52 protein-coding genes and 2 pseudogenes (2 of these 54 cut by a window edge) are annotated in these 56564 nt (G+C 69.3%); 20 read left to right on the top strand and 34 right to left on the bottom strand.

The window, feature by feature from the left end:
* Together KRH_RS00485 and KRH_RS00480 are read right to left on the bottom strand one after the other, a co-directional pair.
* A protein-coding gene (locus KRH_RS00485; protein WP_226905791.1) for an MATE family efflux transporter crosses the window boundary here: on the bottom strand, window positions 1-131 show its 5' end (the start). 1165 nt of this gene lie to the left of the window's left edge; only the first 131 of its 1296 coding nucleotides appear in the window; it begins with the start codon at window positions 129-131; its stop codon lies off the left edge, out of view.
* Window positions 132-514: 383 nt separating this feature from the next.
* On the bottom strand, window positions 515-1795 hold the full coding sequence (locus tag KRH_RS00480) for an MFS transporter (RefSeq protein ID WP_012397177.1): 1281 nt from the start codon (window positions 1793-1795) through the stop codon (window positions 515-517).
* 178 nt (window positions 1796-1973) lie between these two features.
* Between KRH_RS00480 and KRH_RS00475 the strand changes: the two genes are divergently transcribed.
* Window positions 1974-3218: a hypothetical protein gene (locus KRH_RS00475; protein WP_041297247.1), complete on the top strand. Its 1245-nt coding sequence runs from the start codon at window positions 1974-1976 to the stop codon at window positions 3216-3218.
* A gap of 304 nt (window positions 3219-3522) precedes the next feature.
* Here the strand turns inward: KRH_RS00475 and KRH_RS00470 are convergent, their stop codons facing one another.
* From KRH_RS00470 to KRH_RS00460, 3 genes are all read right to left on the bottom strand, one after another.
* Entirely contained in the window at window positions 3523-3891 is a 369-nt protein-coding gene (locus KRH_RS00470) for an HdeD family acid-resistance protein (RefSeq protein WP_041297246.1), read from the bottom strand.
* A gap of 132 nt (window positions 3892-4023) precedes the next feature.
* Window positions 4024-5397: a glycosyltransferase 87 family protein gene (locus tag KRH_RS00465; RefSeq protein ID WP_012397174.1), complete on the bottom strand. Its 1374-nt coding sequence runs from the start codon at window positions 5395-5397 to the stop codon at window positions 4024-4026.
* On the bottom strand, window positions 5378-6685 hold the full coding sequence (locus KRH_RS00460) for a glycosyltransferase 87 family protein (RefSeq protein ID WP_012397173.1): 1308 nt from the start codon (window positions 6683-6685) through the stop codon (window positions 5378-5380). Before KRH_RS00460 ends, KRH_RS00465 begins: the two co-directional genes overlap by 20 nt.
* 286 nt (window positions 6686-6971) lie before the next feature.
* On the opposite strand from KRH_RS00460, the gene mptB reads away from it, so the two are divergent.
* Entirely contained in the window at window positions 6972-8537 is a 1566-nt protein-coding gene (mptB, locus tag KRH_RS00455; RefSeq protein ID WP_012397172.1) for a polyprenol phosphomannose-dependent alpha 1,6 mannosyltransferase MptB, read from the top strand.
* Between the two features lie 224 nt (window positions 8538-8761).
* On the opposite strand, the gene KRH_RS00450 is transcribed toward mptB, so the two are convergent.
* Genes KRH_RS00450 through eat form a run of 5 tightly spaced genes read right to left on the bottom strand, consistent with a single transcriptional unit; the run spans window position 8762 to window position 14592 of the window.
* Window positions 8762-9538 carry a 3-oxoacyl-ACP reductase gene (locus KRH_RS00450; protein WP_012397171.1) on the bottom strand — a complete coding sequence of 259 codons (777 nt, stop codon included), beginning with the start codon at window positions 9536-9538 and terminating at the stop codon, window positions 8762-8764.
* Between the two features lie 57 nt (window positions 9539-9595).
* On the bottom strand, window positions 9596-10954 hold the full coding sequence (locus KRH_RS00445) for an aldehyde dehydrogenase family protein (RefSeq protein ID WP_012397170.1): 1359 nt from the start codon (window positions 10952-10954) through the stop codon (window positions 9596-9598).
* A gap of 31 nt (window positions 10955-10985) precedes the next feature.
* Window positions 10986-11726 (bottom strand): gamma-glutamyl-gamma-aminobutyrate hydrolase family protein, encoded by a 741-nt coding sequence (locus tag KRH_RS00440; protein ID WP_012397169.1) that lies wholly within the window; start codon window positions 11724-11726, stop codon window positions 10986-10988.
* A 1-nt stretch (window position 11727) separates the two neighbouring features.
* Window positions 11728-13119 (bottom strand): glutamine synthetase family protein, encoded by a 1392-nt coding sequence (locus tag KRH_RS00435; RefSeq protein WP_387696414.1) that lies wholly within the window; start codon window positions 13117-13119, stop codon window positions 11728-11730.
* A 39-nt stretch (window positions 13120-13158) separates the two neighbouring features.
* Window positions 13159-14592: an ethanolamine permease gene (eat, locus tag KRH_RS00430; protein WP_012397167.1), complete on the bottom strand. Its 1434-nt coding sequence runs from the start codon at window positions 14590-14592 to the stop codon at window positions 13159-13161.
* Window positions 14593-14670: 78 nt separating this feature from the next.
* On the opposite strand from eat, the gene KRH_RS11940 reads away from it, so the two are divergent.
* Window positions 14671-15507 carry a FadR/GntR family transcriptional regulator gene (locus KRH_RS11940; RefSeq protein ID WP_331386729.1) on the top strand — a complete coding sequence of 279 codons (837 nt, stop codon included), beginning with the start codon at window positions 14671-14673 and terminating at the stop codon, window positions 15505-15507.
* Between the two features lie 28 nt (window positions 15508-15535).
* Here KRH_RS11940 and KRH_RS00425 read toward each other — a convergent pair whose 3' ends face one another.
* Window positions 15536-15913 (bottom strand): RNA-binding S4 domain-containing protein, encoded by a 378-nt coding sequence (locus tag KRH_RS00425; RefSeq protein ID WP_081431566.1) that lies wholly within the window; start codon window positions 15911-15913, stop codon window positions 15536-15538.
* Window positions 15914-16078: 165 nt separating this feature from the next.
* Here KRH_RS00425 and KRH_RS00420 point away from each other — a divergent pair, with 165 nt between their 5' ends.
* Together KRH_RS00420 and KRH_RS00415 are read left to right on the top strand one after the other, a co-directional pair.
* Window positions 16079-17578 carry an APC family permease gene (locus tag KRH_RS00420; protein WP_041297245.1) on the top strand — a complete coding sequence of 500 codons (1500 nt, stop codon included), beginning with the start codon at window positions 16079-16081 and terminating at the stop codon, window positions 17576-17578.
* Window positions 17579-17731: 153 nt separating this feature from the next.
* Entirely contained in the window at window positions 17732-18268 is a 537-nt protein-coding gene (locus KRH_RS00415; RefSeq protein ID WP_012397163.1) for a TetR/AcrR family transcriptional regulator, read from the top strand.
* 27 nt (window positions 18269-18295) lie between these two features.
* Here KRH_RS00415 and KRH_RS00410 read toward each other — a convergent pair whose 3' ends face one another.
* The 3 genes from KRH_RS00410 to KRH_RS00400 are packed head-to-tail and all read right to left on the bottom strand — an operon-like array spanning window position 18296 to window position 22178.
* Window positions 18296-19801 (bottom strand): APC family permease, encoded by a 1506-nt coding sequence (locus tag KRH_RS00410; protein ID WP_012397162.1) that lies wholly within the window; start codon window positions 19799-19801, stop codon window positions 18296-18298.
* Window positions 19798-20721 (bottom strand): universal stress protein, encoded by a 924-nt coding sequence (locus tag KRH_RS00405; protein WP_226905792.1) that lies wholly within the window; start codon window positions 20719-20721, stop codon window positions 19798-19800. Before KRH_RS00405 ends, KRH_RS00410 begins: the two co-directional genes overlap by 4 nt.
* A complete protein-coding gene (locus tag KRH_RS00400; RefSeq protein WP_012397160.1) occupies window positions 20721-22178 on the bottom strand; it encodes a flavin monoamine oxidase family protein in 1458 nt (485 codons plus the stop codon). Before KRH_RS00400 ends, KRH_RS00405 begins: the two co-directional genes overlap by 1 nt.
* A 112-nt stretch (window positions 22179-22290) precedes the next feature.
* Between KRH_RS00400 and KRH_RS00395 the strand changes: the two genes are divergently transcribed.
* On the top strand, window positions 22291-22974 hold the full coding sequence (locus KRH_RS00395) for a TetR/AcrR family transcriptional regulator (RefSeq protein WP_012397159.1): 684 nt from the start codon (window positions 22291-22293) through the stop codon (window positions 22972-22974).
* A gap of 7 nt (window positions 22975-22981) precedes the next feature.
* Here KRH_RS00395 and KRH_RS00390 read toward each other — a convergent pair whose 3' ends face one another.
* The 3 genes from KRH_RS00390 to KRH_RS12495 form a co-directional block, all read right to left on the bottom strand.
* Window positions 22982-24415, bottom strand: a complete 1434-nt coding sequence (locus tag KRH_RS00390; RefSeq protein ID WP_012397158.1) for an aminobutyraldehyde dehydrogenase — start codon at window positions 24413-24415, stop codon at window positions 22982-22984.
* Between the two features lie 214 nt (window positions 24416-24629).
* Complete coding sequence (locus tag KRH_RS00385; RefSeq protein WP_387696433.1) at window positions 24630-25640, bottom strand: hypothetical protein; 1011 nt, start codon at window positions 25638-25640, stop codon at window positions 24630-24632.
* Window positions 25640-25906, bottom strand: a complete 267-nt coding sequence (locus KRH_RS12495) for a hypothetical protein (protein ID WP_050738016.1) — start codon at window positions 25904-25906, stop codon at window positions 25640-25642. Before KRH_RS12495 ends, KRH_RS00385 begins: the two co-directional genes overlap by 1 nt.
* 194 nt (window positions 25907-26100) lie before the next feature.
* Between KRH_RS12495 and KRH_RS00380 the strand changes: the two genes are divergently transcribed.
* The 3 genes from KRH_RS00380 (at window position 26101) to KRH_RS00370 (ending at window position 28774) form a co-directional block, all read left to right on the top strand.
* Entirely contained in the window at window positions 26101-27096 is a 996-nt protein-coding gene (locus KRH_RS00380; RefSeq protein WP_012397155.1) for an NAD(P)-dependent oxidoreductase, read from the top strand.
* The gene (locus KRH_RS00375) at window positions 27093-28211 is read left to right on the top strand and encodes a pirin family protein (protein WP_012397154.1); all 1119 of its coding nucleotides are present in this window, start codon (window positions 27093-27095) and stop codon (window positions 28209-28211) included. Before KRH_RS00380 ends, KRH_RS00375 begins: the two co-directional genes overlap by 4 nt.
* Window positions 28212-28423: 212 nt before the next feature.
* On the top strand, window positions 28424-28774 hold the full coding sequence (locus KRH_RS00370; protein WP_012397153.1) for a DUF488 domain-containing protein: 351 nt from the start codon (window positions 28424-28426) through the stop codon (window positions 28772-28774).
* Window positions 28775-28964: 190 nt separating this feature from the next.
* Here KRH_RS00370 and KRH_RS00365 read toward each other — a convergent pair whose 3' ends face one another.
* Window positions 28965-29951, bottom strand: a complete 987-nt coding sequence (locus KRH_RS00365) for a hypothetical protein (RefSeq protein ID WP_148202428.1) — start codon at window positions 29949-29951, stop codon at window positions 28965-28967.
* Between the two features lie 162 nt (window positions 29952-30113).
* Between KRH_RS00365 and KRH_RS00360 the strand changes: the two genes are divergently transcribed.
* Together KRH_RS00360 and KRH_RS00355 are read left to right on the top strand one after the other, a co-directional pair.
* Entirely contained in the window at window positions 30114-31064 is a 951-nt protein-coding gene (locus KRH_RS00360; protein ID WP_012397151.1) for a hypothetical protein, read from the top strand.
* Between the two features lie 129 nt (window positions 31065-31193).
* Entirely contained in the window at window positions 31194-31385 is a 192-nt protein-coding gene (locus tag KRH_RS00355) for a CsbD family protein (protein WP_012397150.1), read from the top strand.
* 73 nt (window positions 31386-31458) lie between these two features.
* Here the strand turns inward: KRH_RS00355 and KRH_RS00350 are convergent, their stop codons facing one another.
* Entirely contained in the window at window positions 31459-32817 is a 1359-nt protein-coding gene (locus KRH_RS00350; protein WP_012397149.1) for an MFS transporter, read from the bottom strand.
* 124 nt (window positions 32818-32941) lie between these two features.
* Here KRH_RS00350 and KRH_RS00345 point away from each other — a divergent pair, with 124 nt between their 5' ends.
* Window positions 32942-33265, top strand: coding sequence for a putative quinol monooxygenase (locus KRH_RS00345; RefSeq protein WP_012397148.1), 324 nt, complete (start codon window positions 32942-32944; stop codon window positions 33263-33265).
* Between the two features lie 121 nt (window positions 33266-33386).
* Complete coding sequence (locus KRH_RS00340; RefSeq protein ID WP_050738015.1) at window positions 33387-34289, top strand: N-acetylglucosamine kinase; 903 nt, start codon at window positions 33387-33389, stop codon at window positions 34287-34289.
* 131 nt (window positions 34290-34420) lie between these two features.
* Here the strand turns inward: KRH_RS00340 and KRH_RS00335 are convergent, their stop codons facing one another.
* From KRH_RS00335 to thpR, 5 genes are all read right to left on the bottom strand, one after another.
* Entirely contained in the window at window positions 34421-35623 is a 1203-nt protein-coding gene (locus KRH_RS00335; protein WP_012397146.1) for an acyl-CoA dehydrogenase family protein, read from the bottom strand.
* Between the two features lie 30 nt (window positions 35624-35653).
* The gene (locus KRH_RS00330) at window positions 35654-36823 is read right to left on the bottom strand and encodes a CaiB/BaiF CoA transferase family protein (protein ID WP_012397145.1); all 1170 of its coding nucleotides are present in this window, start codon (window positions 36821-36823) and stop codon (window positions 35654-35656) included.
* Window positions 36824-36954: 131 nt separating this feature from the next.
* Entirely contained in the window at window positions 36955-38187 is a 1233-nt protein-coding gene (locus tag KRH_RS00325; RefSeq protein ID WP_012397144.1) for a M20 family metallo-hydrolase, read from the bottom strand.
* 244 nt (window positions 38188-38431) lie between these two features.
* A complete protein-coding gene (locus KRH_RS00320; RefSeq protein ID WP_012397143.1) occupies window positions 38432-39844 on the bottom strand; it encodes an MFS transporter in 1413 nt (470 codons plus the stop codon).
* Between the two features lie 34 nt (window positions 39845-39878).
* Complete coding sequence (thpR, locus tag KRH_RS00315) at window positions 39879-40475, bottom strand: RNA 2',3'-cyclic phosphodiesterase (RefSeq protein WP_012397142.1); 597 nt, start codon at window positions 40473-40475, stop codon at window positions 39879-39881.
* A gap of 69 nt (window positions 40476-40544) precedes the next feature.
* Between thpR and KRH_RS00310 the strand changes: the two genes are divergently transcribed.
* Window positions 40545-40766 (top strand): hypothetical protein, encoded by a 222-nt coding sequence (locus KRH_RS00310; protein WP_012397141.1) that lies wholly within the window; start codon window positions 40545-40547, stop codon window positions 40764-40766.
* A 147-nt stretch (window positions 40767-40913) separates the two neighbouring features.
* Here KRH_RS00310 and KRH_RS00305 read toward each other — a convergent pair whose 3' ends face one another.
* The 7 genes from KRH_RS00305 to nrdI form a co-directional block, all read right to left on the bottom strand.
* Window positions 40914-41870, bottom strand: a complete 957-nt coding sequence (locus tag KRH_RS00305; RefSeq protein WP_012397140.1) for a glycerophosphoryl diester phosphodiesterase membrane domain-containing protein — start codon at window positions 41868-41870, stop codon at window positions 40914-40916.
* Window positions 41871-41878: 8 nt separating this feature from the next.
* Entirely contained in the window at window positions 41879-42019 is a 141-nt protein-coding gene (locus KRH_RS12360) for a hypothetical protein (protein WP_158301515.1), read from the bottom strand.
* Window positions 42020-42279: 260 nt separating this feature from the next.
* Window positions 42280-42786: a metallophosphoesterase family protein gene (locus KRH_RS00300; RefSeq protein WP_012397138.1), complete on the bottom strand. Its 507-nt coding sequence runs from the start codon at window positions 42784-42786 to the stop codon at window positions 42280-42282.
* A 246-nt stretch (window positions 42787-43032) separates the two neighbouring features.
* Window positions 43033-44130 (bottom strand): ACR3 family arsenite efflux transporter, encoded by a 1098-nt coding sequence (gene arsB / locus KRH_RS00295; protein WP_012397137.1) that lies wholly within the window; start codon window positions 44128-44130, stop codon window positions 43033-43035.
* Between the two features lie 38 nt (window positions 44131-44168).
* Window positions 44169-45545 (bottom strand): L-serine ammonia-lyase, encoded by a 1377-nt coding sequence (locus KRH_RS00290; RefSeq protein ID WP_012397136.1) that lies wholly within the window; start codon window positions 45543-45545, stop codon window positions 44169-44171.
* Between the two features lie 311 nt (window positions 45546-45856).
* The gene (locus tag KRH_RS12490) at window positions 45857-45979 is read right to left on the bottom strand and encodes a hypothetical protein (protein ID WP_229566773.1); all 123 of its coding nucleotides are present in this window, start codon (window positions 45977-45979) and stop codon (window positions 45857-45859) included.
* A 111-nt stretch (window positions 45980-46090) separates the two neighbouring features.
* Entirely contained in the window at window positions 46091-46558 is a 468-nt protein-coding gene (gene nrdI / locus KRH_RS00285) for a class Ib ribonucleoside-diphosphate reductase assembly flavoprotein NrdI (RefSeq protein ID WP_050738014.1), read from the bottom strand.
* Window positions 46559-47041: 483 nt separating this feature from the next.
* Here nrdI and KRH_RS00280 point away from each other — a divergent pair, with 483 nt between their 5' ends.
* Window positions 47042-48292, top strand: coding sequence for a S8 family peptidase (locus KRH_RS00280; protein WP_012397132.1), 1251 nt, complete (start codon window positions 47042-47044; stop codon window positions 48290-48292).
* Window positions 48293-48449: 157 nt separating this feature from the next.
* Here the strand turns inward: KRH_RS00280 and KRH_RS12165 are convergent.
* A pseudogene (locus KRH_RS12165) lies at window positions 48450-48638 on the bottom strand (glycoside hydrolase family 15 protein); the annotation flags it as partial.
* Between KRH_RS12165 and KRH_RS00275 the strand changes: the two are divergent.
* The 3 genes from KRH_RS00275 to KRH_RS00265 all read left to right on the top strand — a co-directional run bounded on the left by KRH_RS00275 (window position 48601) and on the right by KRH_RS00265 (window position 50681).
* Window positions 48601-49110 (top strand): DJ-1/PfpI family protein, encoded by a 510-nt coding sequence (locus KRH_RS00275; protein WP_050738013.1) that lies wholly within the window; start codon window positions 48601-48603, stop codon window positions 49108-49110. The pseudogene KRH_RS12165 and the gene KRH_RS00275 sit on opposite strands and share 38 nt — an antisense overlap.
* Window positions 49107-49409 (top strand): putative quinol monooxygenase, encoded by a 303-nt coding sequence (locus tag KRH_RS00270; protein ID WP_012397129.1) that lies wholly within the window; start codon window positions 49107-49109, stop codon window positions 49407-49409. The genes KRH_RS00275 and KRH_RS00270 overlap by 4 nt, the downstream gene beginning before the upstream one ends.
* 141 nt (window positions 49410-49550) lie before the next feature.
* The gene (locus tag KRH_RS00265) at window positions 49551-50681 is read left to right on the top strand and encodes an NAD(P)/FAD-dependent oxidoreductase (RefSeq protein WP_012397128.1); all 1131 of its coding nucleotides are present in this window, start codon (window positions 49551-49553) and stop codon (window positions 50679-50681) included.
* 67 nt (window positions 50682-50748) lie between these two features.
* Here KRH_RS00265 and KRH_RS00260 read toward each other — a convergent pair.
* Together KRH_RS00260 and KRH_RS12160 are read right to left on the bottom strand one after the other, a co-directional pair.
* Window positions 50749-51932: pseudogene (locus KRH_RS00260) on the bottom strand (transposase).
* A 932-nt stretch (window positions 51933-52864) separates the two neighbouring features.
* Window positions 52865-53752: a hypothetical protein gene (locus KRH_RS12160; RefSeq protein WP_012397125.1), complete on the bottom strand. Its 888-nt coding sequence runs from the start codon at window positions 53750-53752 to the stop codon at window positions 52865-52867.
* Window positions 53753-54295: 543 nt separating this feature from the next.
* Between KRH_RS12160 and KRH_RS00255 the strand changes: the two genes are divergently transcribed.
* Window positions 54296-55714 (top strand): glucose-6-phosphate dehydrogenase, encoded by a 1419-nt coding sequence (locus KRH_RS00255; protein WP_041297457.1) that lies wholly within the window; start codon window positions 54296-54298, stop codon window positions 55712-55714.
* Between the two features lie 146 nt (window positions 55715-55860).
* Window positions 55861-56564 carry the start of a hypothetical protein gene (locus KRH_RS00250; protein ID WP_012397123.1) on the top strand. The gene runs 2179 nt beyond the window's last position, so the window shows 704 of its 2883 coding nt (coding positions 1-704); its start codon is at window positions 55861-55863; its stop codon lies beyond the right edge, outside the window.

Genomic DNA, 56564 nt, shown 5'->3' with positions numbered 1-56564 from the left:
CCCACCACGGTCTGCACCAGGGTGGAGGCGACCCCCACACCCGCGAGCTCCGCGGTGCCCAGGTGCCCGATGATCGCCGAGTCCGCGAGCAGGAACAGCGGCTCCGCGATCAGCGCCCCGAACGCGGGCACGGCGAGCGCAAGGATCTGCCGGTTCAGGCTCGGACCCCGGGAGGGGGCCGACGCCGCAGGGTCGCCCGGCGCGCCACGGCCACTCTTCGGCCCGGTGGCGGTCCGAGACGATGCGGGGTGGTCGTCAGAGGCCGGTGCGGGAGCATCGGAGACGGGCTGAGCGGGGTCGTCGGGCGTGGGCTGCTGCGCGGGGGAGGAGGGCACCGCTCCAGGGTAGGCGGGGTCCGTGGTCGGTGCCCACGGGGCGGCGCACCCGTGCGCCGTCGACCTGACGTCTGCGGACCCGCGGGAGCGGGCGCGCCTGCTCGGGTGACCGGGGCGGCGGTGCGGCGAGCCGCTCGGGCGGCCCGGGCGGCGTCGTCCCCCGCGAGGGTCCAGGACGGTCAGGGCTGGGGGTCGCGCGCGTCGTAGCGCAGGAAGCCGGGGAACACCCGCACCAGCAGGATGACGAGCACCAGGCACACCGCCGCTCCGCCGAGCGCGGCCCAGCCCGGGCCGAGCAGCTGGCCGCCGGCGCCCAGCACGGCGTCGCCCAGGCGGGGTCCTCCGGCGACGACCACGATGAAGATGCCCTGCAGCCGGCTGCGCAGGGCGTCCGGGGTGGCGGCCTGCAGGATGGTGGTGCGGAAGAGCATGGACACGGAGTCCATGACCCCGGCGGCCACGAGGGTCGCGCAGGCGAGCGCCAGAGGCCAGGCGGTGTCCGCCCCCGCGCCCCGGGAGGTGAGCAGCACCACCGCGCCGAACGCCATGATGCACACGGCCCAGCCCGCCACCGCGGCGGCGCATGCTTGGCCGTGATGGTTGATGCGTATGAATGTTCCTGAGAACACGCCCGCGATCACGGACCCCGCTGCCAGGGAGGCGGTGAGCAACCCGACCGTGAGCTGGTCCCCGCCCAGCACGGACGCCCCGAGCACGGGGAACAGGACGCGCGGCATCGCGAACACCATGGCGGCGATGTCCAGCAGGAAGGTCATGCGCAGGTTCGGGCGGGTGGCCAGGAAGCGGAAGCCCTCCACCACGGAGCGGAGCCCGGGCCTGGTGACCTCGCCGTCCCCCGGTTCGGGCGGCAGCGGCGGGAGCTTGTACATGGCCCACAGGCTCACCGCGAAGCTCAGCGCGTCCAGCGTGTACGCCCACGCGAAGCCCAGACCGGCCACCGTGAACGCGCCGAGCAGCGGCCCCACCATGAGGCATGAGCCCATGGTCAGCTGGAACAGCGCGTTGGCCGCGGGCAGCTGGCGGGCGGGCACCAGGCGGGGCACGATCGCGCCACGCACGGGCTGGCCAAGCCCCTGCGCGAAGGAGTGCAGGGACACGATCGCGTAGAGCACCCCCACGCTGCGGACGTCCAGCCACGCGTGGGCGGCGAGCGCCACGGTCATGGCGAACAGTCCCACGGTGGTCCACAGCCCGGCCAGCCGGCGGTCGTGGGCGTCCCCGATGGACCCGCCGTAGAGCCCAGCGACGATCAGCGGCACCAGGGCGAACACGCCCACCAGCCCCACCGCGAACGTGGAGTGCGTGAGCTCGAAGACCTCCAGGCTGATGGCGATCACCGTGAACTGGCTGCCCAGCATGGACAGCGTGGAGCCCGCCCACAGCCGGCGGAAGGCGGGGATCTCGCGCACGGGCGAGACGTCGAGGAGAAAGCGGGCCACGCACCGATCCTAGGGTGCGCGCACACCGCCCCGGCCCCGCACTGCGCACGCGCCCTCCGGCCCTGCCGTCGAGCACCGTCCACCGCGGCCCCGGTGCCCCGCGCGAGGTGCCTCGTGCGTGTCCGCCGCACCGCCTACGCTGAGAGCACCCCACGTCCCCGGAATCCCAGGAGCACCCATGCGCACACGCGAGCAACGCTGGGCCGCGCGCTCGGCCCGCGGCTGGCCGCGCCTGCGCTTGCACGCGGTGCTCAACGGCCTGGGTGCGCTCGTGGCGGGCGCGGGCCTGCTGTGGTTCACGCACGGGCCCCTGCAGTTCCGCAACTTCCCGGCGGGGGACGTCGCCTGGGTGTGGCGGGCGGTGACGCTCGCGCTGGCGGTGCTCGTGCCGTACGTGCTGGTCTCCACGGGCGGCTACCTGCTGCTGGCCGGGGCCACCGCCACGCAGCGGGCCGCGCTGGCCGCCGGGCGTGCCCGCACGGTGGTGCTCAACCCGGACGAACCGGACGAGCCACCCGTCACGGTGCTGAAGCTGACCGAGCACACCCCGCCGGGCGTGAAGATCCGCGCCCACGCCCTGCACGGACGCCACCACGACAGCCGCTACAGCAGGGATCTACTGGGCCTGCTGGCGGTCCAGTCCCCCGTGGCGCTGGCCCCGCTCGTGGTGGGTGTCCTGGCACTGGTGGTGGCCACGGTCTACTACTCCACCGGCTACGGCGAACCCGCCACGGTGCTGCTGCTGGGCGTCGCCCTCCTGGGCTGGAAGCTGTTCCGTGGCTGGCGCAGTCACCGGGTCTTCGCGGACACCCGCTGGGAGACCCCCGCGGAGCTGGTGGTGGACACCGGCCCCGTTCCCCGAGTCACCCCGCTGTCGGAGGACTCCTACGACCCGGAGCCTGCCCCGCGCGGCACCCACTACGCGGACGACGACGCCGCGGTGCCGCCCGCGCGCGGCCGGGAGCGTGCGGCGTCGTCGTACCGCCAGGACGCGGGGTACCCCGAGGAGCCCTACGAGACCACGGACGAGCTGCCCGTGATCGAGCAGATCCGGGAGCGGTACGCGGAACCGCGGCGGCAGAGCAGGTCCCAGCGGCGCCTGGCCGAGCGCGCCGAGCGGGAGGCGGTCCGGCGGCGGCTGCCCCGCGTGGAGGCCGAGCGCGAGGCCGAGGAGCGCACCGCACCGCTCACCCGGGTGGCACCGGGGCGGCATCCGGCCCGTGAGGTGGAGGACCCGGGCGGCGAGGCCGCGGAACAGCAGCAGCAGCGGCTGAACCAGAAGCGCTACGAGGACCACCTGCAGCGTCACCGCGAGAAGCGCGAGGACCGGCTGCGCAGCGCCGAGGCCCGCCAGCCCGAGGAGGCCCCCTCCCTGTTGGGCTACGCGATGGACAGACTGAAACGCCGCGGGGACGGGTCCTAGCAGCCCAGCCTCGGTGCGGGCGCACTCTCGCATGACCCCTACCCGAACCGGATGACTCGGCGACCGTCCGGCCTGCCAGCCGTCGACGACTGGAGCGCCGCTGTGAACCACCGCTGGAAGAGCGTCCTCACCTTCGTGGGCGGGTGGTTGCTCGGGGCCGTGTTCGTGCGCCTGGCCCTGGACTGGTCCAACACCCAGCCGTACGAGGGCGCGGTGACCGAGCGGCGATACGTCGTGGTCGCCGGGCTGACCCTGGCTACGAGAGCCGGGGCCAGCATCGCGGCGGCCGGGTGGCGAAGACGCGTCACTTGCCGGAGCCGGACGCGGAGGCGTCTGCCCGTTCCACGTCCCGGCACTGCGAGCGCAGGACGAAGTCCGCTCCGATCAGGGCGCCGCCCCAGGCAATCGCGAGGACGCCCAGCCACAGGGTGATGGTCAGCGCACCGATGCCCGGGTTGACCATGAACAGCACACCGCCCAGGATCCACAGGACGGCGCCGACCACGAGCCAGACCCGGGACCTGCCGCCCGCGGGCCTCCTGATGCCGGCCACGAATTCGATGGTGCCGCGCAGCACCAGCCAGATGCCGATGAGGAACGTGCGCGCGGCCACCCCGGCGAAGGGGTGGATCAGCGCCGCGGTGCCCACGACCACGCCGATGATCCCGGCCACGACACCCAGCCCGGTTTCGTGCGGGGACCGGTGCCGGAGGGCGCCACCCCCGGTGACACCGTGCCGCTGCCCGGCCGCGCCGGTGTGGCGCGGCCGGGCAGCGGGGCATGAGCGGGGGGGCACCCCACCGGGTCAGGAGATGGCGCTCCACCCCAGGTCCGCGGCGTCCACCGCGGCACGGCTTCCCAGGCGCCAGATCCGCCGCACGGTCCACACCAGCAGCGCCACGAGCAGGGCGTTGCGGGTGGTCAGCACCGCGGCCATCACCGGGTTGGCGTGGATCAGGGGCGTGTAGAACAGCGGGTAGATCACGAACGTGGTGGCCGCGATCCCCAGGGTGAGCAGGGCCGGGGTGCGCCACCGCACGCGGTCGTGGAGCAGACCCACCATGATCACGGGGGCCAGCCAGATCATGAACTGCGGGGAACCCACCTTGTTGAACACGATCAGCACCAGGGTCAGCAGCAGGGATCCCGCGTACACGAGCCGTCCGCGGTCCGCGCCGCGGCGCAGCGCGCGCACCAGCAGCAGCGCGGACGCGAGCACCGCCACGAGCAGCAGGGGCTGCATGAGGGAGGCCATGGTCTCCACACCGGGGCCGTACACCTCGGTGGAGTTGATGGCGGTGTTGTCCGCGATCCGCGAGCCCCCGATGCCGAGCACGGCAGCCCACACCCACGGGGTGGAGAGCGTGGCCTCGAGCTGCATCCCGCGGGAGCCCTGGTTCAGGGCGAAGTCCGCGATCTTGTCGATCCCGCCGAGCACGAGCACCCCGGCGACCACGGCGGCGCTCACCACCACCCCGGTGACCACGATGCGCACGCGCTGGCGCAGCGCGATCACCATGGCCAGGACGGTGGCGGCGGGCCACACCTTGATCCACGTGGCCACGCTCAGCAGGGCGGAGCCCACCACGGGGTGACGTACCGCGTGCAGCAGCCCGATGAACACGATGGGCGCCGCCACGCCCTCCACCCGGGCGAAGCTCAGGTAGCCCATGAAGACGGTGAACACCACCCACCACCAGCCGGCCACCACGGCCGCGCGGCGTCGGCTGAGCACCGCGGAGCTGCCGTGCGCCACGGTTCCGGGGTCCGGGGTGCCGCCGCGCGGTCCGGGCAGCTCCCACGCGGCGGGGCGGTGGGCGCGGTGCAGCAGGAACCACAGGGCCACCGCGTCGAGCACGGTGATCATCAGCGTCCAGCCCAGCAGGTAGAGGCCGTGGCCCATGACCCTGGGCAGCAGGATGAACGGCTGCGCGAGCACGGGGTACACCCACGGGCTCACCGAGCCCTCCACCGGGGCGTTGTAACCGGCCATGGCCCACTCGCGGTACTGCTCGGTGTCGCTGAACGCCCAACCGTGCAGGAAGAAGGACGCCATCCACCCCAGGAAGTAGAGGTGCACCACGGCGAAGCCGCACCACACGGCGGCGGGGCGCATGAGACGCTCGGGCGCGCGCGGCCTGGCGGCAGCGGCGTCGTCGTCAGGCGTGGGGCGCCGCACGGGGAGCCTCCTCCGGGGCGGAACCCAGGCGGTGCAGCCTGCGGGCGGACCACCACATGAGCACCACGAGCAGCGCGTTGCGCGCGGTGAGCACCAGGGCCATGACCGGGTTGTTGTGGCTCAGGGCGGTGTAGAAGAGCGGGTAGATCAGGAAGGTGGCGATCCCGATCAGCACCGCGAGCGCGGCGGGGGTGCGCCAGGCGTGCCGGTCGTGGACCAGACCCACCGCGATCACGGGGCCGAGCCACACCATGAACTGCGGCGAACCCACCTTGTTGAACACGATGAATGCGGTGACCATGGTCAGCGAGCCGGCCAGGAACAGGGCGGTGCGGTCCAGGTGCCCGGCGGCCACACCGCGGCGCAGGCCGCGCACGATCAGCCAGACCACCACGAGCGCGGCCACCACGAACAGCGGCTGCATGAGCTTGGACATCACGTCCGAGCCGGGGCCGTCCACCTGCATAGAGTTGATGTCCGTGTTCATGTACATGTGCGAGTCGCCGATGTGCAGCACGGACAGCCACAGCCACGGCGTGGTGAAGGTGGCCTCGAGCTGCATGCCGCGGTCACCCTGCTGGGTCAGGAAGTCCGCGATCTTGTGCACCGAGCCCGACGCCGCTGCCACCGCCACCGCGCCCAGCGTCACCAGGACACCGGCGAGCAGCACCGCGCCGCGGCGTCGTGCGGCCGCGAGCAGCGCGAGCACCACCGCGGCGGGCCACACCTTGACCCACGTGGCGGCACTGAGGATCGCGGAGGCCACGAACGGGTGGGAGACGCCGTAGACCAGGCCGATCAGCACGATCGGGGCGGTCAGGCCGTCCACGCGCGCGAAGCCCAGCCAGCCCATGAGCAGGATGAACACGAGCCACCACCACGCGGCGGGCAGGGCGGCGCGGTTGCGGCCCCAGCCGGTGAGCGTGCCCATGGCCAGTGCGTTGAGCACGCTGATGATGAGAACCCACAGGAAGAAGAACGGGCCGGGGCCGAACATGCCCGCGAGCGCCATGGGGATCTGCGCAAGCACGGGGTACACCCACGGGCTGGGGCCGGAGGGGAGATTGGCCTCGTCGAAACCGGCCGCGGCCCACGCACGGTAGATGTTGGTGTCGCTGAACGCGTTGCCCTGCAGGGACACGATCAGCGCGAAGATCAGGAAGCCCAGGTGCACCACCACGAACCCGGCGAGCAGACCGCGGGGCGTCAGCAGCCGCTGCTGCCAGCTGCGGGGGATCGCGGCGTCGCGCAGCCGGGTGAGGGCCGCGAAGTATCTCTCAGTGGGCACGAAAGGTCCTTGTCCGAATGCGCGCGGGATTCTGTTCTGGCTCGGCGGGGCCGGTCCGGGGTGCGGTGGCCGGGGGTGACCGCGGGTCGGTCGGGCGGCGTGGGCGGGACGCGCACCCCGGTGGCTCCGGGCGCCGTTCCACACCGCCCCGATTCTATGGGGTTCCGGGCGGTGGGACCCGCGTGAGCGTCCCGGGATGGGCAGGGGGCGTCCTGTAAAGTCGGGGGGCGGAGCCGCTGATCACCTCGGCTCGCCCACCACTGGTTGGTCGAGGGGGCTGGAGTCCATGAGCGCGTCAAGTCCTGTGGCCCCGCCCGCCGACCCCCACACCGGCTCCACCGCCACCGTCGAGCTGCGGGCCCACGTGGCCGTGATCCAGGGTTTGGTGGGCTCCCTGATGATGTTCCTGGGGTCCCTGGGGACCGGGTGGATCGCCAACGGCTCTCCCATGGTCCGCCACCCGCTGGTGATCGAGCTGCGGGTCAACGTGTGGGGCGTGTACACGTGCACCGTGCTGCTGACCCTCGGGGCCATGCTCCTGATCCGCTCGTGGCTGCGGCTCGGGCAGCGGCTGCGCGGCTGGCCGCCGGGCTCCCAGCGCACCGTGGTCACCGCGGTGATCGCATGGTCCCTGCCCCTGCTGTTCGCGGTGCCCATCTACTCGCGGGACGTCTACGCCTACATCGGCCAGGGGCGGCTGATGCTCGCGGGCAAGGACCCCTACGTGGAGGGCATCTCCTCCCTGGACAACTGGTTCATGCTGGGCGCGGACCCCGAGTGGGCGGAGGCCCGCACCCCGTACGGGCCGTACTTCCTGTGGATCGCCGCGGGGGTGGTGCGCCTGACCAACGCGCAGCCGGACCTCTCCGTGATGCTGTTCCGCCTCGCCGCGTACGTGGGCGTGGTGCTGTGCATGGTGTACGTGCCCAAACTGGCGCGGCTGCACGGGGTCAACGGCGCCCGGGCGCTGTGGATCGCGGTGGCTAACCCGCTGTTCCTCATCAGCTTCGTGGCCAGCGCGCACAACGACGCCCTCATGGTGGGCCTCGCCGTGGCCGGTGTGTACGCCGCCGCGAGAAAGCATCCCCTGCTGGGAATACTCCTGGTCACGGGGTCCATCGGCATCAAACCCATCACCATCCTGCTGCTGCCGTTCATCGGTCTGCTGTGGGCCGGCAAGGGTGCCTCCTGGCTGCGGCGCTTCGTGATCTGGGCGGCCACCGCCCTCATCAGCTTCGGGCTGCTCGCGCTCAGCGGGGCGGTGGACGGGCTCGGCCTCGGCTGGGCGTGGGCCCTGCTGGACCCCACCCCCGGCTACACGGGATACTCCCCCTCCGGGTTCCTCGGCCAGCAGGTGGAGCGCGTGGGTGACGCCCTCGGCCTCGACGGTGGCGGGCTCGCCGGAGGGTTCCGCCGGCTGCTCCAGGGCAGCGCGATCCTGCTGGTGCTCGTGCTCATGTTCGTGGGCGGAGACCGCAAGATCGTGCGCCGCATGGCCGTGGCCTTCGCCGCCGTGGTGCTGCTGTCCCCCATCATCCAGCCCTGGTACATCCTGTGGCTGCTGCCCCTGCTCGCCGCCACCGGCATCAAGGACAACTGGCAGATCCGCATCATCTACGTGGTGATCACGTTCTTCGTGGTCTTCGGCGCCCAGGACCAGCTCTCGGTGTGGCCGTTCATCGACCTCAGCGTCAGCGTGTCCCAGGTGGCGTTCGTGATCGCGGTGGCCTTCACGCTCTACCTCGCGCTGCTCGACCGCCGCACCCGCACCCTCCTCACGCACGGCGGCTGGAAGGGCTGGTTCGGGCCCACCCCCGCCCACGGGTCCACGGACCTGCGCTGGGCTCCCTGAGACTGGGGGACGACGACGCCGCACGGCCGGGCTTCTGACGGCCGCGTTACGGACGAAGCCGTACAGTTCCCTGAAATCGCCCGGGCTAATGCGTCCCCGTCCGATCGGACTCGAGGGCTCTGCATGGCCGGTGAGAGCCGCAGCCCAGGACCCGGCTCCTGCAACAAAATGCGCGCCCGCCGGAGTCAACCGACGGGCGCGCATCCACCATTCCAAACGGGAGATCAGAGCGGGGTGACGTATGCGCCCGAGATTCCTCCATCGACCAGGAACGTGGAAGCGGTCATGAATGACGAGTCGTCGCTGGCCAAGAAGGCCACTGCGGCTGCAAGTTCTTCGGGCTCAGCGAACCGCCCCAGTGGCACGTGGACGAGTCGGCGTGCAGCCTTCTCGGGGTCCTTGGCAAACAGCTCTTTGAGGAGCGGGGTATTGACCGGCCCCGGGCACAGAGCGTTGACGCGGATTCCTTCACGGGCGAACTCCACACCCAGCTCGCGGCTCATCGAGAGCACTCCTCCCTTGGAGGCGCTGTACGAGATCTGCGATGTGGCTGCCCCCATCACCGCCACGAAGGACGCCGTGTTAATGATGGACCCCTTGCCCTGCTCTTTCATGTAGGGGATTGCGTACTTGCAGCAGTAGTACACAGAGGTCAAGTTCACCTCCTGAACCTTTCGCCATGCATCGATGTCGGTGTCGAGAATCGAAGCATCATCCGCAGGGGAGATCCCTGCGTTGTTGAAAGCGATGTCCACGGAACCGTACTTCTCGTAGGTTCGCGCATAGAGATTCTCCACCTCCTCGCGATCCGTCACGTCCACGCGGACGAACATGCCATCCACCTCTGCGGCAGCTTTCTCACCTGTGACGGGATCGATGTCCGCGATCACGACGCGGGCTCCTTCAGCTGACAGTCGACGCGCGGTCGCGAGGCCGATGCCGCTGGCGCCCCCGGTGATAACAGCGCTTCGATCAACCAGTCGACGAGCGTTCACATCCATGAGATCTCCATTCTTAGTGCTTCTGCGCTGGTGCAGCGCAAGGGGTCGTGGCGCAGTTCAGTTGTTGGACAAAAAAACGTTTTTGGTCTCGGTGAATGCATCTGGCGCGTCTGGGCCGAGCTCTCGCCCGAATCCGGACTGCTTGAAGCCGCCGAACGGCGTCCAATAGCGCACCGACGCGTGAGTGTTGACGGAGAGATTGCCCGCCTCCACACCCCGGGAAACACGCAGTGCCCGGCCGACGTCGCGGGTCCAGATCGAGCCAGAGAGGCCGTATTCCGTGTCATTGGCGAGTCGAACCGCATCTGCCTCGTCCTCGAAGGGCACCACCGAGATGATCGGCCCGAAAATCTCCTCCCGGAACACCCGAGATTCCGGGGCAGGCAGCAGAACCGTGGGTGGGAACCAGAAACCCGCGCCTTCGGGAGCAGAGCCCTGGAAGGCCACGGGGGCGCTGGCGTCTAGATAGGACGCCACGCTGTCCCTGTGCTGCCGGGACACGAGCGGACCCATGGCGGTGCCCTCCTGCCACGGGTCACCACATGTGAAATTCTTGACGGCTGGTTCCAGCAACTCGAGGAACCGGTCCAGCACAGACCTCTGGACAAGCACCCTGGAGCGCGAGCAGCAGTCCTGGCCCGCATTGTCGAACGCGCCGTCCGGGGTTGCCGCGGCCGCCTGCTCAAGGTCGGCATCCGCAAACACGACATTCGAGTTCTTCCCCCCGAGTTCCAGGGTCACCCTCTTCACCTGCTCGGAACACCCTGCCATGATTCGCTTCCCGACGTCCGTGGATCCGGTGAACACCACCTTGCGGACCAACGGGTGCGTGACAAACCGCTCTCCCACAACGGATCCTTTGCCGGGGATCACCGTGAAAACCCCTTCAGGAATCCCCGCCTGCACGGCGAGCTCACCCAATCGGATGGCCGTGAGGGGCGTAATTTCCGCAGGTTTCAGCACCACCGTGTTCCCTGCCGCGAGCGCTGGGGCGAAGCCCCACCCAGCGATGGGCATCGGGAAATTCCAGGGCACAATGATGCCAACGACCCCGAGGGGTTCGTGAAAGGTGATGTTGACACCACCGGGTGCGGGGATTTGTCGCCCTGACAGGCGTTCTGGGGCCCCGGCGTAGTAGTTGAGCACATCCCTTACGTTGCCTGCCTCCCAGCGGGCATTGCCGATGGTGTGGCCTGCGTTGCGCACCTCCAAGGCGGCGAGGTTCTCGATGTCGGCGTCCACAGCGGCCGCGAACTGCCGTAGCAAACGGGCCCGGTCCGCAGGGTCTACGGCGCGCCATGTCGCGAAGGCGTGCTGCGCTCTTTCGATCGCGGCGTCGACTTCGTGCTCGGAGGCCATGTTGACGGATTCAATGACTTCTTCCGTGGCGGGGTTGATGATCTGGGTAACGGTCATGTCTCTGGACGGTCCTTTCGGGTCTGTGGGGCTACTGGCCGATGTGGCGATGCCGGGCGTATTCCCTGGCCGCTGATACGAAGCCATCGAACAGACGAACGTCCTGCCGGTTTTCCTCGGGATGGAACTGCACGCCCAAGGTCCATGCGTCCGCTGTAGTTTCCACGGCTTCCACGGTGCCGTCCTGCGCGCGTGCCGTGACCACCAACTCGTCGGCGATTTTGTCCAGAGCTTGATGGTGGTAGCAGGGGGATTCAGCTGATTCGCCGAGCAAATCCGCGCAGCGGCTGCCTGGTTCCGTGAAGAACTGGACCCGGCCGTACTTGCCAGGCTCGGGTTGATACTGCGCAGCCGCCGGGTTGACGTCCGGTAGATGCTGAATAAGTGTCCCGCCGAGAGCTACATTCAGGATCTGGGCACCTCGGCAGATGGCAAACAGGGGCAGCCCCATTTCCAGGGCTCGGCGCGTCAGAGCGATGTCATGCTCATCTCGGGACGGCTGGGACGAGGTCCGCTCATGGGGCTCCGCCCCGTAGAACTTCGGGTCCACATCCACCCCGCCGATAACAACCAGACCGTCAACCATCTCCAGTACGGTCGGGTCAGTGCCCAGGGGCGGGAGCAGCACTGGGGTGCCGCCCGCCCTAGCAACACCTTCCACGTAGGCTCCGGGGACGATGGCCGCTGTGGCGTGCCACACCCCCCAGGAGCCCTCCTGGTAATAGGTGGTGAGGGCGATCCGAGGTCGCGCCCCGTTATTCGGCTCAGTCATATCAGAGCCTCTCGAAACCACGGCGCAGTTCCCAATCGGTGATTGCCGAATCAAAAGCTGCCAGCTCCACGTCGGCGTAGTGGACGTAGTGGTCCACCACGTCCGATCCGAACAGTTCTCGGGCGAGTGTTGAACTTTCCAGCAAGTTCCGGGCCTCGCGCATGGTGGAAGGAACCACCGGCGCATCTGACTCGTAGGCATTGCCTTCCATCATGGGTTCCAGCTCAAGCTTGTTCTCGATCCCGTAGAGACCTGAGGCCAGCATGGCGGAGAGGGCCAGGTACGGGTTCACATCGCCTCCGGGCAGCCGGTTCTCCATGCGAGCAGACGACCCGCTGCCCACCAGGCGTACGGCACAGGAACGGTTGTCCACTCCCCAGGCGACTGCAGTGGGAGCGAAGCTGCCCCTGACGAACCTCTTGTAGGAGTTGATGTTCGGTGCGTAGAAGATAGCAAGCTCTCGCATTCCCTTGAGCACGCCCGCAATGAACTGCTCGTACACGGCAGTTCGTGTGCCCGTCTCCCTGTCCCAGAAGACCATTTCACCGTCCAGTCCACGCAATGACATGTGAATGTGACAGGAACTGCCCTCCCTGTCATTGGGCTTGGCCATGAACGTGATCGATTTGCCCTGCTGATGCGCGATCTGCTTGGAGGAAAGCTTGTACACCACGTGGTTGTCCGCGGTGACCATTCCGTCGTCGAAGCGGAAGGCGATCTCGTGCTGACCGAAATTGCATTCACCCTTTGCGTTCTCCACCGTCATCCCGGCCGCGTACATAGCATTGCGGATCTCGCGCAGCAGCGGCTCCACACGCTGGGATCCGAGGAGGTTGTAGTCAACGTTGTACTTGTTGGCCGGTTCAAGATTTCGGTAGTCGGAGTCCCAGGCGTCCTCGTAGCTGGTGTTGTAGACGCAGAACTCGAGTTCTGTCCCCGTCATCATGGTGAACCCCATGTCCTTGGCGCGCTCCAGTTGGCGGCGCAGCATGGCGCGCGGGGACATCGGAATGGGCTGTCCATCGTGTCCGACCAGATCGCACTGGATCATGACCTGACCAGGGTTGTGGGGCATCAGACGGATCGTGTCCAGATCCATGTCGAAGCTCATGTCCCCGTACCCAGCTTCCCAGCTGCTGATGGCGTAACCCGCCGGGGTGTTCATCTCGGTGTCCACTGCCAGAAGGTAGTTGCACCCCTCGGCCCCCTCGTCCAAGATCGCATCCAGAAAGAATTGCGCATGGTTGAGCTTGCCCTGGAGTCTTCCCTGCATGTCGGTGAAGGCCAGCACCACTGTGTCGATCTCCTGGTCCAGGACCCTCTGCCGCAGCTGGTCCACGGTGAGCATGCGGTCGTTGCGGGGGTGTTTTGCTGATGCGTTCATGTCGTCCATTCCTAGGTCCATGTCCATGATTGGGCGGTCGATGTGAATTCACTGGAGGTCGGTTTCGGCGCCCTCCACCAGGGCAAACTCCTCCTCAGGGGCATTCGCCACGAGATGGTGCCTGCTGTAGAACCAGAAGTAGGCCAGGAACACCAGGAACACCCCCGCGGTGATGGACGCAGCCAGCACGTCAACCAGGAAGGTCGCCACCACCGCCACGATCGCCAGCACCATGGCGATACCCGTGGTGACCACCCCACCGGGAGTGCGGTATCCCCTGGGAAGCTCCGGCTCGCGCAATCGCAGAACGATGTGAGACAGGTTCAGCAGGACGTAAGAGACGGTGGCACCGAACACGGCAATATTGATCAGGAGTCCTCCGTCCTTCGTGACTGCGGCGAGGATGAACCCGATCGTGCCCGGCACCAAGAGCGCGACCCAGGGGGTCCGCTGCTTGCCGGTCAGAGAGAGGAAGCGGGGCAGATAACCAGCTCGAGACAGTGCGAACAGCTGACGGGAGTACGCATACATGATGGAGAAGAAGCTGGCCACCAGCCCAGCCAGCCCGGCGTAGTTAACCACGCTTGCCATGATGCTGTCCTGGCCGTCCACTGCACGGATTGCCTCCGGCAGAGGGTTGTCCGAGGTGCTCATCGACAGGGAGCCAGCGGCTCCGGGCACCAAAACCAGCATCAGTGCTCCGCTGACCAGCAGGAAAAGCATCGCCACGATGATGCCCCGGGGCATGTCTCGCTTGGGGTCAGTGGTCTCCTCTGCCGCGAGCGGGACGCCCTCCACGGCAAGGAAGAACCAGATCCCGTACACCAGAGCTGACATGACGCCGGCGTACCCCATGGGCATGAAAGCACTCGATCCCGCCGACCCGTCGGGCACTACGTCGAAGAGATTCGACACATCAAAGTGCGGCAGGAGTGCCACGACGGTCACGCCAAGGGCCAGTACCGCGATGGCGGTGATGCCGAACATCAGTTTCAGCGCTTCACCCACTCCGTACATGTGAATACCCATGAACACCAAGTAGGTCACCAGGTACACAGGCCAGGAGTTGGTGAGCCCGAAGAGACCCAGGGCCTCGATGTACCCGCCAATGAAAGTGGCAATCGCTGCGGGAGCGACTGCGTATTCGATCAGAACTGCAGTGCCGGTGGCGAAGCCGCCAAGGGGGCCCAGCGCCCGGCGAGCGAACCCGTACCCCGCGCCTGCCGTGGGCAAGGTGGATGACAACTCGGCAAGACCAAAGACCATGCAGGTGTACATCAGCCCCATGAGGGCAAAAGCAATGAGAAGCCCACCCCACCCACCCTCGCCAAGACCGATGTTCCAGCCTGCAAAATCCCCAGAGATCACATAAGAGACCCCGAGCCCGGCCAGGAGAACCCACCCAGCGGCGCCAGCCTTCAGCCGACGGTGCTCCATGTACTCGGATCCAGCAACGTGCCTTGTGGTCTGGTATTCCTGCATAAAATCCCGCCTTCAGGACTAGAACCCCGCAGATCAAGGGTGCAAAGGACTGTTTTCAGTCCATAGCGTTCTCGAGAAGTGTTTCAGCTCACACCAGGGGCGTCAAGAGATGAGGATGCTCCGGGCGACGCGACTCCTGCACCACCCCCTGCACCGGGCTCTCTCGTAGGGTGGATCCCACCTCAGCCCCCGGAGAGGAGAACCGTGGTGGAATTCGGGCATCCATACGCAGTCCTGCGACCTGTGCGCTCGGGGAACGCGTTCGAAGAGACCATTGAGCATCTACTTCAGGCCATCAAGGTTGGCCTCTTCCCCAGGGGAGAGAAGTTGCCCCCCGAGCGGGAACTCGCGGCTCATCTCGGAGTTTCCCGTGCCACCCTGCGGGATGCCCTGGCTGAGCTTCAGCGGGCTGGATTCATCGATGTGCGACGCGGCCGCTATGGCGGCACATACATCTTGGGCAGCCCTGCGGCACCGGCTGAGTCGGGCGAGCCCCTGAACCCAGAATTGTGTCAAGACGCTTTGATCTTCCGGTCGGTCGTCGAGCCAGGCGCCGCAGAGCTGGCAGCGAAGTCCAGCTTGTCAGCCCCGGCCCGACAGCATCTGCAAGCGTGTCTTGCCGACGTACTTGAAGCAGACGAGACCACGTATCGAACCCGGGACGCCCGGTTCCACATTGCTGTGGCGGAACTCAGCGATTGCCCGTCTCTCGTCGCGGCCGTAACCGATGCACGGGCACGGGTCAGCGCTCTACTGGACCAGATCCCCCTTCTGGGGACCAACCTGACCCACTCGAATCAGCAGCACGTGGCACTTACCGAGTCCATCCTCCAAGGAGACTCGCGTCGGGCTCGCACCCTAATGGCGGACCACCTTGAAGGGACGGCCTCCCTTCTTCGAGGGTTCATGCCGTGAGCACGCATCACTCGATACCCAGTCCGAGTCAGCGTTTCCCTTGGAGCCGCTCCAGATCCCGGCGGTCCTTCTTGGTGGGCCGGCCCGCACCCCGGTCCCGGCGAGCCACCGGCACACTGAGTTCCGCGGGGCGCGGCGGGGAGTGGTCCACGTAGCACTTCACGGCCACCGGAGCGCCCACACGCTTGACGATCAGCCGGGTGACCTCGAACTCCTGCTGCCACCCCGGGCGCTTCACGCTCACCCGGTCCCCCACGCGCACCGGCTGGGCGGCCTTCACGGGGGCGCCGTTGAGCCGCACGTGCCCGGCACGGCAGCCCTGGGTGGCGGAGGAACGGGTCTTGAACAGCCGGACGGACCACAGCCACACGTCCAGCCGCACGCTCGCGGGATCACTGGTGGGCATGGATCCCACGGTACTCCGCGGGGGGACAACGCCCCGGTCCGGCCTCGTTCTCGGTGCGCGAGACGTCAGCGCGAGCCCCTTGACCGCATGTGATCCACCTCATACCGTGAGCCTACCAACTGGTTGGGAGGTGACCCGCACCTCCCCGGAGAGGACGTGGGTTCCATGACACCTTCCGCCCCGGATCACGGTGTGACCGGCAAGGGCCTGGCGGCCGGAAAGCTCGGACTCCTGCCGTCCACGGTGATCGGACTCGGCTCCACGGCACCGCTGTACTCGCTCGCGGCCACCCTCGGCTTCGTCGTGATGGCCGTGGGCGCCCAGGCCCCCATCGCCCTGATTGTGGCGTTCGTGCCCATGTGCCTCACCGCGTTCGCGTACCGGGAGCTCAACACCGCGGTGCCCGACGCCGGCACGGCCTTCACCTGGGCGGCCAAGGCGCTGGGCCCCCGCACGGGCTGGTTCGCCGGATGGGGTGCGTTCGTCTCCGGGGTCATCGTCATGTCCAGCCAGACGCAGGTGGCCTCCCGCTACCTGCTGCTGCTCGTGGGAGGGGAGACCCTCGCGGACTCACCCGTGATCGTGACCTCCCTGGGGGCCGTGATCATCGCGGTGATGACCTGGGTCTCGTTCCGCGCGGTGGAGGCGGGCGCCAAGGCCCAGTACGCCCTGATGGCGCTGCAGTACATGGCGATCATCGCGTTCTGCATCGGGCTGTGGCTCGCGATCAGCGACGACCGCCACGCCCTCGACTTCTCGTGGGAGTGGTTCAACCCGTTCGCCGCGGACAACCCCGTGGGCTTCATGCAGGCGGTCCTGCTGGCCATCTTCATGTACTGGGGCTGGGACACGTGCCTCTCGCTCGCGGAGGAGACCAAGAATCCCCGCACCACGCCGGGACTCGCCGCCCTGCTGTCCACGGTGTGCCTGCTGGTCACCTACGTGGGGATGACCGCGCTGGCCATGATGTACGCCGGGGTGGGCACCGAGGGCAAGGGACTGGCCAACCCGGACGGCGCGGAGGACGTCTTCTTCTCCCTCCGCGAGGACACCCTGGGGTCCTACGGGTGGGTGCTGGTCTTCGCGATCTTCGTATCCGCACTCTCCACGTGCCAGACCACCATCCTCCCCCAGGCCCGCGCCACCTTCGCCATGGGCATCTACAAGGCCCTCCCCCGGCGGTTCGCCCACATCAATCCCAAGTACCAGACGCCCGGCTTCTCCACGATCTTCATGGGCGTGGTCTCCGCGGCCTTCTACGTGGGGATGACCATCCTCAGCGGGGACATCCTGGCCGACACGATCGAGTCCACGTCCCTCGCGGTGGCCATGTACTACGCGCTGACCTCGCTGGCCTGCATCCTCTACTTCCGCAAGCACCTGTTCGACTCCGCACGCAACGTCGTCTTCCGGCTGGTCATGCCGCTTCTGGGAGGGTTGATGATGACCGCGGTGTTCGTGTACTCCGCCATCAACATGTTCGACCCGGACTACGGAACCACCACGCTGCTCGGTACCTCGGGCACCTTCGTGATGGGCGTCGGCTCCCTGGCCCTCGGGCTGGTGGTCATGTTCGTGTGGATGCGCTTCGCCGAGGCCCGCCCCTACTTCGAGGGTCGCACCCTGAACCGGGACACGGAGGTGCTGGTGCCGGAGACCCCCTGAGACCCCGCCGCTGCAACCCCCACCCCCCACCGAGGAGAACCCCATGCTCGTCCACGTCCCCACCGGCTGCGCCGGTCCGGCAGCTACCCGGGCCGCCGTCCGCCGCTCCGCACCCGGAACCCCCACCCGGCGCCCCGGCGGGGTGAGCTGACCGTGCGGCACGAGCAGCCGGACCGGATCCTCGACACCTACGTGCAGATCCTGGTGGAGTCGGGGGTCCGGCAGGCCACCATCGAGGCCGTGGCCCGCCGGTGCGGGCTCTCCAAGGCGGGACTGCTGCACCACTTCGGCTCCCGCGCCGGCCTGGACGCGGCTCTGCTGGCGCGGCTGCGAGACCTGGTGGAGCGCGACGTCGTGAGCATGCGCGATGCCCCGGAGGGTGCGGTGCACTACTACCTGGCCACGTCCCTCGACTCCGAGTCGGAGCTGGAACGGATGGTGGTCGCCGCCACCAGACTCGCCCACTCCGGCAGCACCGACGCCGGAGCCGTGCTGCGCTGGGCGCGGGACCGGTGGTTCGACGTCATGGTGGCCCACCTGGGGCACCCGCTCCTCGCGCGCCTGGCCATCCTGGCCGGTGACGGCGTGAGCTACCACAACGACATCTCGGACGAGCACGGGGACCGCTTCATCAGCCCCGATGACCTGGACGCCTTCACGAAGCTGGTGGAGGGCAGGCGCGACACGTAGACCCGCCCCCCACCGTGCGGGAGCACCTCAGTCCACGACCGGCAGCTCCGTGGTCTCGAACCGCTGCTGGAAGAAGGAGGGGCTCCGGAGCCTCTGGATCACCATGACCACCAGGCCGAGCGCCAGGATGCCCGCCCCCAGGATGAACACGAGACCCACCCCGCCGATCTGCGACCCGGAGCCGTAGGAGGGGTCCATGGAGTCCACGGAGGTCTGCACGAAGAACACGAGCAGCAGCAGACCGCCCACCAGGGGCGCCACCAGGTTCACCAGGCAGCTCTTGACGGAGCGGAACCACGACCGCCGGAAGTACCAGACGCACGCGAGGGCGGTGACGCCGTAGTAGAAGCAGACCATCATCCCCAGCGCGGTGATGGTGTCCCACAGGACGTCCTCGCTGACGATGCGCATGAACGTGTAGAACACCGAGGACACCACCGCCGCGGCCACCGTGGCGAAACCGGGTGACTGGAACCGCGGGGTGACCTTGGCGAACTGCCGGGGCAGGGCACCGTAGTACCCCATCGCCAGCAGCGTCCTCGCGGGTGAGACGAACGTGGACTGCAGGGACGCCGCGGAGGAGGACAGCACCGCGAGGGACAGCAGGATCGCGGCGGGGCCCATGACGGGCCCGGCGAGTGCCGCGAACACGTTCTCCTGGATGTCGGGGTTGGTCAGACCCACCCCGGTGTCCCCGAGCCCGGCGAAGCTCACCACGGAGACGCCGATCAGCAGGTAGAGCACCACGATGGAGAAGATGGTGGCCAGTGCCGCGCGGCCGGGGGTGGTGGAGGACCCCTCGGTCTCCTCGTTGATGGTGAGCACCACGTCCCAGCCCCAGTAGATGAACACCGAGAGGGACACCCCGGCGGCGAACGCCGAGAAGGAGCCCACGCCCAGGGGGTTGAACCACTCGGCGTCGATGTGGATCCCGCTCTCCGCCGTCCCGTTGGCCACGTGGACCAGCGCGGCCACGGAGAACCACACCAGCACGACCAGCTGGAACGCCACGAGGACGTACTGCACCTTTTTGGTGGTCTCCATCCCCCGGTAGGAGATCCAGCAGGCGAGCGCCATGAACACCAGGCACGTGGCCACGTTGACCACCACGTTGTCCGCGAGGTCCCCGAGTTCGGGTCTGCCCGTGACCTGCGCCAGCAGGAGGTAGAAGAACTCCACCGCGATGCCCGCGAGGTTGGAGAGCACCAGGATGGTGGCCGCCAGCAGACCCCAGCCACCCATCCACCCGAGCCACGGGCCAAAGGCCTTGGAGGTCCAGGTGAAGGTGGTGCCGGAGTCCGGCATGGCGCGGTTGAGCTGCCGGTAGCCCACGGCCACGAGCAGCATGGGCAGGAACCCGACCAGGAAGATCGCGGGCAGGTGCGTGCCCACGGCCGCCGCAGTGGGACCGAGGGCCCCGGAGAGCGTGTAGGCGGGCGCGATGCAGGACATCCCGATCACCACGGCGCCCAGCAGCCCGACCGACCCGGAGCTCAGGCCCTTGCCCCCGGTGGTGTCCACGGCCTCGCTCATGACACGTCCCCGGTGGGGTCCGCTGCCGCGGGCAGGATGATCATGGGCACGGGCAGGTGCCGCAGGACCCGCGCGGCCGTGGTCCCCAGGAAGATCTGCCGGTGCTGGGCGAGCCGGGAGGATCCGACGAACAGCACCGAGCCGGGGGCCCAGTCCATGTCCGCCACCGTGCGCCGGATGTTCTTGCCGGTGGCCACGTGAACGCTCACACGGTGCTCGGCGGGCAGCTCCCGGGCCGCCTCGCGCAGCATGGCGTCGGTGGCGGCCACCGCCGCTTCGGGCTCGTCCGCCACCTGGTCCAGGGGCAGGAAGTTCAGCAGCACGAGCTCCTGGCCGCCCCGTTCCACCGCCTGCTGGGACTCCCGCAGGATCTGCTGGGCTCCCCGGCGGGCGCCCACCCCCGCGTAGAGCCGGGTGATGGGCTCCGTTGCCCGATAGCCGCGCGGCGCCATGGCCACGGGCACCGGGGCGCGGTGCAGCAGCGCGTCCACCACGGGCCCCACGGAGAACTTCACCGCGTACTTCCCGGCGGCCGCGCCGACGACCAGCAGACCGGCGTCGAACTCCTGGACCGCGGAGACCAGACCCTCGGCGATGGACTGGGCGGTGCGCACGTGGCTGCGGGCCACCACACTGTCCGGGACGAGCGCCTCAGCGTCCTTGAGCCACGAGACCGCCTCCCGCCGCACCACGGGGGAGATGTCACCCACGGGCGGATAGGCGGTACTGAAGGGATCGCCCGACCGGACCACGTACACGATCTCGAGCTCCGCGTGGAACGCCTGGGCCAGGGCCACCGCGAGCCGCACGGCCTCCTTGCTGCGCTTGTCCGCCCCGTACCCCACCACGTAGCGCATGGGGGATGTTCCGGCCGCGCCGGACGACGACGCCGTGTCCCGTTCCGCAGTCGTGCGCGCCATCACGCGCCCCGCTTCTGGTTGATCTGCGCCGCGGCCAGTGCACCCTGGCGCAGGGCCCCGTCCACGTGCTGGTAGCCCTCAGCGGCGAGGTCCGAGCAGGCCCAGCGGATGGGGCCCACGGGCTCGGACTGGATGGCGCCGTAGCGGTGCAGGCCACCGAGGTCGTAGGACGCCGCGTAGGCACCGCGGGTCCACTCCTCGGAGCCAAAGTCGGACTCGTAGTAGACCACCGGGTTCTTGGCCTCCTCGCCCAGGTAGTGGGAGAGGGACTCGAGGACCTGCCGCTTGCGCTCCTCGGCCGGGAGCCGGAAGACCTCGTCGGCCTTCTCGTCCGAGACGAAGCCCACCAGGGTGCCGCGCTCGTCCTCGTGGTTGGTGTTGTCGTAGACCTCCTGGGAGAGCTCGTGGGCGCAGAAGCCCGTGCCGGACAGGCCCTTCTCCCGCCAGAACGGGGTCTCGTACACGGCGTGGATCTTGATCACGATGCCCAGGGACTGGTGCTGGTGCATCTGGTGCTGGGCCCGCGGCAGGGGCGGCTCGAAGGAGATGCGCGAGTACAGGTTGGGCGGCACGGCCACCACCACGTCCTTGGCCTTGACCGTGACCCGGTCCGAGAGCACGCGGACGGTGAAGTCCGGGTCGTGCTCCTCGTACGTCTGGTCCTCGCCCGCCCACTGGATGGTGCGCACCGGGGAGTTGAGGAACACCACGGAACCTGGATCCCGGGTGACCACGTCGGTCCCGGCATCCACGCCGAGCTGCTCCGCCATGGTGGTGGAGACCGACTGCATCCCGCCCACCACGCGGCGGTCCAGGATGAAGTCCTCGTCCACCAGGTTGGAGAAGGAGCCTGCGGAGGCGGCCATGAGCACGGCCTGCAGCGCCGAGAACGCGTGGGACGGCTTGGTCAGCATGCCACCGGCGATGAAGATGCCGATGTTATTGCACGCCTCCTCGTCGTCCGAGTTCTGCCGCAGCCAGTCCCGGAAGGACACGGTGTCCAGCTCGCGGGCCTTGGGGTGCGCCCACGGCTCGGTGGGCCCGATCTCCGCGGCGAGCTCGTCCATGAGGTGGATCAGCCGGTCCATCTCCTTCTCCGTGCCCTCGGAGGTGGGGAACATGTGGCCGTCGTACAGGTGCCGGGAGCCGTCCGGGGCGATGTACACGGACTGCCCCTCGCGGTAGCGCTCGAACGTGGTGAGCCCCAGCTCCTCCACGAGTCCCAGCAGCTCGGTCTGGTCCGGGGAGATCCACTGACCGCCGATCTCCAGGAACGCCCCGTCGATCACGTTGGACCAGGTGCGGCCGCCCACGCGGTCGCGGGCCTCCAGGACCGCCACGGACCTCCCGGCCTCGGACAGCCGACGTGCGGCCATGAGTCCGGCCGGTCCTGCGCCGACGACGACGACGTCGCGCTCGATGGCGTCGACGGACCCTACGGTGCGCTGTTCAGTCATGGTTCTCACCTTTCAATGGATAATGAAAAAGGTTCATTATGGGAGATGCGTGAATCCCGCCCGCCGTCCGGCGGTGCGGCCGGAGTAGGAGCGATGGGCGGAGGACCGTGTTGTGAGTGACGTGAGATCAGGGCGAGGCCGAGGACGACCCACGGCACCCGTGCTGACCCAGCGGAGAATCGGGGACGCCGCCCTGCTGATCATCCAGTCCCACGGCTACCGCGCCCTGACCATGGCGGCCCTGGCCCGGCAGCTGGGCGTCTCCACCTCCGCCCTCTACAACCACGTGGGCTCCAAACGGGAGATCCTGATCCTGCTCCAGGACCGGATCAACCAGGAGATCGACTGCTCCGGGTTCCTCTCCGAGCCCTGGGACCGGGCCCTGGAGCGCTGGGCCTGGTCCTACCGGGAGGTCTACTCCCGCAACATCCCGCTGATCGCGGTCATCGCGGTCATGCCGGTGGCGGACTCGCCCCACACCCTGCGGATGTACGAGACGGTCACCGCCGCGCTCTCGGAGGCCGGGTGGCCGCGCGAGTGGATCGTGGACGCCATCGTCTCGGTGGAGTCCCTGGTGTTCGGCTCGGCCTACGACTCCGTGGCCCCACCGCACATCTTCGACCCCGGCGCCCTGCGCGACGCCGCCCCGAACTTCGCCGCCGCGGTGCAGCACCGTGACGAGCACGCGACGACGCCGCCTGCGCTCTCCCCGGCAGACCGCGCCTTCCAGCTGGCGCTGGACGCGATGCTGCACGGGCTGCGCGCACGGCTGTCGGAACTCACCACGGCGCGGTGACACCCGGCTACGCCTCCAGGGAGTGCATCACGTGCTTCACACGGGTGTACTCCTCCACCGAGTAGATGGAGAGGTCCTTGCCGTAGCCGGAGTTCTTGAACCCGCCGTGCGGCATCTCGGCCACGAACACCACGTGGGTGTTGACCCAGACGCACCCGAAGTCGAGCTCCCGGCTGACCCGCATGGCCGTGCCGTGGTCGGAGGTCCAGACGCTCGAGGCCAGGGCGTAGGAGACGTCGTTGGCGAGCTCCACGGCCTCTTCCGGGGTGCTGAAGCGCTGCACGGTGAGGACCGGGCCGAACGTCTCCTCCTGCACCAGCTGGTCGTCCTGGCGCAGCCCGGTGATCACGGTGGGCTCCACGAAGAACCCCGGGGTGTCGGCCACGGGCCTGCCACCGGTCACCACGGTGGCGTGGGACGGGATGTTCTCCAGCTTCTGGCAGACGTCCGCGTAGTGGCGCTCGTTGATGAGCGGGCCGAAGTCGTTCTCGGAGTCGTCCGCGGAGCCGGTCCTCGCGGCCTCGGCGTACTTGGCGAGCAGCTCCACGAGCCGGTCGTGGGCGCTGTCCTCCACCAGGATGCGCGTGACCGCGGTGCAGTCCTGCCCGGCGTTGAAGGTGCCGAAGGCGATCAGCTGCTCCGCCGCGCGCTCCAGGTCCGCGTCCGCGAACACGACGGCGGGGGCCTTGCCACCGAGCTCCAGGTGGGCCCGCTTGAGACCGTCGGCGGCGCCGCGCGCCACGGCGCGCCCGGCCCGGACCGAACCGGTGATCGAGACCATGGCGGGCGCGGGGTGGCGGGTCATGAGCTGCCCGGTGCCGCCGTCGCCCAGGACCACGTTGAAGACGCCCGGGGGCAGGATCTCACCGGCGAGACGGGCGACCACCAGGGTGGACTCGGGGGTGGTGTCGCTGGGCTTGAGCACGATGGTGTTGCCCGCGGCGAGCGCGGGGCCGATCTTCCAGATCCCCATCAGCAGCGGGTAGTTCCAGGGGGTGACCTGCGCGACCACACCCACGGGCTCACGCCGCACATAAGAGGTGTGGTCCGTCATGTACTCGCTGGCGGCCCGCCCCTCCAGGGTGCGGGCGGCCCCGGCGAAGAACCGGAGGTTGTCGACACCGGCGTCCACCTCCTCCGCGCTGATCTGGGCGCGGGGCTGCCCGGTGTTGCGGTGCTGCGCCTCCACAATCTCGTCCTTGTTGTCCCGCAGCGCGTCCGCGAGCGCCAGCAGCGCGTTCTGGCGTTCGGCCGGGGTGGTCCGGCCCCACGCCTTGGACGCGGCGACCGCGGCCTCGAAGGCGTCGTTGACGTCCTCCTCGTTCGACACCGGGGACACCGCCACCACGGAACCGTCGGTGGGGTTCTTGATGTCGATCCGGTCCTGCCCCTTGGCGGGGACGAATCGTCCGTTGATGAAGTTCTGCAGCATGTCCGACATGGGAAGTCTCCTCGCTGTGGCTGTCTCGTCCGGCTTGCGCGCCACCCAGGTGAGGTGGGGCCGCGACGGTGAGTAACTGGGATCACTCTAAATGATTGCTGTTCATTATTGAACCCCTCCTCCGGACCCCACCCCTCCACAACACCCCGGCGACGCCGCCCAGGAACCCTCCCGGGCGGCGTCGTCATCTCCGGCGCCGCGCGCGGGCGCGGCCTCAGTCGCCGTGCCCCTCGCCACCCGGAACCTCGGACCGGCCCGTGGTCACCGCCAGCTCCACCGGGGTGTGCGGCAGGTCGACGGTCCTGGCCACCGTGCCCGAGGAGAGGTCCACCACGTGCAGCTTCCGGTGCTCGGCGTCCGTGACGTAGGCCTTGCCCTCGGCGACCTTCACGGCCGGGCCAGGCTGCTGCCAGTCCTCCTTCTCCTGCCACGGCTCGATCACCGCGATCCGCTGCGTGATCTTCCCGGTGTTCTGGTCGATCACGGCGAGCGTGCCGTCATAGGTCAGCACGAGTCCCTCGCCGTGGGGTCCGCGCGCGAGGGAACGGAACCAGCAGGAGGAGCCCAGTTCCACGAGCCGGTGGGTGTCGTTGCGGGTGTCGAACAGGGCCACACGGGTGGGGTGCTCGTGCTCCGCGTCCTTGTCCACCTTGTAGTCGCCGAGCACGATCGGGGACGCCTCCGAGCCCGCCAGGTTCCCGGAGCGCGCGTAGGCGTCCTTCACGGGGACCTTGTGGAACGCCCCGTCCCGGTAGACCACGGGCCCGTTCTCGCAGCCGACCATGACGGTGTCCGTGCTCGTGCCGGACGCCGCCGCGGCCTCCCCGTGCACGCCGGGGCAGTCGGTGGTCCCGGCCCTGACGGACCCGTCCGGGGCGAGCGCCTGTACGGTGTGCCGCTTGGCCTCGGTACCCTGGGTGGTCAACAGGGAGCCGTCGGCGAGCCTCAGCGCCACGCCGTGGTGCGGAGCCTGCGCCTTCTTCCGCTCCACCGCGCCGCCGTCCGCACCGCGCAGCGCGGGCCACTCGACGGTCTGGATGGATCCGTCCCCGTCGCCGAACAGCGTGGTCGCGCCGGCGTGGGCCACCACGTGCCCCGCGTGCGGAGCCTCGAAGGCGCGGCCCGTCAGCGCGGGTGCGGACTCGTGGTAGTGGAAGTGGTCACCGTGCGCCCGGGCCTCCAGCCCGGTGTCGAACACCCGGAACCGGCCCCCGTCCGAGACCATCACGTGCCGCCCATCCCGGCGTTGTTGAGCCGTAGGAAGCCGTCCTGCTTCACGTCCTCGACCACCTCCCCGGACTCGGTGTCCACGCTCAGCAGCCCGCCGTCGTAGGAGACCACCGCGCGCGGGTCCAGGTGCGAGACCTCCTTCACGGACGGCGTCGTCTCCTCGGCCGGGCTCCCCGAGGACGACGCCGCCGCTCCGCCACCCTGCGCGCACCCGCTCAGCAGCAGCGCGGTCGCCCCCAGGGCAGCCACGGTCAGCGGCACAGGTCGTCTGCGGACGGAGGGGGAGGGCACGGCGCCCGGACGGACGGATCCACGGTGGGGAGAGGTTCTCTGCATGGAAGCCCCGTAGCATCAGATGAGAATCGTTTTTATCTAATCGTCGGGGCGTGTCCTCCCGGGAAACCGCCCGCGCGGGTCACAATGGACCTCCACCGGCCTCGACCGCAGGAGCAACCATGACCACCACCCCCCGCACCGTGGGCGTCATCGGCCTGGGCGCCATGGGCGCCCCCATGACCGCGCACCTGGTGGCCGCGGGCCACGACGTGGTGGTGCTGCACCACAGCCTCCACAAGACCGAGGGTGCGCGCCCCGTGGACGACCCCCGCCACATGGCAGGCCAGGCGGACCTCGTGCTCCTCATGGTCCCGGGCGCTCCCGAGATCGACACGCTGCTGCCGCACCTCGCGGAGGGGGCGGCGCAGCGGGAGGCCGGGCGCGGCGGCGTCGTCATCGCGGTCGGCTCCACCGTGTCCCCGGAGGACGTCGCCCGCTGGCACCGCGAGCACCCGGACCTCGCCCTCGTGGATGCCCCGGTGTCCGGGGGCGAGGCGGGCGCGGTGCGGGGTGAGCTGTCCATCATGGTGGGCGGCGAGGACCGCGCGGCGGCCCTGGCCCTCGAGGTGCTCGCGGCGTGCGGGCGGCCCGTCCACCTGGGGCCGCTGGGCGCGGGCCAGGTGGCCAAGGCGTGCAACCAGCTGGTGTGCGCGGCGGAGATCGTCGCGCTGTCCGAGGCGTCCGTGGTGGCCGAGCGCGCCGGGCTGGACCTCGCCGAGCTGCTGGAGCTGATGGGCGGCGGCTACGCCGGGTCCGTGATCCTGGAGGACAAGACTCCCAAGCTCGTGGCCCACGACTACGAGGTCTCCGCGCGGGCATCGTTCGTGCACAAGGACGTCTCCGCCTACCTCGACGCCGCCCGCGCCTCCGGCACGCGCTCCGTCCTGGGCGGGCCCCTGCTCGACGCCGCGCGCCAGCTCGTGGACGCCGGCCTGGGAGAGCAGGACTCGGCCGTGTTCCAGAAGTGGGTGGCCGGGCGCGACACCGGGGAGGACGCCGGCGCCTCGACCCCGGACCCGTCCGGGACTGCCCGGGCACTCCCGGGCGACCGCTCCGACCAGCCCACCCCCTGGACGTCGGGCGCCGGGCGGGACCGGACCGGGGGCGAACGGTGAGCAACCCCGAGAAGAACCCGCAGCCCACCGTGTGCCGCCCGGGAGCCGCACCCGTCCGCGGTGGGCTGCGCAGCGGCGTCGTCGTGGTGGACGGGCAGGACGGGCCCGTGGAGATCCTCGAACCCCGGGACGTGCCCCTGGGCGGGCCGCGCGGGATGACCGTGCGGCGCACCCTGCCGCAGAAGGGCCGCTCGCTGATCGGCGCGTGGTGCTTCCTGGACTCCTACGGCCCGGACGACGTCGCCGCGACCGGCGGGATGAAGGTCGCCCGCCACCCCCACACCGGGCTGGCCACCGTGTCCTGGCTGTTCGAGGGGCGCATCGACCACGTGGACTCCGCCGGGAACTGGGCCACCGTGCGCCCGGGCGAGGTGGACCTCATGAACGCCGGACGCGGGATCACCCACTCCGAGTTCTCCACGGCCGACACCAGCGTGCTCCACGGCGTGCAGCTCTGGTACGCGTTCCCGGACGCGGACCGCTTCGGGGAGCCGAGCCTGGACACCCACCGCCCCGAGCCGGTGAGCGGCGAGGGGTTCTCCGCGCGCGTGTTCATCGGCTCGCTGCTCGGGACCACCTCCCCCATCGCCACGCGGTTGCCGCTCACGGGCGCGGAGCTGCGGATCGAACCGCGCACCACCGTGGAGATCGACGTGCCGCCCGAGCACGAGCACGGCGCGCTGTGCGTGGACGGCCCGCTCTCCCTGGACGGGGTGGAGATCCCCCGGCACGGCATCGGGTTCACCGGCACGGGCCGTTTCCGCCTGCGCCTGACCACGGGGGAGGACGCCGCCACGGTCCTGCTCATCGGCGGGGCGCCCCTGCACGAGCAGATCTTGATGTGGTGGAACTTCGTGGGCCGCTCCCACGAGGAGATCGAGACCTGGCGGCGGGCCTACATGGAGGAGATGGGCCTCGTGGCGCCGGGTCCGGACTCGCCGCTGGCGCCGGACCGCGCCGGGCAGCCGGTGGGCGGGGCAGAGCTCGACGAGCTGCTCGGCACCGCCTACGACGACGGCCGCCCCTTCCCGCAGTTCGGCACGTTCCCGCCCGGCCAGCCGGACCCGCTGCCCGCACCGGAACTGCCGAACACCGTCCTGCGCCCGCGGGGCTGATCCGGCGACGACGCCGCCGCGGGCCACCCCGGCAGGCGCACCTCGGCGCGGGCCCGCGCGGGCGGCGTCGCCCCCGTGCGCCCGACCCCGCCCCCTGACGGCCCGCAGATATTGTGCAGCTTTTGCCGTTTTCGGCGGCGAAAGTGGCAAAGCTGCACTTTGCACGGGGGTGGAGGCGCGCCGGGCGACGTCATGGGGTGTATACCGGGGGCATGGACGTTGTCGTGAAACGGATCTATGACGAGCCCGCGCAGAACGACGGCACCCGTGTGCTGGTCGACCGCGTGTGGCCCCGGGGCATCCGCAAGGCGGACGCGCACCTGGACGACTGGAACAAGGAGGTGTCGCCCTCCACCGAACTGCGCAAGTGGTACGGCCACGACCCCGAGAAGTTCGAGGAGTTCTCCAGCCGGTACCGCAAGGAGCTGGAGTCCGGGGAGGGCAAGGAGGGGCTGCAGAAGCTTCGGGACAGCGTGAAGGGCAAGCGGTTGACGCTGCTCACGGCGTCCAAGGCCGTGGACATCAGCCAGGCGACCGTCCTGAAGACGATCCTCTCGGACTGAGCCCGCCCGGGCCCCTGCCCGCTGCTGCTCCCGGCGCCACCCACCGGGACCCACAGGCACTCGCCGGGGTCCAAAGGCACTCACCTGGGTCCACGGGCGTTCACCGGGGCTCGCAGGCGCGCACAGGGGCTCTCCGAAGATCATCGGGGCTCACCGGGCATCATCGGCACGCGCCGGGGATCACCGAGGACTACCGGGGCGAGAAGCTCCACTCCTGCCCGGACTCCACCACCACGACCTTCTCGCCGTCACCCACGGCTACCTTCAGGTCCGCGGGCGCCCGGCCATACCCGTGCTGCTCGCTCAGGGAGAGGTCCTGCGCGGCGAAGACCTTCACATCGGGGGTGTCGCTGTCCTCGGAACCGCTAACGCTGAGCCGGTAGTCGGCCGCCGCGCCCGCCGGTACGCGGAACACGCGGGGCCCCTTGCCCGTGACGGGCCTGCCCCGTTCCACCGTGGGAACGTCCGAGAGCGCATGGCCCCGCACCTCCCAGCTCACACCCTCGCTGCCCTGGGCGTAGAGGACGCCCGTGGTCCGCTGGTAGCCCCCGGTGTTGATGAGTCCCGTTCCGGATGTTCCCGGACGCACGATCGGCAGGGACGCCGAGAGCTCGCCGCCCTTCTTCTCGTGGCCGTTCACGAACAGTGTTCCCCGACCGGAACCCGTGGAGCTCCAGACCACGAGGACGGGGCCGTCGTGCGCGGGGACGGGGATGGCGTTCTCGTCCTCGTCGTTGATCGAGGTCTTCGCGAACGTCCCGGTCCTGCGGAAGAGGGGTTTGCCGCTCGGCACCCCGAGCGCCCGGGCGCCCTCGATAGCCACCGGTGCGTGGGTCGACGCGCTCTCCGCCGGTTGCTTCGACGCCGCCGGGGTCTGTGCCTCCTGCGCCGACGACGCCGCCGGCGTGGACGTCTCTTCGGCCGTCCCGTCCTGCGTGACCACCGGAGCCGGGTCCTCCCCGCCTCCGACCTCCACGGTCCTGACGACCAGGTAGGCGAGCAGGGCGATCACCAGCAGGAGCACGAGGCCCCCGACCGCGGCGAGCGCCACAGCGACCCCCACGGGGACACCCTCGCGCGCCGGGACAGCGGTCTTCCAGGAGGGGGTGCTGGTCGGCGAGCCCTCCGGACGGCCCGAAGGCGGTTCGCTGGGAGTGGGGCCGGATGCAGTACTCATGAACACCTCGCACCGTGGTGATGTTTGGCTCATCCTTGCACGGGCGCCGCGATCCGCCCTTCCCATCCGCGAATTTCGCGGCTCGGGCGCGTACCGTGGTTTCCATCCGCGGCCCCTGCGCGGTACACCCCCTGTCCCCATCACGATCGAGGTGTTCCCCCGATGCGTTCCCGTTCCGTCCCTCTCGCGTCCGCGCTCTGTGCCCTCCTGCTGCTCTCGGGCTGCGGCGGAGGCCCCGCGGAAAACCACGACGACGCGGGCGGGGACGCGGCGTCGTCGTCCCAGGAGACGAGTGCCACCCCGACCCCCGAGGAGCCGGCCGAGCTGATCGGCGGGGGCACGGAGCTGTTCCCGGACCGCCGTTTCGTGGCGCTGTACGGGCACCCGGGCACCCCCGGGCTGGGGGCACTGGGCGAGCAGGGGCCCGAGGCGTCCGTGACGCGGGTCAAGGAACTGGCCAAGAGCTACGAGCCGTACAGCGAGGAGAAGGTGGTCCCCGCGTTCGAGATCATCGCCACCACGGCGTCCTCGGAACCGGGCCCGGACGGCAACTACTCCACGGAATCCACCGTGGAGCAGCTCAAGCCCTACGTGGAGGCCGCGGAGAAGAACGACGTCTACGTGGTGCTGGACCTGCAGCCCGGGCAGGCGGACTTCCTCACGCAGGCCAAGCAGTACGAGGAGCTGCTCAAGCACCCGAACGTGGGCCTGGCCCTGGATCCCGAGTGGCGCCTGGCCCCGGGACAGCTGCCCCTGCAGCAGATCGGCTCCGTGGACGCCGCGGAGATCAACAGGACCTCGGACTGGCTGGCCGCGCTCACCCGGGACAACCGGCTGCCGCAGAAGACCCTGCTCCTGCACCAGTTCTCGATGTCCATGATCCAGAACCGCGAGGCGATCAACACGCAGCACCCCGAGCTGGCGTTCGTGCTGCACGCGGACGGCCACGGCACCCCCGACCTCAAGACGGGCACGTGGAACGCCCTGCAGGAGGGGCTGCCGAAGGGCATCCGCATGGCGTGGAAGAACTTCTACGACGAGGACACCCCCATGTACACCCCGCAGCAGACCTTCGGGATCACCCCCAAGCCCTGGTTCGTCTCCTACCAGTGACCGGGGGGACGGGGCCGTGAGGACCGCGCGCAGTTCGCCCCCGGAGGAAAGCCCCCGTCCATGTCTTCCCATCGATTCCGCGCGGGACTACATTGTGAGCACCTGTTCGCTCCACGGAAGGAAGTGTCTATGGGACTCGGTGACAAGATCAGCAATGCTGCGGAGAAGGCAACCGGTGCCGCCAAGGAGAAGGTCGGCGACGCCACGGACAACCGCGACCTGCAGGCCGAAGGCGCTGCAGACAAGATGTCCGGTGGCGCCAAGCAGTCCGTGGAGAACGTCAAGGACGCCGGCAAGAACCTGAAGGACGGGCTGGGCTGAGCTCCGCACCCGCAACCTTTCAACCGGAAGGCCCTCGTCGTCACGACGGGGGCCTTTCGCATGCCCGGACCGCTCAGCGCACCCCGTAGCGGCGGCGGGCGATCAGCAGGCTCCCCAGGGACAGCGCCGCCACCGCGGCGTAGTAGATGCTCGGGGAGGTCAGGGAACCGGTTGCGGAAATCAGCCACGCGAGCACCAGCGGGGCGAAGCCGCCGAACACGGTGACCCCCACGTTGTACGCGATGGACATGCCCGTGGTGCGGATGGCGGTGGGGAACATCTCGCTCAGCAGCGCGGGCATGGGCCCGAAGTACAGCGCCATGATCAGCCCCAGCACCACCTGCACGGCGGTCAGGGTGGCCACCGTGGGAACGGCCACGAGCCACACGAACAGCGGGTAGACGGCCAGCACACCCACCACGGCGGCCACCAGCATGACCCTGCCGCAGCCCACCCGGTCCGCGAGACGCCCCACAAACGGTGAGCCCACCAGGGTCACGAGGCCGGCCACGATCCCTCCCACGTACGCCGCCCACGAGGGCAGGTCCAGGTTCTGGATGGAGAACGTGGGCATGAACAGGATCGTGTAGACGGACATCGAGGCCAGCCCCACCACGCCGGACGCGGTGAGCCACCGGCCCGCGGAGTGCACGATGGTCTGGGCGAGGGGCCCGCGGCGCCCGCGCGGCGTCGTCGTGCCCGCCTGCCCGGTCCGCGCGCCGGGGGACGACGCCGCCCGCGCGCGTTCGTCCTGCAGCTCGCGGAAGTCCGGGGTTTCGTCCATGTACAGCCGGATGAACAGGCCCACGGGCCCGATGAGCAGCCCGAACAGGTAGGGCATGCGCCAGCCCCACGAGTAGAGGGCCTCCTCGCTGATCAGGGTGTGCAGGCCGAAGCCGAACGCGGAGGCCAGGAACATGGACACGCCCTGGGTGGCCACCTGCCACGAGCCGTAGAAGGCGCGCTTGTCCGGGGCGTTCTCGATGAGGAACGCGGTGGCCGTGCCGAACTCGCCGCCCGCGGAGAAGCCCTGGATGAGCCGGGCCAGGAGGATCAGCAGCGCCGCGGCTGGGCCGATCACGGCGGCGGTGGGGGCCACGAGCATGATGAGCGTGCCCAGCATCATGAGCCCGATCGTGATGGTCAGGGCCGGGCGGCGCCCGTGACGGTCCGCGTAGGAGCCCAGCACGAGCGCACCGATCGGGCGGATCAGGTAGGACACGGCGAACGTGCCCAGGGTCAGCAGGGTGCCCGTGACCCTGCCCACGGACTCGGACTCGAAGAACAGGTGGGAGATCACCACGGCCAAGGACGAGTAGACGATGATGTCGAACCACTCGAGCGCGTTGCCGACCGAGGACGCCACCACGGCGCGACGCGCGGTGCGGCGCTGCTTGGGGGTCACGGGATCCTGGATTGCTGGGCTGCTCATGTCTGCACGCTAGCCCACGGTCCGCACGCGCCCGGCAACCCGTGACGCCGCATGACACCGGGGGCGCTCCTATACTGGACTGCGACAACGCACCCTTCGAGACACGTAGCACCAGGAGCAGAAAATGATCTTTATCGTGGTCAAGTTCGAGGCCAAGGACGAGTACGTGGAGCGTTGGCCGGAGCTCGTGGCCGAGTTCACCGAGGCCACCCGCCAGGAGCCCGGCAACAAGTGGTTCGAGTGGTCCCGCAGCCTGGAGAACCCGAACGAGTACGTGCTGGTGGAGGCCTTCGAGGAGGACGCCGCCGAGGCGCACGTGAACTCGGAGCACTTCCGGAAGATGACCGAGCAGTTCCCGCAGTACCTGGTGAAGACCCCGCGCATCATCTCCCGCCAGGTCGAGGGGGACGGCTGGGAGGAGATGGGCGAGGTGCAGGTCTCGAACTGACCCGGCCGCCGCGGTGAGTGCAGAGCCCGCGGGACCGGGCCCTGGTGGGACCGGATTCACCGGTCCTGGCGGGGCCCGTCACCCGGGCCTCAATGACGCGGGCAGCACGGGTGAGTTCCTCGTGGGCCTGGACATCGGTGGCTCCCACACGCGCGGCGTCCTGTTCCGCGGGCGGACACCCGTGCGCGAGGCGCGCGCCGGGTCCGCGAACGTGCAGAACGTCCCTGCGGAGCAGGCACGCGCGTGCCTGGCGTCCGTCCTGACGGAGCTCGGGGCCTCCCCCGCCACACCTGTGGTCGCGGGCTCCGGCGGCGTGGACACCGCGCACGACGCCGCCCGGCTGGCCGGTCTCATCCGTTCCGCCGGTTCCCTGGACCCGGGCACTCCCGTGACGGCGGTACACGACACCCGGCTGATCCTCGCCGCGGGTGGTCACACGTCCGGGATCGCGCTCATCGCGGGAACCGGATCGGTGGCCTGGGGTGTGGACGCCTCCGGCCGCGAGGTGCGCGCCGGCGGCTGGGGATACCTGCTCGGTGACGAGGGCAGCGGCTACTGGATCGGCCGGGAGGCCGTGCGCCGGGTGCTGCGGCGGGCCCAGCAATCCGCTGCCGGGGGCGAGGAGGACGCACTCACCCGGGTGGTGCTGGAGCACGCCGGAGTGGCCGAGCCCACCGACCTGATCGGCGCGTTCCACGACCTTCCGGACCGGTCCCACTGGGCAGGGCTCGCGCGCCCCGTGTGCGAGCTGGCCACCTCCGGGGACGCCGTGGCGGCCGCGCTGACGGCTGCGGCCGCGGAGCACCTCGCGGACCTCGTGCTCACGGTGGCGCGCGCCATGGCCGAACCCCTGCCCGTGGTCGTGGGCGGAGGGCTCACCGGGTCCGCGGTGGGCCAGCGGGTGGCGGAACTGCTGCAGGGGCAGGGCCTGTCCGTGACCCTCCTGGACCGCGAACCGGTCCTGGGGGCGCCGCTGCTCGCCCGCTGCGCCCCGGGCTGGCCGAGTTCCGTGGCCCCGCCCTGACCCACCACGACCGCGACGCATAACGAGGCCCCGGGAACGGCCGACCCGGCGTCGTCGTTCCACGAAAAAGATGCGGATACATGAAAAACCGGGTACCCCCGTGGGAGGCACCCGGTTCGTCACACGGGGACTCAGCGGAACGCGCCCACCCCCGTGAGCTGCTGGCCCAGGATCAGGGAGTGCACCTCGTCCGTGCCCTCGTAGGTGCGCACGGACTCCAGGTTGTTGGCGTGGCGCAGCGGCGAGTAGTCCAGGGTGACGCCGTTGCCGCCCAGGATGGTGCGGGCCTCGCGGGCGATCTTGATGGCCTCGCGGCAGTTGTTGAGCTTGCCCACCGAGATCTGGTGGTTCTGCAGCTTTCCGGCGTCCTTGAGGCGCCCGAGCTGCAGGGCGAGCAGGAAGCCCTTGTCGATCTCCAACGCCATGTTCACGAGCTTCTGCTGCGTCATCTGGTAGCCGGAGAGCGGGCGGTCGAACTGCATGCGCTCCTGCGAGTACGCCAGAGCGGCCTCGAAGGAGTCGCGCGCGGCACCCATGGCACCCCAGATGATGCCGTAGCGGGCCTCGTTGAGGCACGAGAACGGACCGCGCAGACCCTTGGCCTCGGGCAGCATGGCGGAGGCGGGGAGGCGGACGTCCGTGAGCTCGATGTCGCACTGGATGGACGCGCGCATGGACAGCTTGGCCGTGATGGGCGTGGCCTTGAAGCCCGGGGTGTCGGTGGGGACCACGAAACCGCGGATCCCGTCGTCGGTCTGCGCCCAGATCACGGCCACCTTGGCCACGCTGGCCAGCCCGATCCAGCGCTTGGCGCCGTTGATGACCCAGTCCTCGCCGTCCTTGCGGGCGAAGGTCTTCATGGACGAGGGGTCGGAGCCCGCGGTGGGCTCGGTCAGCCCGAAGCAGCCGATGGCCTCACCGGCGGCCATCCGCGGCAGCCACTGCTGCTTCTGCTCCTCGGAGCCCCACTTGTAGATGGCGCTCATGGCCAGCGAGCCCTGCACGGACACGAACGTGCGCAGACCGGAATCCCCGGCCTCCAGCTCCGCACCGGCCAGGCCGTACTCCACGGCGGAGCGGCCCGCGCAGCCGTAGCCCTTGAGGTGCATGCCGAGCAGGCCCAGCTTGGCCATCTCCGGCACGATCTCAAGCGGGAAGACGGCGTTGTCGTACCACTCGGCGATGTTCGGCTTGATGGTGGCATCCACGAACTCGCGCACCTTCGCGCGCAGCGCGATCTCTTCTTCGGACAGCAGGGAGTCGAAGCTCACCAGGTCCATGACGTCCACGGGAATCAGTTCACTCATGGGTCCACTGTATGACTGCGGACACATTGCGCGTAGCCGGGTGCCGAGCCTGATTTCTCACATCTGCCGTTCCCGGGGCTGCCGCAGCCACTTGGTGACGGTCTCGGTGTCCTCGCCCAGCTGCGGCGGGGCCTGTGTGGGGGACGCCAGCGGCGGGGTCCAATGCGCCGGATGGCGGAACTGGCGGCCCACGGTCGTGCCCGTGCGGTCCTGGACGTCCACGGTCGGTTCCAGCCCGAGCTCCTCGGCCAGGGCCACGCCCTCGTCGATGCCGCCCACCTTGCCCGCGGGCACTCCCACCTCGGTCAGGGCCTCCTGCCACTCGGAGGCGGTGCGCGCGGCCAGGGCCTCCTCGAGCAGTGCGGTGAGCTCCTCCCGGTGGTCCACGCGGGCGCCGTTGCTCGCGTAGCGCTCGTCCTCGGCGGTCTCGGGGATGCCGAGCACCTCGGTGAACTTCCGGAACTGGCGGTCGTTGCCCACCGTCACGGCCAGGGGCGCGTCCGAGCACTGCAGCAGCTGGTACGGCACGATCGACGGGTGGTCGTTGCCCATCCGCTGCGGCACCTTTCCGGCCCCCAGGTACGCCTGGCCCTGGTTCACCAGCGCGCCCTGCAGGCTGGAGAGCAGACTGACGTCGATGTGCGCGCCGCGGCCCGTGCGGCGTCGTTGTTCGAGCGCTGCGAGCGTGCCGATCGTGGCGTCCTTGGCGGTGAGCACGTCCACGAGCGCGACGCCCGCCTTGGTGGGCTCGCCGTCCGCGCGGCCGGTGATGCTCATGAGCCCGCCCACGGCCTGCACCAGGAAGTCGTAGCCGGCCAGGTGCGCGCCGCCCGCGGTGCCGAAGCCCGAGACGGACACGAAGACCACCCCGGGGTTCTCCACAGAGATCTCGTCGTAGCCCAGACCAAGCTTCGCCATGCCACCGGGCTTGAAGTTCTCCACCACCACGTCCGCGCGCAGGGCGAGTTCGCGCGCGAGCTCGCGGCCCTCGTCCTCCCGCAGGTCCAGGCACACGGACTCCTTGTTGCGGTTCACGGACTCGTAGTACGTGGGCCCTGTCTCGGAGAACGGCGGGCCCCAGTGCCGGGTGTCGTCCCCGCTGCCGGGGCGCTCCACCTTGATCACGCGCGCACCCAGGTCCGCGAGCGTCATGGTGCACAGCGGCCCGGCGAGCACGCGCGAGAAGTCGGCGACGAGCACGCCGTCCAGGGGCAGGGGATCGGTCACGGGGTCCTCCTAGGGTCGGGGTTCCTCCCCACTCTATGACCGGGACCACACCCATCGGGCACCCGCCCGGAATGGCAGGGACGACGACGCCGCTCGCGCCCGCTCCGCCTCACCCCGCCCTGCACGTCGGCTCAGCCCAGCTCACCCTGCGCCACCCTGCGCAGCGTGGCCGTGAGCATCTCCAGCCCGGCGAGCATGTCCTCGTCCGACGTGAACTCGTACTCGTTGTGCGTGATCCCCTTGTGGGAGGGCACGAACAGCATCACGGTGGGCAGCACATCTTTCACGTTGGTGGAGTCGTGGCCGGCCAGTGTCATGATCCGGGTGTGCGGCAGGTCCAGCTCCGTCACGACCTCCTGCGCGAGCGCCAGACCCTCCGGGGCGTACTCCAGCACGTCCCACGCGTGGCGGTTCACGGTCTGAATTTCCACGTTCGCGGCCCGGGCGGCCTCCTCCACCTCCCGGGCAAAGTGCTCGTCCGCGGCGGTCAGGCGCTCGGCGTCCGGGCTGCGGAGGTCGATCACCAGGCGGGCCTCGCGGGCCACGGCCACCGGGGAGTTGGGCTCGATCAGCAGCTCCCCGCAGGACGTGATGACGTCGTGCTCCAGCGCCACCTTCCGCGCCGAGGCGATCAGCAGCGACGCCCCGAGCAGCGCGTCCTTGCGGTCCTCGATGAGCGTGGACCCGGTGTGCGCCTGCTCCCCGAGCACCAGGAACTCGTACTTGCGCACGCCCCACGTGGCCTCCACCAGACCAATGGTGAAGCCGTCCTCCTCCATGGACTTGCCCTGCTGGATGTGCAGCTCCAGGTACGCGGTGGCCTCCGGGATGCTGTCCTCACCGCGCTGGCCGAGGGCGTCCAGCGCCTCGCGCACGCTCACCCCGGCGGTGTCCCGGACCTCGAGCGTCTCCTCCAGGTCCCGCTTGCCCGTGTACACGGAGCTGCCCATCATGGACGGCTTGAACCGGCAGCCCTCCTCGTTGAACCAGTTCACGACGCACAGGTTCCGGTTCAGCGCCACCTCTCCCGACGACGCCGCACGGAACAGTTCCGCACACGCGTGCGCCCCCGCGAGCACGCCGTACGCGCCGTCGAACCGCCCGGCCCGCGGCTGCGAGTCCAGGTGCGATCCCACCAGCACGTAGGGAGCGCCGGGCGTGTGCTCGAACAGGCCGAACTGGTTGCCGACGGCGTCGTAGTGCACCGTGGCGCCGCGCGCCGTGAGCCAGCCCGCGAACCACTGCCTGTTCAGCCCGTCCGCCTCGGTGGCCGCCTGCCGCTCGACCCCGCCGGACTCGAGCCCGCCGTTGCGGGACATCTGCGCGAACGCGTCCAGGAAGTCGGAGCCGTGCTGCTGGGTCATGAGGGAGCCTCCCGAGGCGCGTCGGAGCGGGGCGGAACCCCGCCGGTGATCGTGAGGCCATGCTACGTGCCGGGTGTGACGCGCATCTCGTGCGGAGCGCATCTCCGGCCAGCCGCCGCGGCGGGGACGGGCAGCGGGGCGACCCTTCCTGGGATCGGCCGACGGCTCGGACACGCCGGCCTGCGCGCCGCTACGGCCCTCTCGTCTCCCCCGTCCGGCAGAGCATTAGGACGACGACGCCGCTCTACCCCTCCCGCGGTCGTCGCACCGCTTTCTCCACACCGCTGGCGACGAGCAGCGCGCACGTGAGCCAGATGGCACCACCCGGACCGAACGGGGCGGCCACCGCGCCGGCGGCCACGGGGAGGATCACCTGCCCCAGCCGGTTCCCCATGAGCCGCACCGCGAGCGCCGAGCCGCGCCATGTGCCCGGGACTGCGGTGGAGATCAGGGTCATGGTCAGGGGCTGGCCCAGGCCCAGGAAGAACCCGCCCACGGCCAGGAAGAGGGCGGCCCACCAGAAGCTGTCCAGGAACAGCGGGGGCACGATCAGCGCCAGCCCGGAGGCCAGCAGGCTCGCGATCAGCAGCGCGCGGCGCGAGAACCTCCCGGACAGCAGCGGCAGCAGCAGGCGGGACACGATCGACGCCAGTCCGCGGGCCCCCAGGAGCACACCCACCACGGAGGGGGCCACTCCCGCCTCCTCGCCCACGAGCGGCAGGAACGCGGTGAGGATGTCGATCATGGCCAGCAGGGACAGGGACGCCACCATGTTGGACATGACCCCCGGGGCCCGGAGGATGCGCAGCACGTCGGGCCGCTCGTCGGCGCGTGGTGCGCGCTTGGCGGCGCTCGGGGCGTCGTCCCCGCCGGACGGTGCGGCGGGTGACCCCCCGGTCGCTCCCTCCGGGGTCGAACCCCCGGCCCCGGACGCCACACCGGTCCCGGGGGTGCCGGACGCCGACGCGGAGGTGTCCGGAACCGAGGTGCCGTGGGGTGTGGGGCCCGCTGCGGCGTCGTCGTCGGGGGGCGCCCCTGCACCGGGGCGGCGCGAGGCGGGGCCCAGGCGGAAGGCCAGCAGCGGTGCGGCGGCAACCGTGACGAGCACGCCGATCCACAGGCTCTCGTTCACCGCGGCGAGGCGTTCCGGGGAGGCGACGTCCGAGCCGTGGCCCACGATCCACCCGCCGAGCGCCGGGCCGATCATCTGGCCCGCGGAGAACGCGGCGGTGAACCACCCGAAACCCTTGTCCAGGTCCCGGTCCGCGGCGTAGCGGGCGATCGCCGTCTGCCCGCCGATCGTGAAGCACAGGTGACCCATGCCCAGCACCGCGCTGGCGGCGAACACGAACCACACGGAGTTCGCGAGCGCGAGCCCCACCCCGGCCAGCGCCAGGAACCCCACGCCCGCGAGGATCAGCAGGCGCAGCTGCGGGATCCGGTCGGACATCCTGCCCAGCCACACGGCGGTGACCAGGGGCAGCAGGGCGTAGGCGGCGGTGGTGAGGCCGATGACCACGGGGTCCGCACCGAGGCCCAGCAGCTTGTAGGACGTGATGGGGCGGAAGAGGTTCAGCCCGGTCTGGGTGAGCACCGCGGCGGCCACCAGGATCCACAGCCACGTGCTGGAACGGGGTGTGCGCGTGCTCTGGGCCATGCGTTCCAGCGTAGGTGCCCCGGGCCCGGCAGGATCAGACGCCGGACAGTGGATGACGTTCCACGGAGGTGTGCAGCGCCCCTCCCGACCGCCCCTCCCCCAGTTCCGAGGACACCAGGCGGATCTCCCCCACGGTCCACTCCGGGCCCTCGTACACGGACAGCGCGTGCACCACGTGCGCGAGCTCGGGGCCGGTGTGCGCGCGGACGCGTGAGCCGCGGCGTCGTTCCTTGGCCTGGCGCGCACGCTCGGTGCGCGAGGTGCGGGCCACGGTGAGGTGCGCGCGCTGACGGGCACGTTCATCAGGGTCCAGGGAGCACGCGTGCATCAGCTCGGTCAGCTCGGCGGTCTGACCGGCCACCCCCACCCAGAGCGTGGTGCCGGAGAAAGAGCCCGCCCCGTGCAGGCTCACCCGCAGCGGCGGGAACGAGCGGGCGACCTCCCGCAGGTGCTCCGAGAGATCGGGCACGGCCCCCTCCGCCTGGTCCCCGTAGAACGCGAGGGTCAGGTGCCACTGCTCGGGATCACCCCAGCGCAGGGCGGTGCCGGTCATGTCCCGCACCTCGCCCATGGCTCGCACCAGGTGCTCCCGGGCGGCGCGGGGAGGGTGGGCGGCGGCGAAGAGCCTCATGGAACCCACTGTAGGAGCGCGGCCACCGGGGGACTACCCTGAAGCACACCCCCGCCGTGAGGAGCCGCCGTGCAACCCGCCATGAAGTTCTCCCTGACGCTCACCGCCGTGGGCCTGCTCGGTTTCGCCGTCTTCTTCACGTGGCTGCAGGTAGATGCGCTCGGCGCCTCCGGGGGCGTGCCTATCGGGCTCGCCATGATGTGCATGGTCACCGCCATGCTGGCCGTCGGCGGGCTGCTGTGCGTGCTGGCCACCTGGCTGTCGCGGTTCGTCGTGGGCAGGGACCGCTGACCTCGCGCCTCGGATACCGCGCCGACTGCTGACCCGCCGGCCCACCGCGAGCGGGCAGGCCGCCGCCCCAGGAAAACCCCGGCCCACCCGCGCGCCCACCGCGACCACGCGCCGTCGCCGTCGCCGTCGCCGTTGGACGAGGCTGCCTCACCCCACGAACAGTGTGTCCACCACCCGCTGCAGGTCCGTGCGGTGGGCCATCTCCTCCTCGGTGTCCTTGACCTGCGTGACGTGGTCCGTGATCAGCCCGTCGGCCTCCGAGCCCAGGAACTTCTCCATGGACTCCCTGGTGTTCACGGTCCACACCACGGCCTTCTTGCCCCCGGCGTGGATCCGCGCGATCCGCTCCGGGGTGGCGGCGTCCTCCTCCAGGATGAGGTAGTCGCGCACGAGCATCTCGTCCTCGCCCACGCTGAAGTAGAACGGGTAGCCGGTCTCGATCTCCGGGTGCTTGTCCTCGATGTACCGGATGAGGTCGTAGTCCAGGAACAGCACCACCAGGCGCGGCAGCAGTCCCAGGAAGAACAGCCGCGCCTGCTGACGCACCAGCCGCCACGAGAAGCGGAAGCCACCCCATACGGTGGTCCCCCGCAGCAGCACCGCGTGGAAGACGAAGATGCTGAGCACCCCCACCACCGCCAGGAGGATGATCAGCGCGGTGTGCCCACTCAGGTACAGCGGGTTGGCGTAGATCACGCTGGTGATGAAGTTCGGGATCCGCAGCCCGCTCAGCGCGGACAGCCCGAAGCCCATGCCCGTGAGCGGCACCACCAGCCCCACGTACGCGAGGATGAGCAGCCCCGCCGGCTGCAGGAACCGGGGGAACGAGGCCAGCGCGGCCCTGAGGTCGCCCCACAGCGTGGCCCGGTGGTTGCCCTTGAGGCTGTCCGCGGCGATCAGCATGAGGCCGTTGATGTTGACGACGATCAGCAGGCTCAGCACCAGCAGCCCCACGAGCACCAGCGCGATGCCCTGCACCGAGAGCAGGAACGAGACGTAGTCCCCGCTGGAGATCGCACTGCGCCCGGACCAGTGGATGAGCCCGGTCAGTGCCAGCCGGAACAGCGGCAGGATCACGAGCCCCACCAGCACCGCGGCCAGCACCTGGTACTTCAGGAACCGGCCGGTGGTGGAACGGAACCCGCCCGCCAGCCCGCCAGCCCGCCCAGCGTGAGCTGCCGGGGCAGGGTGCTGCGGGGTCGGCGCCGCACGGCAGTGGAGGGGACAGGTGCGGCCGGGGTCTCGGCGGGCATGTGGTGCTCCTGGGGTGCGGGCTCAGGGGTCACCGGCAGGCAACCGCCGGTTCGGCTCCGCCCAGCCTAGCGGCAGTGACATCCTTCACAGCCGCTCCCCGGAGCGAGTGCCCCCGCTCTGCCGGACCGCCGGCCCCCGGTGACGGTCCGCCCGGTGCCCGGTGACGGTCCGCCCGGTGCCCGGTTCCACCGAGCCCCGCCCCCCGCCACAGGCAGGCGGGGCACGACGACGCATGCTCACGCAGCCGCACGCCCTCGCCTCAGCGCCGCGGCAGCTCCACGAGCTCCACGTCCGTGAGCGAACCGGCGTCCGCGGTCACGCGCATGTACGTGCAGTGCGGCTGACGCCGCCGGTCCGTGGGGGATCCCGGGTTCAGCAGCCGCATGCCGGAGGGTGCCACGGTGTCCCACGGGATGTGGCTGTGGCCGAACACCAGCACGTCCGTGCCCGGGAACGCGGCGTCCATGCGCTTCTCCCGGCCCTGCTTCTCCCCGGTCTCGTGGGTCATGGCCCAGCGCAGGCCCTCGAGCTCCCAGCGGGCGGTCTCCGGCATCTCGGCGCGCAGCTCCGGCCCGTCGTTGTTGCCCCACACGCAGACCAGCCGGCGGGAGCGCTCGCGCAGCGCCTCGAACGTGGCCAGGTCCACCCAGTCACCTGCGTGCACGACGACGTCCGCGGCCTCGACCTCGCGCCACACCTGAGCGGGCAGGTCCTTGGCGCGCTTGGGCAGGTGGGTGTCCGCGAGCAGCAGCAGAGAAGTGGCCATGGCCCCATTCTCGCGCGCGAGTGGACGGACCGAGGAGCACCGAGCGCCGTTGCGCACGGGCTCCCCATTCTCGCGCGCGCGTGAACGGTCCGCACCCGGCGGCGCAGAGCCACGCGACTCAGGGGGACGCGCCGGGGGCGGTGGCCGGGCCCGGCGCCCCGGGGACGGTGCGCGGCGTCGTCGTCGTGCGCAGCAGCAGCCGGGCGGCCTGAGAACGTGGCGGCCGAGGGTTCAGCGGGAGGGGGCTCAGCGGGAGGGGACGGTGGGGTCGCCCGGGAAGAGGCGCGGGCCCAGCCAGACCGAGACGTAGACCAGCGCCACGAGCACCGGAACCTCGATCAGCGGACCCACCACGCCCGCGAGCGCCTGGCCCGAGGTGGCCCCGAACGTGCCGATGGCCACCGCGATGGCCAGCTCGAAGTTGTTGCCCGCCGCAGTGAACGCCACGGTGGTGGACCGGGCGTAGCCCAGCCCCGCGGCCCGGGAGCCGAGCATCCCCAGGGCGAACATGACGGCGAAGTAGCACAGCAGGGGCAGCGCGATCCGGACCACGTCCCACGGCTGGGAGGTGATGGCGTCCCCCTGCAGGGCGAAGAGCACCACGATGGTGAACAGCAGCCCGTACAGCGCCCACGGTCCGATCCTGGGCAGGAAGCGCTCCTCGTACCACTGCCGCCCCTTGGCCCGTTCCCCCAGAACGCGGGTGAGGAACCCCGCGAGCAACGGGATGCCCAGGAACACGAGCACCGAGACCACGATGGCCCCCACGGAGAACTCGGCGGACGTGGTGGGCAGGCCCAGCCACGCGGGCAGCACCTGCAGGTAGAACCAGCCCAGCAGGCCGAACGCAAGCACCTGGAACACGGAGTTGACGGCCACGAGCACGGCGGCGGCCTCCCGGTCACCGCACGCGAGGTCGTTCCAGATCAGCACCATGGCGATGCAGCGGGCCAGGCCCACGATGATCAGCCCCGTGCGGTACTCGGGCAGGTCCGGCAGCAGCAGCCACCCCAGGGTGAACATCACCGCGGGGCCCACCACCCAGTTCAGCAGCAGGGAGAGGGCCATCAGCCGCCGGTCCCCGGTCACACGGGCCGTCTCGTCGTAGCGGACCTTCGCGAGCACCGGGTACATCATCACCAGCAGGCCCACCGCGATGGGCAGGGACACCTGGCCGATCGTCACGGACTCCAGTGCCGCACCCAGGGCGGGGACGAAGCGCCCGAGCAGCAGCCCGGCGGCCATCGCCACCAGGATCCACACGGGCAGCCAGCGGTCGAGGAAGGACATCTCCCGCAGCACCGGTCTCGTCTCGGCAGGTCGGGTGGAGGGGGCTGCGGTCATGGCTGAGGGGTCCTTCTGGTGATGGGGTGTGCGGGGGCTCAGCACTCGATGACGTTCACGGCCAGGCCGCCGCGAGAGGTCTCCTTGTACTTGATCTTCATGTCCGCGCCGGTCTCGCGCATGGTCTTGACCACCTGGTCCAGGGAGACCTTGTGGATACCGTCCCCCTGCATGGACAGCCGCGCGGAGTTGATGGCCTTGACGCTGGCGATCGCGTTGCGCTCGATGCACGGGATCTGCACGAGCCCGCCCACGGGGTCGCACGTGAGCCCCAGGTTGTGCTCGATGCCCATCTCCGCAGCGCACTCCACCTGGCGGGCGCTGCCGCCCAGCACGGCGCACAGCCCGGCCGCGGCCATGGAACACGCGGAGCCCACCTCACCCTGGCAGCCCACCTCCGCACCGGAGATCGAGGCGTTCTCCTTGATCACGATCCCGATCGCGGCGGCGGTGAGCAGGAAGTCCACGATCTTGTCGTCGCAGGCGTCCTTCATGAAGCGCGTGTAGAAGTGCAGCACCGCGGGGATGATCCCGGCCGCACCGTTGGTGGGGGCGGTGACGATCCGACCGCCGGACGCGTTCTCCTCGTTAACGGCGAGCGCGTAGAGGTTCACCCAGTCCATGCCGTACAGGGGGTCGTTGCCGGGCTCCTTGGCCAGCAGCCGCTTGCGCATCTCGGGCGCACGACGCCGCACCTTCAATCCCCCGGGCAGGGTCTTCTCCTCGCGGGTGCAGCCGTTCTCCACGCACTCCTGCATCACGGACCAGATGTGCAGCAGCTGGTCCCGGGTCTCCTGCCCGGGGCGCCACGAGAGCTCGTTGGCGGCCATCACCTGCGCGATGGTCAGGTTCGCGGACTCGCAGATGGCCAGCAGCTCGTCGCCCGTGCTGAACGGGTACTTGACGGGGGTGGTGTCCTCCACGATCTTGTCCGCGCTGCTCTTGGAGTCGTCCACCACGAACCCGCCGCCCACGGAGTAGTAGATGCTGTCGCGGATCACGTCACCGGCGGCGTCGTACGCGGTGAAGCTCATGCCGTTGGGGTGGGTGGGCAGGGACTTGCGGCGGTGCATCACCACGTCCTGCGCGCGATCGAACGCGATGGGGTGTTCACCGCCCAGCAGCAGCTCGCCCTTCTCACTCGCGAGCGCGACCTTCTCGTCCGCGTGGTCGGTGTCCACGGTCTCGGGGTCCTCGCCCATGAGGCCCAGTACCACGGCCTTGTCCGAGCCGTGGCCCCACCCGGTGGCGCCGAGGGAGCCGAAGAGCTGGGAGTGCACGCGGGTCACGGAGCCCAGCAGGGCGTCGTCGGCGAGGCCCGCCACGAACAGCCGGGCGGCCCGCATGGGACCCACGGTGTGGGAGGACGACGGTCCGATTCCCACCGAGAACAAATCCAGAGCACTGAGCGCCACGGCCACATCTCCCCACTGTCGAACACCGCCGGCGGCACGGATGAGCGGCCGGGAGTCGTACGATCGCGCGAGGCGTGTGGGCCCGCACGAAACGACCCCACGGTACGTGGGCGCCCGGGGGCGGGCAACCTTCTGGAAGGAGGGCCGCGTGGAGCGCCGCCATCGCCGCGAGCATCGAAGCTCGTCAGGGCTCAGGACGTGTAGAACGTGAACGCCCCCGGGAGCGTGTGGAACCGGTGCCCGGCCCGGCTCACGCGCTCGTGCAGCTGCACCATGAAGTCCGGCTCGTAGGACCGCAGGAAGGCCACCTCCTAGTACCCGTGGCGGATCAGCCACTCGAGCCGGTGCCGCACGGAGTTGAAGTGCCGCCTGCAGGGTGCCACGCGCTGGGACAGGTAGGCCGCCACCGCCTCGCGGTCCCTATCGAACTGGATGGAGCCGTCCGGGGCGAAGAGGTTCAGCTGTGCGTTCAGCGCGTGGGGGTCCTGGCGTTCGCCGATCCCCCGGGGGTGCGGGCTGTACTGACAAGGGTGGTGCGGTGATGCTCACCCGGTGTCCTTCCGGTGGGTGGGCGGGGGTGGCTGCGCGGACCAGAACTCGCGCAGCCCCTCGGTGACACGGGTGACGTCCCGGTCCGTGCCGAGCAGCTCGAAGCGGTACAGCTCCGGCACGCGGCACTTCGCGGAGACGATGGGCCCGGCAATGCAGTAGTGCTCCCCGAAGTTGGTGCTGCCCGAGGTGATGACCCCTCGGAGCAGGGAGCGGTTGACGGGGTCGTTGAGGAACTGGACCACCTGCTTGGGGACGGCTCCGGAACGCTCCCCGCCGCCGTACGTGGGCAGCACCAGGACGTACGGGCGGGAGACCCGGATCATCCCCTCAGCCCGTGGCCGCAGGGGGATGCGCACGGCCTCCCGCTCCAGCCGTTCCACGCGTCGACGGGTGTTCTCGGAAACGCTGGAGGAATAGACCGGGTCGGGCGAGTCGTGCGGATCGAGGTCCTGGAATTGCAGGGCGGCCTTGCGAGGCTCGCGCTCATCTCACCATCACGTCTTCTCTTTCGATCGGCGCAGCACCACTACTACACGTGGGCTGCTCTTTTCCTCTGACCACTACATCTGGTTGCGCCCGCCAGGGCCGCGCAAGCTGCGCTGCGCCGTACGGCGTACTAGGTGATAACGAATGCTGTGGGCGGCGGGAAATATCCCCCTACACATGAGCATTGGCAAATGCGTCACACCACGGCTGCGCAGAAAAAGAATGGCCGACCGGCCAGCAAGAGTGGCCAGATGGCCATTGTTTTGCGGATAACAGTCAGATTACGGTGAAGAAGCACTCAGCGACCCGCCTCTGATCTGCGGTGACCGGCGAACACGTCGAGAGGGTGCGCATGTGATACTCCGCAGGCTCCGTGCTGCCGCACACTCACCGGCCTGTCCTTGTTATTCCTGAGACCCCCTCTGGCTCTCGCCCGACCCACGATCGAAGGTTCCCCCATGAGCAAAAAGAACACGATCCTCGCCACGGCGGCTGCAGCGGCAGTCGTCCTCGGCACCGTCTCCCCCGGCGTGGCCGCTCCCCCCGCAGCCCCGGCCTCGGGTGGGAACAGCATCAACCAGCAGGCTCAGGTCCTGGACGTCACGGGCGGCGAGTACGTGGTCATGCTCGAGATGCCGGCCTCGGCGTCCGGCGCCACCACCAGCGCGGCTGCCAAGAGCGCGGTGGCCAGCACCACGCAGAAGCAGGCGGACAAGTGGCAGTCCAAGGGCGTGAAGGTCAAGCAGAAGTTCAAGAACCTGGGTGGCTTCACCGCTGACCTGACCCCGGCCCAGGTCAAGGCCCTGGACGCGGATCCCGGCGTGGCCGTGGTGGAGAAGAACAAGACCGTGCGGGCCAGTGCCACGCAGAACGGCGCCACGTGGGGCCTGGACCGCGCGGACCAGAAGGACCTGCCGCTCAACGGCACCTACTCCTACAACGCCACCGGCCAGGGCGTCACCGCGTTCATCATCGACACCGGCGTCCGCGCCTCCCACTCCGAGTTCCGGGGCCGCGTGGCCTCCGGTGTGACCTCCATCGAGGACGGCCGGGGCAGCAACGACTGCAACGGTCACGGCACGCACGTGGCCGGCACCACCGCGGGCTCCAGTTACGGCGTGGCCAAGGGTGCGAACGTGGTCCCCGTGCGCGTGCTCGGCTGTGACGGCACCGGTTCCACCGCGGGTATCGTGGCCGGCATGGACTGGGTGTCCTCCAACGTGAACGGCCCGTCCGTGGCGAACATGAGCCTGGGTGGCGGCGCCTCCGCCGCCCTGGACAACGCGATCGGACGGATGTCCCGCGCCGGCGTGGTGCCCCTGGTGGCCGCGGGCAACGACTACGAGAACGCGTGCAACTTCTCCCCGGCCCGCGCGAGCGCGGGCATCACCGTGGGCTCCACGGACCGCCGCGACCAGCTTTCCGAGTTCTCCAACTGGGGCTCGTGCGTGGACATCCTGGCCCCTGGCACGGACATCACCTCCGCGTGGCCGTCCAGCGACTCCGGGACCAACACGATCTCCGGCACCTCCATGGCCACACCCCACGTGGCCGGCGCCGCTGCCCTGTACCTGCAGCAGCACCCCACCGCGAGCGTCGCCGAGGTGGAGCGCGCGCTCAAGAGCGCCGCGACCCCCAGCACCATCGACCACGTCAACGGATCACCCAACCTGATGCTCAACACCACCACCCTCACCGGGGGTCGCTGAGCAGTGCGTGCCGCACCCGCCGCCTAGTCCCGCGGTCGGGTGCGGCACGCACCGTCACCGCAGAGCAGGCCCATCCCGCACCGGGGTGGGCCTGCTCCGTTCCGCGGGACGACGCCGCCTGGCTACGCGAGCGCGACGGGCCGACGCCGCCGCCCGGCTACGCGAGCGCGGCGGTCAGGGCGTCCGCGGCGCGGATCAGCCCCAAGTGACTGAACGCCTGGGGGAAGTTGCCCGCCAGACGCCCCCGTGCGGCGTCGTACTCCTCGGAGAGCAGACCGAGGTCCGAGGCGAAGCCCACCGTGGTGCGCATGAGCCGCGCGGCGTCCTGGACCCGGCCGGAGCGGGCCGGCGCACAGACCGAGGTGCTGTCGATCCATGACGGTGAGATTCAGACGCGTGAGAACGATCTGGATGCAGCAGGCACGTTCACCGTTGACGGGTTGGTCGCGGACGCCTCTGTCACCCACTATGACGCCCTGCTTCTCCCGGGCGGCACGGTGAACCCCGACCACCTCCGGGTTGACCCCGACGCGGTCTCCTTCGTCCGCGAGGTCGTCGAAAGCGGCAAGCCCGTTGCGGCGATCTGTCACGGGCCGTGGACGCTAATCGAGGCCGGTGTGGTCGAAGGCCGCACCTTGACGTCCTTCCCGAGCATCCGCACGGACCTGCGCAACGCCGGTGCTGACGTCGTCGACCAGGACGTCGTGGTGGACGGGAACCTGATCACCAGCCGCTCGCCCGATCACCTGCCTGTGTTCTGCGATACAATCGTGACGCAATTTGCGAGCAATTCGACCCAGGAAGAGGTGATGTTATGAGCGTGACTAAGGGACTGCTTGTCAGGCTGGAGGCTCTGCCCGGCAAGGAAGACGAGGTCCAGGAATTCCTCGGCATCGGGCGAGGGCTCGTTGAGGAGGAACCGGCCACCGTCGCGTGGTTCGCGATCCGTCTCGGCCCGTCCTCCTTCGGGATCTTCGACGTGTTCCCCGACGACGCCGGCCGCGACGCGCACCTGTCCGGCGCAGTTGCGACCGCTCTCGGCGAGCAGACCGGCAAACTGTTCAGCGAGCCCACGATCGAGAAGCTCGACGTCCTGGGCTCCAAACTCCCCGCCTGACACCACAGACCGGGAGTACTGGCCCAGAGAGGAGGGGTCGCTGCGCGCGGTGACTTCGGGCTTACACGGCCCGCTGACGTCGTGGCAGCGGCCCCTTCTCTTGCGGCCTATCGCTAATCACCAACAGATCGAGGAACCGCGATGACAGGAACTGACGACGGCATTGCCACGACGCGTTCACCCGAGGTAGCAGTGATCGGGGGCGGGATCGTCGGTCTGTCGACGGCGTACGCGCTGCAGGAGCAGGGCGTGCCGGTGCGCTTGTACGAGGCTGGTCTGCCCGGGGCGGGTCAGTCCGCAGGCGAGTCGCGGATCTTCCGGCATGCCCACGACGACCCGCGACTCGTCGCTTTCGCGCGCGAAAGTCGCGGCATATGGGATGAGTGGGCCGAACACTTCGACGTCGAGCTGGTCTCATCAGACGGTGTCCTGGCGATCGGAGACAGCGCCCTGGCGCGGCTGCGGGTGCTCGACCAGGTCGGCGGCGTGGAAGCGCACGAGATCGACGCGGCCGAGGTCGCCCAGCGGATGCCGCTGCTCGCTGGGTACTCGGGGCCAGCGGTGCTCGATGAGTCAGGCGGCGCGATCCGCACCCGCGCCGCAATCACGGCACTCACGGGCGCCCTAGCTGATGTGGTCACCACCAGTGAGGTCATCTCCATCGATCCCCGCGCCGACGGGACGGTCGAGGTGCGCAGCGTTACCGACCGGGCTGTCTACTCCAAGGTGGTCGTGTGCGCCGGCCGCGAAACCGCCCGCCTGGCACGCAGCGTCGGCCTGTCGCTGCCGGTTCGCCTCGCCGCACACGTGCGGTTGACCTTCGACGTGAAAGCCGCCGCCCCGGCACGAGTCGCGTGCCTGCAGGACAGCAGCGGCGTCTTCGGCGAAGTCGGCGTCTACGCGACACCGCTACCGGGCAACAGCAGCTATTCGGTCGGACTCAGCGACACCGTCGGCGTCCGCGACGACGGAACTTTCATCGACCCGGCGGCGATTCGATCGCTGGACGAACGCGCACGCGAATACGTGACACGGGCGCTGCCCGGTCTCCACCCAGAGCCGCGCGACTTCCTCCACTGCTGGGTGACCGACCTCCCGTGGAGTGAGGACGGCGTGGCCGTGTGGGAGGCAGGCTCTGTCTTCTTCGTGGCCGGTCACAATTTGTTCAAGCAGGCACCTGCGCTGGGTCGCGCTCTTGCACGGGCTGCGACCGGCGGCGGTCTCCGCGCCGAGCTCACACCCGAAGCGCGCCTCGGCGAGGCCCAGGGCTAGCCCCGGTCTTTCATGACGGCGGTCGGGACCGTGTCGGAGCCGTGTGATCGGGGGCGGACGGGCCAGGTCAGGCCTGTTGCGGGATGGCGGCGATGTTCGCGAAGACCGCGACGATCGCGGCTGCCCAGGGCCACGACTCCGGAATCCTGAGGCGACGTCGGCGTGCGCTGTGAGCGAGTCGGGCGAGCACGTGGAAGAAGCGGTAGCGCAACGCCTTCGGCTCGCAGGTTGCCAACGTGGCGGCGTCGCCGATGTAGCCGAGCAGGCGGGTCCACGCGGTCAGGTTGGCCCGGGGTTGGGGCGTTCGCGGCGCACGATCACCCGCATCCCGGCTGGCCACTTGGCGAGAACCTTCGGGTCGATGAGGCCGGTCAGCTCGGCGACGTCGCCGCCCTCACGAACGCCGCCGTCGGCATCGAGTGCTGGGGTCCAGACCTTCTTCGGGACCAGATCGATGGCATCGCGGAGCTTCCCGGTGATCGCGAATCCCACGCCGCACTCGACGCTGCGGCCGCGGACCGTGCCCTGTTCGGTGAGCCAGTCCAGTAGCCCGTGGGACGAACCGGCGCCGTCGGAGCGGATGAGCAACTTCTTGTGGTGAGTGCCGGGGACCTGGGCGATCGCCTCGGTCAGCACTTCGATGTGGTCGACAGTGGTGTTCGAGCCGGCGTTGCCTGCCCGCGGCTTGGCGGCGAGGAACTCACTGGTGTTGTCGCACCAAACCCCGATCGGGTGGTAGCCGAAGGGCCGCTTGAACGTGGCGGCCGCGTTCTCCTTCTCGCTGTGCGCGATCACGATCGTGGCGTCGATGTCTAGCACGATGACGTCGGCGAGGTCGACCCCGGCGACCTTGGACGCCGGGATGCCGCCGGGCAGTTGGGCCCACACGTGGCGCCGGGCCCGAGCACGGGCGGCCGCGATCTGATTCCGTCGACCGGCCGTCATCGACTTCAGCGTGCGCCACACCGTCGGGGCCGATGCGACCGGGCCCAGGACACCGGCCTGGTGCCGCAGCACGTCGATGGCGGCGATCGCCTCGCCACCGTCGGCGAGCATCACCGCCACGTCAGCAAGGACACGACCCCGGTCGTGACCAGGGACAAAGTTGCGGCGGGTCATCGCCTTGAACAGCTCGTCGGTCAGGCCGGTCCGGTCGGCCAGGAGCCTGGTCATAATGCTGCCCGTGTGAGCCACCACGCCGACACCTTCGGCCGTCACGGACAGACCCGTCGACCACGAAGTACGCTTCACCTACGGAGCGCCTTCCAACTCGGAGAACTTGGGACATCGCAGTCACAAGTTTCCCCTGCTGTGCAGGCGCTTCCGTGCTTCTACGCGCCGATCACTCCGCGGCGTCGTGAACGATCCGGGTTAAAAGCGGAAGGCCCCGCGCCAACGGCTTCAAGTGGAGCCACCAGCAATGGAAGACCTGGTGTCGGTCTGAGATGCGACCGTAGACCAGCATCACCAGCCGCCTGAGAAGCGGTGCTCCCCGGGTCAGAGCCGGTTCCCTTTGCCGAGCGCACAGCCGGGGGCCGTCACCAGGGATCGCAAGACCTGGACAGCGAAGGAGTGCCAAGCCCTACAGTGCCGCTCGTGGACAGCAGCCCTGCCACGAGACGAGCACCGGAGCTGTGCGCACATGCCGCCACTGCCCACGAGTAATGCCGTGGGCCTTCTTCAACCACCCACGAGGTGGTCAACCGATGCGACCGACCGACCGACCGGGCTGATCCGCACGTGTTCAAGATGCCTTAGACGTTCCCCACACACCCTCCTCCACCGGAGGTGTACCCCGGAGCGTCTAAGGCATCACCCTGCCCTTCAGCTCCCCCACTCCCTCCCAGGCTGAACGGTAAGTCCCGTCAAAAACAAGACCACACGAGGAACTGAGGAAGAGCTGAAGGGCAGAAATACTGAGTGTGAGCACAGCGAGCTCCTTTGCCCTTGAGTTCTATAGGTGGCGACCCCTCCCCTCGGAATTCCGAGGGGAGGGGTCGCCACCTACAATTAACCTCTACTGCTCTTCTTAGCTGTGGGGATTAGAAGAACAAGGACTATCAAGAAACCTACAGCACCAGCTCCAAGGATGAAATCATTATGGATTAGGGAGTATGGCCCTATAGAAATAATTCCAACGAAAAGTAGGGCTATTGCCACTCTTGCTAGTGAGCTTGTCCGCATTACCCACACGCCTTTGCGATTGCTCCAATCCCAGTGAGATCAGCGCCAAGCCCAAAGGCAAGCGAACGCAATGCCTTCAGCTTATCATTGTAGCTTTTCGCTTTGAGAGTCCTCACAAGAATTTCTGCAGCTTTTCGAATAGACTTCGTCTTGATCAGGAGCTTTCCCACAATTCCACCAGGGACGATGTACAGGGCCGCGTTTCCTGCGATTGTCCCCGCGCACATCCCAATTTTTCCCCAATCGGGGTCAGAAACAATTGGGTAGGCGGTCTCGGAAGTTGGTTCGACAACTTGCGTCAGCTTATTACCACTCACTTCGAAGTGCGTGGGCACACTGTTGCCGTTGGCGTCGTAGGCCCACGGAGCATCGAACGAACTATGCATGCTTCCATCTGAGTTCTTCACAAAAACTTCCCCGGTGTCAGCGCCGAGGGCTTCAGATGAAACGAGCTCTTTGTCGCCTGAGATTGTGAAAGTTTTTTCATGAGATGACTTAGGGGAATCGATCTTGAAAAGAACTTGTGCCCCGTCTTTAGTTTCTCGGAACATGTAGTCTGTGGAATCTCCCGACACCACCAGGGAATCATCTGACGAGGTGCCATGCTTTGAATTGCTGTCGAGGGGGATTGACAGAGATGCGCCGTCAAGGTTGATCTGGTTAGGTGAATCTTTCGAAACAGCCCCTGAAGAGAGGCCAGAGTTTTCCGCAAGCTTGCCCGTGGGCAAGGATTGGGTGATTGCATGCTCCATGGCCTTGACTTCTGATTCATTGAGATTGCTCTGCCCAGGCTCCGCAAGGGCAGCCGAACCAGTCCCTGCGACTAGTGCGCAGGATAGTGCTCCTGCAGTCAAAATCTTTACTTTGCCGATGTTCTTCAGAAGCATTATGACCCCTCAAGCTAGGTATGTGACGGAAACTATACACACCCATGAAGTCGTGTCAATTGGCCATGTGGCCAGTTTTCACGGCGCTTCATCAGATATGATTACTTGTAGCAGCAAGCTTCACCCTGCGGTGGTTCTTGCGCGTTGGCTGTGGGCGGACCCGACCCCTTGGTGGAGTTCTGAAGGGATGGGTTGTGCGTCGTCGCGGGATGCCCCCCAGAGTCGGTGCCGAAGTGTTGGGCACCACCCTGTCTCGTAGCCCTGTCTCTCCGCCGGTCGCCCCGGTCGGGGTACTGATGGTCGGTTGCAGGATAGGCAGAAGGTGGTTTCGGAGTACGGGGAAGCTGATTGAGTACGCCCGGGTGTACACCAAGAGCCAAGAGCGCGGACTGATGGGGACAGATCTCCTGGGCGCAGGGATCGTGATGACCTCTACCTAGATGCAGGAGGGCATGGCGCTGCTGACTCGAGTCGGGCTGCGCAAGGCCGGCGACCTGAAGAGTGTGCGACCCCGCATTCCACCTCACCACCTACCCTGATCCCATGGACAACATCAGGACCCTTGTGATTCTCGGCGCCTCCGGTGACCTCACCGCGCGCCTCCTGCTCCCGGGGCTGGGCTCGCTGCTGGCCATGCAGCCCGAGCGGGAGATCACGGTCATCGGCTCCGCCCGGGACGACTTCCCGGGTCCGCTCGGCCCGGACGACGACGTGCGCGCGGAGACCTGGGAGGACACCGTCGCCAAGGCGTTCTCGTCCGTGGACACCACCGGCCCCGCCGTGGACCACGCGCGGGAGAACACGCGCTGGGTCTCGTGCGACGTCACCGAGGCAGCGGACCTCGAGAAGCTGCTCGACGACGTCGAGGGCCCCGTGTGCCTGTACTTCGCGCTGGCGCCCGCGATCACCAAGAAGGCGTGCGCGGCCCTGGCCGAGCTGGACGCGCTGCCCGAGGACCTGTACCTCGCCCTGGAGAAGCCCGTGGGCACGGACCTGGACTCCGCGCGGGCGCTCAACGCCCAGGTGGCGCAGCTGGTGGACGAGGAGCACACGTTCCGCGTGGACCACTTCCTGGGCATGCCCGGCGTGCTGGACATCGTGGGACTGCGCTTCGCCAACCGGATGTTCGAGCCCATCTGGGACCGGCGGCACATCGCGTCCATCGAGATCGTCTTCGATGAGACCCTCGCGCTGGAGGGCCGCGGCGAGTTCTACGACTCCACGGGTGCCGCCCGGGACATGCTGCAGTCCCACCTGCTGCAGGTCATGGCCCTGACCATGATGGACCCGCCCTCCCGCTTCGACCCCGTGGAGGTCCCCGCGAACACCGCCCACATCCTTCGTGCCACCCGGCTGTGGGACGAGGATTCCACCATGCACGCCGCCGAGCACCCCGGGATCACCCCCGTGGTCCGCGGCCGCTACACCGCGGGCACCACCGGCGGGCACGACGTCCCGGACTACGCGCAGGAGAAGGACGTGGACCCGGAGCGGGAGACCGAGACCTTCGTGCAGGTGACCCTGGAGGTGGACACCTGGCGCTGGAACGGGGTGCCCGTGACGCTGCGCTCCGGCAAGGCGATCGGCAACCCCTCCCAGCACATCCGCGTGACCTTCCGCCGCCCGCCGCACGAGTATCGGGGCTGGCCGCACCCCACCGCACCCAACGCGCTGAGCGTGGGCTTCGAGGAAGAGCACGTGCAGCTGGAGGCGAACGTGGGCAGCCCCTTCGACTCCCGCGGGATGAACCGGCTGACCCTCTCCAGCGGCGTGCCGGAGCCCGGGCTCACCGCGTACGGCTCCGTGATGCGCTGGATCCTGGACGGGGACCCCACCTTCACCGTGCGCGCGGACGCCACCGAGGAAGGCTGGCGGATCATCGACCTCATCCAGCACGCCTACGACACGTGCGCGCCGCTGCAGGAGTACCCCGCAGGTTCGCAGGGGCCGCACCCCGCGTGAACCGTGGGCCCGCCATGTAGTGACTTATTCATAAACATGCCCTCCTGCCGGTAGGTCCTCCCCGGCCTGGCACTCCTCTTCTGATATTCAGGAATTGCTCAGGTTTCATTCTGGGCATCGGCTGCACATCCAGGGGAGAGAACATCATGCCTTCTTCGGCACACGATCCGGCGGGCGCGTCCCGGGAACCGGAGCACCACCGCAGCGGAGGTGGGCCCGCCGGCGACGACGCGGAGCACCCCGTCGACCCGGCCACTACCACGGGGCCCTCCACCACGGGACCCACAGCCCAGGAGTCCACCGCGGCCCCCGGGGCAGCACCGGGTGGCACACCCGGCGCCGCAGCGCCCAACGCTGCGGCCCCCGGTACGGCGGCACCCGGCACCCAGACCGCGGCCGCCCCGGCGTACACCCCGCCCGCCGCCCTCGCGAGCATGACCCCCCGGCACTGGTGGGTCCCCGCCGTGGCCGGTGTGGCCGGCTACGCGGGCATGGTGCTCGGCACCGTGCTGGCCCTGGTGCTCACCGTGCTGGGCGCCGCGCTCTCGGGTGACTCCAGCGGGAGCCTCACGGAGCAGGTGGACGAGCAGATCAACGACTTCACGGGCACCGCCCCGGACCTCTCCGGCATGGCGTGGTTCCTCTCCATCCCGTTCCAGCTCGCAGCCATGGCGGCGCTGGTGCCCCTGCGCGTCATCGCGAGCTTCGGCGGCGAGGGCGGCACCGCGGGCGTTACCGTGCCGCAGTACTTCGCCCTGGCCTGCGGGATCGCGGCGGCGTGGTCCGTCACGCGCGCCCTCACGTCCCGCACGCGCGTGGAGACCCGCGCCGTGCAGTGGGTCATGGCCGC

It is taken from the genome of Kocuria rhizophila DC2201 (assembly GCF_000010285.1).
GTDB lineage: Bacteria > Actinomycetota > Actinomycetes > Actinomycetales > Micrococcaceae > Kocuria > Kocuria rhizophila_A.
Note: the sequence above shows the minus strand (reverse complement) of the source record. Positions and strands in the feature narration are given on the sequence as shown.

Excerpts from the sequence above, each read along its gene's own strand:
- KRH_RS00475 (WP_041297247.1), top strand. The coding sequence starts at position 1,974 with ATGCGCACACGCGAGCAACGCTGGGCCGCGCGCTCGGCCCGCGGCTGG.
- KRH_RS00435 (WP_387696414.1), bottom strand. The coding sequence starts at position 13,119 with ATGGACGACATGAACGCATCAGCAAAACACCCCCGCAACGACCGCATG.
- KRH_RS00360 (WP_012397151.1), top strand. The coding sequence starts at position 30,114 with ATGCGTTCCCGTTCCGTCCCTCTCGCGTCCGCGCTCTGTGCCCTCCTG.
- KRH_RS00440 (WP_012397169.1), bottom strand. The coding sequence starts at position 11,726 with ATGACTGAGCCGAATAACGGGGCGCGACCTCGGATCGCCCTCACCACC.
- KRH_RS00325 (WP_012397144.1), bottom strand. The coding sequence starts at position 38,187 with ATGACCCAGCAGCACGGCTCCGACTTCCTGGACGCGTTCGCGCAGATG.
- KRH_RS00365 (WP_148202428.1), bottom strand. The coding sequence starts at position 29,951 with ATGAGTACTGCATCCGGCCCCACTCCCAGCGAACCGCCTTCGGGCCGT.
- KRH_RS00400 (WP_012397160.1), bottom strand. The coding sequence starts at position 22,178 with ATGACTGAACAGCGCACCGTAGGGTCCGTCGACGCCATCGAGCGCGAC.
- KRH_RS00335 (WP_012397146.1), bottom strand. The coding sequence starts at position 35,623 with ATGTGTCCGCAGTCATACAGTGGACCCATGAGTGAACTGATTCCCGTG.
- KRH_RS00385 (WP_387696433.1), bottom strand. The coding sequence starts at position 25,640 with ATGGTCTCGGACGGGGGCCGGTTCCGGGTGTTCGACACCGGGCTGGAG.
- KRH_RS00270 (WP_012397129.1), top strand. The coding sequence starts at position 49,107 with ATGAGCGTGACTAAGGGACTGCTTGTCAGGCTGGAGGCTCTGCCCGGC.
- thpR (WP_012397142.1), bottom strand. The coding sequence starts at position 40,475 with ATGAGGCTCTTCGCCGCCGCCCACCCTCCCCGCGCCGCCCGGGAGCAC.
- KRH_RS12360 (WP_158301515.1), bottom strand. The coding sequence starts at position 42,019 with ATGCCCGCCGAGACCCCGGCCGCACCTGTCCCCTCCACTGCCGTGCGG.
- KRH_RS00390 (WP_012397158.1), bottom strand. The coding sequence starts at position 24,415 with ATGTCGGACATGCTGCAGAACTTCATCAACGGACGATTCGTCCCCGCC.
- KRH_RS12160 (WP_012397125.1), bottom strand. The coding sequence starts at position 53,752 with ATGCTTCTGAAGAACATCGGCAAAGTAAAGATTTTGACTGCAGGAGCA.
- KRH_RS00255 (WP_041297457.1), top strand. The coding sequence starts at position 54,296 with ATGGACAACATCAGGACCCTTGTGATTCTCGGCGCCTCCGGTGACCTC.
- eat (WP_012397167.1), bottom strand. The coding sequence starts at position 14,592 with ATGCAGGAATACCAGACCACAAGGCACGTTGCTGGATCCGAGTACATG.
- KRH_RS00265 (WP_012397128.1), top strand. The coding sequence starts at position 49,551 with ATGACAGGAACTGACGACGGCATTGCCACGACGCGTTCACCCGAGGTA.
- KRH_RS00320 (WP_012397143.1), bottom strand. The coding sequence starts at position 39,844 with ATGGCCCAGAGCACGCGCACACCCCGTTCCAGCACGTGGCTGTGGATC.
- KRH_RS00275 (WP_050738013.1), top strand. The coding sequence starts at position 48,601 with ATGAGCCGCGCGGCGTCCTGGACCCGGCCGGAGCGGGCCGGCGCACAG.
- KRH_RS00300 (WP_012397138.1), bottom strand. The coding sequence starts at position 42,786 with ATGGCCACTTCTCTGCTGCTGCTCGCGGACACCCACCTGCCCAAGCGC.
- KRH_RS00355 (WP_012397150.1), top strand. The coding sequence starts at position 31,194 with ATGGGACTCGGTGACAAGATCAGCAATGCTGCGGAGAAGGCAACCGGT.
- KRH_RS00445 (WP_012397170.1), bottom strand. The coding sequence starts at position 10,954 with ATGACCGTTACCCAGATCATCAACCCCGCCACGGAAGAAGTCATTGAA.
- KRH_RS00370 (WP_012397153.1), top strand. The coding sequence starts at position 28,424 with ATGGACGTTGTCGTGAAACGGATCTATGACGAGCCCGCGCAGAACGAC.
- KRH_RS00450 (WP_012397171.1), bottom strand. The coding sequence starts at position 9,538 with ATGGATGTGAACGCTCGTCGACTGGTTGATCGAAGCGCTGTTATCACC.
- KRH_RS00425 (WP_081431566.1), bottom strand. The coding sequence starts at position 15,913 with ATGCCCACCAGTGATCCCGCGAGCGTGCGGCTGGACGTGTGGCTGTGG.
- KRH_RS00380 (WP_012397155.1), top strand. The coding sequence starts at position 26,101 with ATGACCACCACCCCCCGCACCGTGGGCGTCATCGGCCTGGGCGCCATG.
- arsB (WP_012397137.1), bottom strand. The coding sequence starts at position 44,130 with ATGACCGCAGCCCCCTCCACCCGACCTGCCGAGACGAGACCGGTGCTG.
- KRH_RS00280 (WP_012397132.1), top strand. The coding sequence starts at position 47,042 with ATGAGCAAAAAGAACACGATCCTCGCCACGGCGGCTGCAGCGGCAGTC.
- mptB (WP_012397172.1), top strand. The coding sequence starts at position 6,972 with ATGAGCGCGTCAAGTCCTGTGGCCCCGCCCGCCGACCCCCACACCGGC.
- KRH_RS00345 (WP_012397148.1), top strand. The coding sequence starts at position 32,942 with ATGATCTTTATCGTGGTCAAGTTCGAGGCCAAGGACGAGTACGTGGAG.
- KRH_RS00410 (WP_012397162.1), bottom strand. The coding sequence starts at position 19,801 with ATGAGCGAGGCCGTGGACACCACCGGGGGCAAGGGCCTGAGCTCCGGG.
- KRH_RS00420 (WP_041297245.1), top strand. The coding sequence starts at position 16,079 with ATGACACCTTCCGCCCCGGATCACGGTGTGACCGGCAAGGGCCTGGCG.
- KRH_RS00405 (WP_226905792.1), bottom strand. The coding sequence starts at position 20,721 with ATGGCGCGCACGACTGCGGAACGGGACACGGCGTCGTCGTCCGGCGCG.
- KRH_RS00350 (WP_012397149.1), bottom strand. The coding sequence starts at position 32,817 with ATGAGCAGCCCAGCAATCCAGGATCCCGTGACCCCCAAGCAGCGCCGC.